This is a genomic window from Oenococcus oeni (assembly GCF_020510245.1).
GTDB lineage: Bacteria > Bacillota > Bacilli > Lactobacillales > Lactobacillaceae > Oenococcus > Oenococcus oeni.
Window position 1 is genome coordinate 403700 of the sequence record NZ_CP084701.1, and the last position, 56772, is coordinate 460471.

65 protein-coding genes, 1 other RNA gene and 3 pseudogenes (2 of these 69 only partly in view) are annotated in these 56772 nt (G+C 36.2%); 57 read left to right on the plus strand and 12 right to left on the minus strand.

What is annotated here, in order from left to right; translation table 11 throughout:
- Window positions 1-1192, plus strand: partial view of a C1 family peptidase gene (locus J3U91_RS02015; RefSeq protein ID WP_002816527.1) — the 3' portion only. It extends 149 nt beyond the left edge of the window; the window shows 1192 of its 1341 coding nt (coding positions 150-1341); its start codon lies beyond the left edge, outside the window; the stop codon is at window positions 1190-1192.
- A 79-nt stretch (window positions 1193-1271) separates the two neighbouring features.
- Here the strand turns inward: J3U91_RS02015 and J3U91_RS02020 are convergent, their stop codons facing one another.
- On the minus strand, window positions 1272-1886 hold the full coding sequence (locus tag J3U91_RS02020) for an ion channel (RefSeq protein ID WP_002818273.1): 615 nt from the start codon (window positions 1884-1886) through the stop codon (window positions 1272-1274).
- A 642-nt stretch (window positions 1887-2528) separates the two neighbouring features.
- Between J3U91_RS02020 and J3U91_RS02025 the strand changes: the two genes are divergently transcribed.
- From J3U91_RS02025 to J3U91_RS02045, 5 genes are all read left to right on the plus strand, one after another.
- Window positions 2529-3524 (plus strand): PTS sugar transporter subunit IIB, encoded by a 996-nt coding sequence (locus tag J3U91_RS02025; protein ID WP_002818278.1) that lies wholly within the window; start codon window positions 2529-2531, stop codon window positions 3522-3524.
- 20 nt (window positions 3525-3544) lie between these two features.
- On the plus strand, window positions 3545-4360 hold the full coding sequence (locus J3U91_RS02030) for a PTS mannose/fructose/sorbose transporter subunit IIC (RefSeq protein WP_002818280.1): 816 nt from the start codon (window positions 3545-3547) through the stop codon (window positions 4358-4360).
- Window positions 4361-4380: 20 nt separating this feature from the next.
- A complete protein-coding gene (locus J3U91_RS02035; RefSeq protein WP_002818282.1) occupies window positions 4381-5295 on the plus strand; it encodes a PTS system mannose/fructose/sorbose family transporter subunit IID in 915 nt (304 codons plus the stop codon).
- A gap of 117 nt (window positions 5296-5412) precedes the next feature.
- Complete coding sequence (locus tag J3U91_RS02040) at window positions 5413-5811, plus strand: DUF956 family protein (RefSeq protein WP_002816522.1); 399 nt, start codon at window positions 5413-5415, stop codon at window positions 5809-5811.
- A 65-nt stretch (window positions 5812-5876) separates the two neighbouring features.
- Window positions 5877-6827 (plus strand): magnesium transporter CorA family protein, encoded by a 951-nt coding sequence (locus J3U91_RS02045; RefSeq protein ID WP_002818284.1) that lies wholly within the window; start codon window positions 5877-5879, stop codon window positions 6825-6827.
- 357 nt (window positions 6828-7184) lie between these two features.
- On the opposite strand, the pseudogene J3U91_RS02050 reads toward J3U91_RS02045, so the two are convergent.
- Window positions 7185-8426, minus strand: a pseudogene (locus tag J3U91_RS02050) (ISL3-like element IS1165 family transposase).
- 298 nt (window positions 8427-8724) lie between these two features.
- Here J3U91_RS02050 and J3U91_RS02055 point away from each other — a divergent pair.
- The 3 genes from J3U91_RS02055 to J3U91_RS02065 all read left to right on the plus strand — a co-directional run bounded on the left by J3U91_RS02055 (window position 8725) and on the right by J3U91_RS02065 (window position 11881).
- Entirely contained in the window at window positions 8725-10719 is a 1995-nt protein-coding gene (locus J3U91_RS02055; protein ID WP_002818289.1) for an ABC transporter ATP-binding protein/permease, read from the plus strand.
- A 335-nt stretch (window positions 10720-11054) separates the two neighbouring features.
- Window positions 11055-11786, plus strand: a complete 732-nt coding sequence (locus J3U91_RS02060; protein ID WP_002818292.1) for a tetratricopeptide repeat protein — start codon at window positions 11055-11057, stop codon at window positions 11784-11786.
- Entirely contained in the window at window positions 11750-11881 is a 132-nt protein-coding gene (locus J3U91_RS02065) for an SEL1-like repeat protein (RefSeq protein WP_002818293.1), read from the plus strand. The genes J3U91_RS02060 and J3U91_RS02065 overlap by 37 nt, the downstream gene beginning before the upstream one ends.
- A 131-nt stretch (window positions 11882-12012) precedes the next feature.
- On the opposite strand, the gene J3U91_RS02070 is transcribed toward J3U91_RS02065, so the two are convergent.
- Window positions 12013-13455, minus strand: a complete 1443-nt coding sequence (locus J3U91_RS02070) for a sugar porter family MFS transporter (RefSeq protein ID WP_002818295.1) — start codon at window positions 13453-13455, stop codon at window positions 12013-12015.
- 422 nt (window positions 13456-13877) lie between these two features.
- Here J3U91_RS02070 and J3U91_RS02075 point away from each other — a divergent pair, with 422 nt between their 5' ends.
- On the plus strand, window positions 13878-14507 hold the full coding sequence (locus J3U91_RS02075) for a cation efflux transmembrane domain-containing protein (RefSeq protein WP_002818296.1): 630 nt from the start codon (window positions 13878-13880) through the stop codon (window positions 14505-14507).
- A 76-nt stretch (window positions 14508-14583) separates the two neighbouring features.
- The gene (locus J3U91_RS02080; protein WP_002818297.1) at window positions 14584-14946 is read left to right on the plus strand and encodes an ArsR/SmtB family transcription factor; all 363 of its coding nucleotides are present in this window, start codon (window positions 14584-14586) and stop codon (window positions 14944-14946) included.
- Between the two features lie 201 nt (window positions 14947-15147).
- Here the strand turns inward: J3U91_RS02080 and J3U91_RS02085 are convergent.
- Both J3U91_RS02085 and J3U91_RS02090 read right to left on the minus strand, forming a co-directional pair.
- Window positions 15148-15829 (minus strand): annotated as a pseudogene (locus tag J3U91_RS02085) (VIT1/CCC1 transporter family protein).
- Window positions 15826-16505: pseudogene (locus tag J3U91_RS02090) on the minus strand (VIT1/CCC1 transporter family protein). The pseudogenes J3U91_RS02085 and J3U91_RS02090 overlap by 4 nt, the downstream one beginning before the upstream one ends.
- Before the next feature lie 313 nt (window positions 16506-16818).
- On the opposite strand from J3U91_RS02090, the gene J3U91_RS02095 reads away from it, so the two are divergent.
- The 10 genes from J3U91_RS02095 to J3U91_RS02140 all read left to right on the plus strand — a co-directional run bounded on the left by J3U91_RS02095 (window position 16819) and on the right by J3U91_RS02140 (window position 26794).
- The gene (locus tag J3U91_RS02095; RefSeq protein WP_002817083.1) at window positions 16819-17577 is read left to right on the plus strand and encodes a COG4705 family protein; all 759 of its coding nucleotides are present in this window, start codon (window positions 16819-16821) and stop codon (window positions 17575-17577) included.
- 47 nt (window positions 17578-17624) lie between these two features.
- Window positions 17625-18278, plus strand: a complete 654-nt coding sequence (locus J3U91_RS02100) for a VTT domain-containing protein (RefSeq protein ID WP_002817082.1) — start codon at window positions 17625-17627, stop codon at window positions 18276-18278.
- Window positions 18279-18287: 9 nt separating this feature from the next.
- On the plus strand, window positions 18288-18926 hold the full coding sequence (locus tag J3U91_RS02105) for a phosphatase PAP2 family protein (protein ID WP_002818300.1): 639 nt from the start codon (window positions 18288-18290) through the stop codon (window positions 18924-18926).
- 42 nt (window positions 18927-18968) lie between these two features.
- On the plus strand, window positions 18969-19961 hold the full coding sequence (locus J3U91_RS02110; RefSeq protein ID WP_002818302.1) for a glycosyltransferase family 2 protein: 993 nt from the start codon (window positions 18969-18971) through the stop codon (window positions 19959-19961).
- Window positions 19954-21984, plus strand: coding sequence for a glycosyltransferase family protein (locus J3U91_RS02115; protein WP_002818303.1), 2031 nt, complete (start codon window positions 19954-19956; stop codon window positions 21982-21984). The genes J3U91_RS02110 and J3U91_RS02115 overlap by 8 nt, the downstream gene beginning before the upstream one ends.
- A gap of 29 nt (window positions 21985-22013) precedes the next feature.
- Window positions 22014-22700, plus strand: a complete 687-nt coding sequence (locus J3U91_RS02120) for a response regulator transcription factor (protein WP_002817079.1) — start codon at window positions 22014-22016, stop codon at window positions 22698-22700.
- On the plus strand, window positions 22700-24112 hold the full coding sequence (locus tag J3U91_RS02125) for a sensor histidine kinase (protein WP_002820133.1): 1413 nt from the start codon (window positions 22700-22702) through the stop codon (window positions 24110-24112). The genes J3U91_RS02120 and J3U91_RS02125 overlap by 1 nt, the downstream gene beginning before the upstream one ends.
- A 100-nt stretch (window positions 24113-24212) precedes the next feature.
- Window positions 24213-24650 (plus strand): FMN-binding protein, encoded by a 438-nt coding sequence (locus J3U91_RS02130; RefSeq protein ID WP_002818306.1) that lies wholly within the window; start codon window positions 24213-24215, stop codon window positions 24648-24650.
- Window positions 24651-25493 (plus strand): FAD:protein FMN transferase, encoded by an 843-nt coding sequence (locus tag J3U91_RS02135; RefSeq protein ID WP_002818307.1) that lies wholly within the window; start codon window positions 24651-24653, stop codon window positions 25491-25493.
- A gap of 146 nt (window positions 25494-25639) precedes the next feature.
- A complete protein-coding gene (locus tag J3U91_RS02140; protein WP_226489969.1) occupies window positions 25640-26794 on the plus strand; it encodes a ferric reductase-like transmembrane domain-containing protein in 1155 nt (384 codons plus the stop codon).
- 75 nt (window positions 26795-26869) lie between these two features.
- Here J3U91_RS02140 and J3U91_RS02145 read toward each other — a convergent pair whose 3' ends face one another.
- Together J3U91_RS02145 and J3U91_RS02150 are read right to left on the minus strand one after the other, a co-directional pair.
- Window positions 26870-28453 carry a putative polysaccharide biosynthesis protein gene (locus J3U91_RS02145; RefSeq protein WP_002820131.1) on the minus strand — a complete coding sequence of 528 codons (1584 nt, stop codon included), beginning with the start codon at window positions 28451-28453 and terminating at the stop codon, window positions 26870-26872.
- A gap of 392 nt (window positions 28454-28845) precedes the next feature.
- A complete protein-coding gene (locus J3U91_RS02150; RefSeq protein ID WP_002818312.1) occupies window positions 28846-30345 on the minus strand; it encodes an MFS transporter in 1500 nt (499 codons plus the stop codon).
- Between the two features lie 98 nt (window positions 30346-30443).
- On the opposite strand from J3U91_RS02150, the gene J3U91_RS02155 reads away from it, so the two are divergent.
- Complete coding sequence (locus J3U91_RS02155; protein WP_002818314.1) at window positions 30444-30980, plus strand: TetR/AcrR family transcriptional regulator; 537 nt, start codon at window positions 30444-30446, stop codon at window positions 30978-30980.
- Between the two features lie 303 nt (window positions 30981-31283).
- Here the strand turns inward: J3U91_RS02155 and ssrA are convergent.
- The 5 genes from ssrA to J3U91_RS02180 form a co-directional block, all read right to left on the minus strand.
- Window positions 31284-31633, minus strand: a transfer-messenger RNA (tmRNA) gene (gene ssrA / locus J3U91_RS02160).
- A gap of 190 nt (window positions 31634-31823) precedes the next feature.
- Complete coding sequence (locus J3U91_RS02165) at window positions 31824-32858, minus strand: site-specific integrase (RefSeq protein ID WP_002820628.1); 1035 nt, start codon at window positions 32856-32858, stop codon at window positions 31824-31826.
- 38 nt (window positions 32859-32896) lie between these two features.
- The gene (locus J3U91_RS02170) at window positions 32897-33673 is read right to left on the minus strand and encodes an SHOCT domain-containing protein (RefSeq protein ID WP_002819780.1); all 777 of its coding nucleotides are present in this window, start codon (window positions 33671-33673) and stop codon (window positions 32897-32899) included.
- A gap of 40 nt (window positions 33674-33713) precedes the next feature.
- Complete coding sequence (locus J3U91_RS02175) at window positions 33714-33998, minus strand: ImmA/IrrE family metallo-endopeptidase (RefSeq protein WP_002819779.1); 285 nt, start codon at window positions 33996-33998, stop codon at window positions 33714-33716.
- Window positions 33976-34323: a helix-turn-helix domain-containing protein gene (locus J3U91_RS02180; protein WP_002819777.1), complete on the minus strand. Its 348-nt coding sequence runs from the start codon at window positions 34321-34323 to the stop codon at window positions 33976-33978. Before J3U91_RS02180 ends, J3U91_RS02175 begins: the two co-directional genes overlap by 23 nt.
- 277 nt (window positions 34324-34600) lie before the next feature.
- Here J3U91_RS02180 and J3U91_RS02185 point away from each other — a divergent pair, with 277 nt between their 5' ends.
- From J3U91_RS02185 to J3U91_RS02355, 35 genes are all read left to right on the plus strand, one after another.
- A complete protein-coding gene (locus J3U91_RS02185) occupies window positions 34601-34831 on the plus strand; it encodes a hypothetical protein (protein WP_002819776.1) in 231 nt (76 codons plus the stop codon).
- Window positions 34810-35004 (plus strand): hypothetical protein, encoded by a 195-nt coding sequence (locus tag J3U91_RS02190; protein ID WP_002819775.1) that lies wholly within the window; start codon window positions 34810-34812, stop codon window positions 35002-35004. Before J3U91_RS02185 ends, J3U91_RS02190 begins: the two co-directional genes overlap by 22 nt.
- A gap of 32 nt (window positions 35005-35036) precedes the next feature.
- Window positions 35037-35186 carry a hypothetical protein gene (locus J3U91_RS02195; protein WP_002819774.1) on the plus strand — a complete coding sequence of 50 codons (150 nt, stop codon included), beginning with the start codon at window positions 35037-35039 and terminating at the stop codon, window positions 35184-35186.
- Window positions 35187-35325: 139 nt separating this feature from the next.
- Window positions 35326-35601 carry a hypothetical protein gene (locus J3U91_RS02200; protein WP_002819772.1) on the plus strand — a complete coding sequence of 92 codons (276 nt, stop codon included), beginning with the start codon at window positions 35326-35328 and terminating at the stop codon, window positions 35599-35601.
- A gap of 53 nt (window positions 35602-35654) precedes the next feature.
- Window positions 35655-36056 carry a hypothetical protein gene (locus J3U91_RS02205; RefSeq protein ID WP_002819771.1) on the plus strand — a complete coding sequence of 134 codons (402 nt, stop codon included), beginning with the start codon at window positions 35655-35657 and terminating at the stop codon, window positions 36054-36056.
- Complete coding sequence (locus tag J3U91_RS02210; RefSeq protein ID WP_002819769.1) at window positions 36049-36588, plus strand: NUMOD4 domain-containing protein; 540 nt, start codon at window positions 36049-36051, stop codon at window positions 36586-36588. The genes J3U91_RS02205 and J3U91_RS02210 overlap by 8 nt, the downstream gene beginning before the upstream one ends.
- 119 nt (window positions 36589-36707) lie before the next feature.
- On the plus strand, window positions 36708-37967 hold the full coding sequence (locus tag J3U91_RS02215; RefSeq protein WP_002819768.1) for a DEAD/DEAH box helicase: 1260 nt from the start codon (window positions 36708-36710) through the stop codon (window positions 37965-37967).
- The gene (locus J3U91_RS02220) at window positions 37964-38665 is read left to right on the plus strand and encodes an AAA family ATPase (protein ID WP_002820941.1); all 702 of its coding nucleotides are present in this window, start codon (window positions 37964-37966) and stop codon (window positions 38663-38665) included. The genes J3U91_RS02215 and J3U91_RS02220 overlap by 4 nt, the downstream gene beginning before the upstream one ends.
- 2 nt (window positions 38666-38667) lie before the next feature.
- Window positions 38668-39240 carry a hypothetical protein gene (locus J3U91_RS02225; RefSeq protein WP_002819766.1) on the plus strand — a complete coding sequence of 191 codons (573 nt, stop codon included), beginning with the start codon at window positions 38668-38670 and terminating at the stop codon, window positions 39238-39240.
- Window positions 39221-40018: a bifunctional DNA primase/polymerase gene (locus J3U91_RS02230; RefSeq protein ID WP_002819763.1), complete on the plus strand. Its 798-nt coding sequence runs from the start codon at window positions 39221-39223 to the stop codon at window positions 40016-40018. Before J3U91_RS02225 ends, J3U91_RS02230 begins: the two co-directional genes overlap by 20 nt.
- Window positions 39999-41285: a VapE domain-containing protein gene (locus tag J3U91_RS02235; RefSeq protein WP_002819760.1), complete on the plus strand. Its 1287-nt coding sequence runs from the start codon at window positions 39999-40001 to the stop codon at window positions 41283-41285. The genes J3U91_RS02230 and J3U91_RS02235 overlap by 20 nt, the downstream gene beginning before the upstream one ends.
- Window positions 41286-41438: 153 nt before the next feature.
- Window positions 41439-41795 (plus strand): VRR-NUC domain-containing protein, encoded by a 357-nt coding sequence (locus J3U91_RS02240; protein ID WP_002819759.1) that lies wholly within the window; start codon window positions 41439-41441, stop codon window positions 41793-41795.
- A gap of 112 nt (window positions 41796-41907) precedes the next feature.
- Window positions 41908-42402: a hypothetical protein gene (locus tag J3U91_RS02245; RefSeq protein ID WP_002819757.1), complete on the plus strand. Its 495-nt coding sequence runs from the start codon at window positions 41908-41910 to the stop codon at window positions 42400-42402.
- A gap of 131 nt (window positions 42403-42533) precedes the next feature.
- On the plus strand, window positions 42534-42755 hold the full coding sequence (locus J3U91_RS02250) for a glutaredoxin domain-containing protein (protein WP_002819756.1): 222 nt from the start codon (window positions 42534-42536) through the stop codon (window positions 42753-42755).
- Between the two features lie 41 nt (window positions 42756-42796).
- On the plus strand, window positions 42797-43204 hold the full coding sequence (locus J3U91_RS02255) for an NUMOD4 domain-containing protein (RefSeq protein ID WP_002819755.1): 408 nt from the start codon (window positions 42797-42799) through the stop codon (window positions 43202-43204).
- Window positions 43205-43216: 12 nt separating this feature from the next.
- Window positions 43217-43354, plus strand: coding sequence for a hypothetical protein (locus J3U91_RS02260; protein WP_002819754.1), 138 nt, complete (start codon window positions 43217-43219; stop codon window positions 43352-43354).
- Window positions 43351-44604, plus strand: a complete 1254-nt coding sequence (locus J3U91_RS02265; protein WP_002819753.1) for a hypothetical protein — start codon at window positions 43351-43353, stop codon at window positions 44602-44604. Before J3U91_RS02260 ends, J3U91_RS02265 begins: the two co-directional genes overlap by 4 nt.
- Window positions 44605-44661: 57 nt before the next feature.
- Window positions 44662-44910 (plus strand): hypothetical protein, encoded by a 249-nt coding sequence (locus tag J3U91_RS02270; protein ID WP_002819752.1) that lies wholly within the window; start codon window positions 44662-44664, stop codon window positions 44908-44910.
- A complete protein-coding gene (locus tag J3U91_RS02275) occupies window positions 44907-45155 on the plus strand; it encodes a hypothetical protein (RefSeq protein ID WP_002819751.1) in 249 nt (82 codons plus the stop codon). Before J3U91_RS02270 ends, J3U91_RS02275 begins: the two co-directional genes overlap by 4 nt.
- Before the next feature lie 111 nt (window positions 45156-45266).
- The gene (locus J3U91_RS02280) at window positions 45267-45686 is read left to right on the plus strand and encodes an HNH endonuclease (RefSeq protein ID WP_002826680.1); all 420 of its coding nucleotides are present in this window, start codon (window positions 45267-45269) and stop codon (window positions 45684-45686) included.
- A 306-nt stretch (window positions 45687-45992) separates the two neighbouring features.
- Window positions 45993-46451, plus strand: coding sequence for a phage terminase small subunit P27 family (locus tag J3U91_RS02285; RefSeq protein WP_075703676.1), 459 nt, complete (start codon window positions 45993-45995; stop codon window positions 46449-46451).
- Window positions 46452-46464: 13 nt separating this feature from the next.
- Complete coding sequence (locus tag J3U91_RS02290; RefSeq protein ID WP_002819748.1) at window positions 46465-48387, plus strand: terminase TerL endonuclease subunit; 1923 nt, start codon at window positions 46465-46467, stop codon at window positions 48385-48387.
- Entirely contained in the window at window positions 48377-48571 is a 195-nt protein-coding gene (locus J3U91_RS02295; protein ID WP_002826679.1) for a DUF1056 family protein, read from the plus strand. The genes J3U91_RS02290 and J3U91_RS02295 overlap by 11 nt, the downstream gene beginning before the upstream one ends.
- Entirely contained in the window at window positions 48571-49740 is a 1170-nt protein-coding gene (locus J3U91_RS02300) for a phage portal protein (RefSeq protein WP_002819746.1), read from the plus strand. The genes J3U91_RS02295 and J3U91_RS02300 overlap by 1 nt, the downstream gene beginning before the upstream one ends.
- The gene (locus J3U91_RS02305) at window positions 49733-50503 is read left to right on the plus strand and encodes a head maturation protease, ClpP-related (RefSeq protein ID WP_002819745.1); all 771 of its coding nucleotides are present in this window, start codon (window positions 49733-49735) and stop codon (window positions 50501-50503) included. Before J3U91_RS02300 ends, J3U91_RS02305 begins: the two co-directional genes overlap by 8 nt.
- Window positions 50504-50515: 12 nt before the next feature.
- A complete protein-coding gene (locus tag J3U91_RS02310) occupies window positions 50516-51757 on the plus strand; it encodes a phage major capsid protein (protein ID WP_002819744.1) in 1242 nt (413 codons plus the stop codon).
- A 68-nt stretch (window positions 51758-51825) separates the two neighbouring features.
- Entirely contained in the window at window positions 51826-52173 is a 348-nt protein-coding gene (locus tag J3U91_RS02315; RefSeq protein ID WP_002819743.1) for a head-tail connector protein, read from the plus strand.
- On the plus strand, window positions 52163-52354 hold the full coding sequence (locus J3U91_RS02320) for a hypothetical protein (RefSeq protein WP_002819741.1): 192 nt from the start codon (window positions 52163-52165) through the stop codon (window positions 52352-52354). Before J3U91_RS02315 ends, J3U91_RS02320 begins: the two co-directional genes overlap by 11 nt.
- Window positions 52347-52712 carry a phage head closure protein gene (locus J3U91_RS02325; protein WP_002819740.1) on the plus strand — a complete coding sequence of 122 codons (366 nt, stop codon included), beginning with the start codon at window positions 52347-52349 and terminating at the stop codon, window positions 52710-52712. Before J3U91_RS02320 ends, J3U91_RS02325 begins: the two co-directional genes overlap by 8 nt.
- Window positions 52705-53121 carry an HK97 gp10 family phage protein gene (locus tag J3U91_RS02330; protein ID WP_002819739.1) on the plus strand — a complete coding sequence of 139 codons (417 nt, stop codon included), beginning with the start codon at window positions 52705-52707 and terminating at the stop codon, window positions 53119-53121. Before J3U91_RS02325 ends, J3U91_RS02330 begins: the two co-directional genes overlap by 8 nt.
- On the plus strand, window positions 53118-53498 hold the full coding sequence (locus J3U91_RS02335) for a DUF806 family protein (protein WP_002826678.1): 381 nt from the start codon (window positions 53118-53120) through the stop codon (window positions 53496-53498). The genes J3U91_RS02330 and J3U91_RS02335 overlap by 4 nt, the downstream gene beginning before the upstream one ends.
- On the plus strand, window positions 53498-54103 hold the full coding sequence (locus tag J3U91_RS02340) for a phage tail protein (protein ID WP_002819738.1): 606 nt from the start codon (window positions 53498-53500) through the stop codon (window positions 54101-54103). The genes J3U91_RS02335 and J3U91_RS02340 overlap by 1 nt, the downstream gene beginning before the upstream one ends.
- Window positions 54104-54210: 107 nt before the next feature.
- The gene (locus J3U91_RS02345) at window positions 54211-54549 is read left to right on the plus strand and encodes a phage tail tube assembly chaperone (RefSeq protein WP_002819737.1); all 339 of its coding nucleotides are present in this window, start codon (window positions 54211-54213) and stop codon (window positions 54547-54549) included.
- A 26-nt stretch (window positions 54550-54575) separates the two neighbouring features.
- Window positions 54576-54755: a hypothetical protein gene (locus J3U91_RS02350; RefSeq protein ID WP_002819736.1), complete on the plus strand. Its 180-nt coding sequence runs from the start codon at window positions 54576-54578 to the stop codon at window positions 54753-54755.
- 14 nt (window positions 54756-54769) lie between these two features.
- Window positions 54770-56772 carry the 5' portion of a tape measure protein gene (locus J3U91_RS02355; RefSeq protein ID WP_002819735.1) on the plus strand. Its footprint extends 1654 nt past the window's final position, so only the first 2003 of its 3657 coding nucleotides appear in the window; the start codon lies at window positions 54770-54772; its stop codon lies off the right edge, out of view.

Consider the following 56772-nt stretch of genomic DNA (forward strand, 5'->3'; position numbering starts at 1 on the left):
TTTCTCAGTCGAGGTCAAAACCGGTAAGGTTGCTAATCAAATGTCATCTGGACGTTGCTGGATGTTTGCTGCTTTAAATACAATGCGTCATCGGACTGCTGATTTGTTTAACATTTCCGGCAAATTCGAATTGTCGCAAAGTTATACCTTCTTCTGGGATAAATTTGAGAAGGCAAATTATTTCTACAATAATGTCGTTAAAACCGCTGATTTACCTCTCGATAATCGCAAAGTCGCTTATCTATTGGAAACTCCTCAACAGGATGGTGGCCAATGGGATATGATTTGCGCAATTATTGAAAAGTATGGTCTTGTTCCACAGGCCGTTTTCCCGGAAAGTTTCGATTCGAGTCATTCGGCAGCTTTGAATCGGATGCTGAATCGTAAACTCCGCAAAGACGCTGTTGAGTTGCGTGCTTTAGCAGCCCAGAAATCCAATCAGGCTGAAATAGATGAAAAAATTAAAGAATTTAATGCTGATAATTATCGAATGCTGAGTTTGGTATTCGGCAATCCAGCCGATGTAGCACATTTTGATTTCGAGTATCGCGACGAAGATAAAAAGTATCATTTGGAAAAAAATTTGACACCAAAATCATTTTTCAAAAAGTTTGTTGATGAAGATCTTGAAGATTACGTTTCGATTATTAATGCACCAACAAGTGACAAACCATATCACAAGACTTACACAATCGAAAATTTGGGAAACGTTGTTGGTGGAAGAGAAGTTAAACATTTGAATGTGGAACTCGACGAATTCAAGCAATTAGCAATTTCGCAGTTGAAGGATGGCCAATCTGTTTGGTTTGGCGTCGACATGGGCCCACAAGTCGATCGTGAATCGGGAATTATGGATCTTAACAATTTTGCTCAAGAAGATGCTTTTGGGATCGATCTAAGTTTGACAAAAGCCGAGCAACTCGATTATGCAGACTCGTTAATGACTCACGCGATGGTTTTGACCGGTGTTGATCTTGATGAAGATGGAAATCCTTTGCGCTGGAAGGTTGAAAATTCCTGGGGTGAAAAAGCCGGCAAGAATGGCTACTTTGTTATGTCCGATGATTGGATGAGCCTTTATGCCTATCAAGTAGTTGTCAACAAAAAATATTTGTCTGCAGAGTTGCAAAAAGCTCAAGCAGAAACGGCAAAGGTTCTTGATCCTTGGGATCCAATGGGAGCTCTTGCTTAATTAAATTTTCATATGATCCGATATTAAAAACCGCTCTACTGAGCGGTTTTTAAATTGATAAAAATTATAATCAAACAAGCTAATTAGAACTTTTCTTTTGCTTGATCTCGATTGTTTTTAACTCTTCTATGACACTATCAAGTTTCTTATTCAAATCTTCATTCGATATCTTCTCTTTGGTCAACCAGCTGGCTAAAGCCCCGGTAAAGTATCCAACTAAGCCGATTCCTGTAAACATCAGAATGATGTTAAGTATTTTTGAAATTTCAGTATGAGCTTGATATGGCGATCCACTGGTCGTGGCAACGCCTAAAGCCCATAATAAACCGTCTAAAAAGCTGTCTCGTTCATCAAGGGAAAATATGATTCCAGAGAATATCAAGATTATGCCGGTAATAATAAAAGCGATGTACACTTTTGTTTCAATCAAAAATTCTTTTGTTTTAATCAGAAAGCGGCTGGAGAAAGCGAAGATTCTTACTAACCTTAAAATACGAATTGCCGGAAAAGCCTCAAAAGGAAGAATCGAGATTAATTCAATGATGTGGTGGCGAAAAAAACTTTTTTTATTTACAGCAAGATTGAATTCGTAAAAATAATCAAAAACAAAAATTAGCCAGATTGACCAATCAATATAAAGTAATGGTGGTTTAGAAGTATTAAGGAAGGCTAAGGGCACCGACAATGCTGCCATTATGTAGATAAAAATCTTGAAAATCTGTCTAACCACTATCTCCTCTATCCCCTTGATTATCGATCATATAGGAAAACATTCGCTAAATAAAGTTTTTTTGGAATTTTTTTAAATGTTTTTGAAAATATTTGTTGTTGTTGAGAAAGAAAAGCTATTTCTAATCTTAAAAAACAGTTTTAAAACTAATAATCTGAGTTTATTAAATGCAAGCGTTTACAAAAAAGTTAAAAGAGACTAGAATAGATTCTGTAGCAAAAAACCTTTGAAAAAAAGGAAATTAAGGAGGAAGAACATTTATTATCGAATCTTTTTGAGCGGGCAATAATATTTTCTTCTTTCACGGAAAAATTATTGTCTGTAAATTGTTTATCATCTTAGCCTGATATGCTCGTGTGAAAAAATGTAAGCCTTTGCATTATAATGTAAACATACTGTTAATTGGCAGTATTGATTAATCGTGGTGCCTAAAAACTTTTGTGCTTCTTCTGATGCAATTATTAATTAACTATTTGAAGTTTTTCTGGGTAAAAGGCATTGATCTTTAAAAGAGGTGATAAACTAGATAATTTATTTTTGTTATATTTGATCCGTTTGAGACGATTTTTCGTTTTCAATTTATTATCAAGATAGGAGATAAAACAAATGGTAGGCATTGTTCTAGCAAGTCACGGCAACTTTGCAGAAGGCATTTACCAATCAGCTGAAATGATTTTTGGCAAACAGCAAAATGTTCAAACAGTTACTTTGTCGCCGAATGAAGGTCCCGAGGACTTTTTAAACAAGTTGAAACAAGCCATTGATTCCTTTGATGATCAAAAGCAAGTTTTGCTGTTGATTGATTTATGGGGTGGGACACCTTTCAATCAGTCCAGTGGGCTTCTTTATGGGCATGAAGATAGTTGGGCTGTTGTCACGGGCATGAATTTGCCAATGGTCATTGAAGCTTATGGTTCGCGATCTTCAATGGATTCGGCGCAGGAAATTGCCACTCATATAATCGAAACAGGTAAAGATGGTATTAGAATCAAGCCTGAATCGTTGGAACCAAAAAAGGCAACGGCAACTGTTAAATCCAGTGGTCAACCACATGGCACAATTGCACCCGGAACAGTTCTTGGAGATGGCAAAATTAAATATGTTTTGGCTCGAGTGGATTCACGACTCCTACATGGACAGGTAGCAATGTCTTGGACAAAAGCTACAAATCCTAATCGGATTCTTGTCGTTTCTGATTCAGTTGCAAAAGATCGTTTACGCAAGAGTATGATCGTTGAGGCCGCTCCTCCAGGAGTTAACACAAATGTTATTCCGATCAAAAAAATGATCGAAGTGGCTAAAGACCCACGCTTTGGCAATACAAAAGCATTGGTTCTCTTTGAAAATCCAGAGGACGCTTTAAAGACAATCGAAGGTGGCGTTGATATTAAAGAATTGAATATCGGTTCTATGTCCCACGCTGTTGGCAAAGTTGCTGTAAATAAAGTTCTTTCTTTGGGTAAAGAAGATGTTGAAGCTTTCGACGGACTTAAAAAACTAGGTGTTAAATTCGATGTTCGTAAAGTCCCGGGAGATTCTAGTGAAAACATGGACAATATTGTAAATAAAGCTCGAAAAGATTTATCAAGTGTTAAATCTTAAAAAGATAAGGAGAGTATAAAATGTCCGCTATATCAATGATTTTAGTGGTGGTGGTTGCCTTTTTTGCAGGTATGGAAGGCATCTTGGATGAATTTGAATTTCATCAGCCACTTGTTGCTTGTACACTTATTGGCCTGGTAACAGGTCACTTGGTTCTCGGTGTAATGTTAGGTGGATCTTTACAGATGATCGCCTTAGGTTGGGCGAATATCGGTGCCGCTGTTGCTCCTGATGCTGCTTTGGCATCGGTTGGCTCAGCAATTATTTTAATAGAAGGTGGTCAAGGAACCAAAGGAATTGGTTCGGCGATTGCCGTGGCTGTAACTTTGGCTGTTGCTGGATTGTTCTTAACAATGATCGTTCGAACAATTACTACGTTCATTGTTCATATTATGGATCATGCAGCAGAAGAGGGTAAATCCCGCATTATAGATATGTGGCAAGTGATTTCTATTTGTTTGCAGGGATTAAGAATTGCTATTCCGGCTGCACTTTTGCTGGTTATTCCATCTTCGGAAGTTCGTGCTGTATTAAATGCCATGCCGTCATGGTTGTCGGATGGTATGACTATCGGTGGTGGCATGGTTGTTGCCGTTGGTTATGCAATGGTTATCAACATGATGGCCAGCCGTGAAGTTTGGCCGTTTTTCGTCATTGGTTTTGTAATTGCTTCGATTACTGATTTAACATTAATTGCTATTGGAGCCCTAGGCGTATCCCTTGCACTTATGTACCTTGCATTGGATAAAGGCGGCTCAAACGGAAATAGCAGTGGAAACAGCGGTGGCGGAAATAACACCGGTGATCCTTTGGGTGATATTCTCGATGCTTATTAAAATTAATGGAGAAAAATAGTATGGCAAAAGATAAAATTACCTTAACTAAAGGGGATCGTCTCCACGTTGCATGGCGTTCAACGTTCATTCAAGGTTCATGGAACTATGAACGAATGCAAAATGGTGGTTGGGTTTATGCCTTGATCCCCGCATTAAATAAACTTTATAAAACAAAAGAAGATCGGGCGGCAGCATATAAACGTCACCTGGTATTCTTCAATACTCACCCATATTTGGCTTCTCCGATTATTGGAGTTACGCTTGCTTTGGAAGAGGACCGTGCCAATGGCGCCCCGGTTGACGATGTGGCCATTCAAGGTGTCAAGGTTGGTATGATGGGGCCTTTGGCAGGTGTTGGTGACCCTGTCTTCTGGTACACGGTTCGTCCTTTATTGGGGGCTTTAGGTGCAACCCTGGCTCTTAGTGGAAATGTTTTAGGACCAATATTGTTCTGGGTACTCTGGAACATTATTCGTTGGGCATTTATGTGGTACACCCAGGAATTCGGATATCGTGCCGGTTCGAGAATCACTGATGATCTTTCCGGAGGATTGCTCAAGACAGTTACTCGTGGTGCTTCGATGATAGGTATGTTTGTTCTGGCGGCTTTGATTGAGCGTTGGGTAAGTATTAAGTTTACCCCGGTTGTTTCCAAAGTTACCTTAAGTAAAGGTGCCTACATTGATTGGGGAAAACTTCCGTCGGGTACCAAGGGAATCAGAGAAGCCCTGACAGAACAGGCAAATGGTTTGTCTCTTACTAAAATTCAGACAACCACTTTGCAACAGAATTTGGACTCTTTGATTCCTGGACTAATGGCTTTGCTTTTGACTTTCGCCTGCATGTGGCTATTAAAGAAAAAAGTATCACCAATTATTATTATCTTAGGAATCTTCGTAATCGGTGTTGGTGGTCATCTACTTGGATTGCTTTAATCGAACTTCGATTACAAAAAGGTAAACCTTATTCATTTGAATAAGGTTTTTATTATATTATTAATTCGTTGATAAGCTTGAATCTAAGGCATCGACCGATTACTTAAAAAGGGAAAAATGGTTGAATCAATTAACAGAAAAATAGATTTGGTAGTTCAGGCAACTTCTTATATGGGTCTTGGAGAATATGGAGAAATCATGATCGGTGATGAAGGATTTGAGTTTTTTAGTGACCGCGATCCTCGTAAATTTATTCAGATTCCGTGGAAAGAAGTCAATCTGGTTGTTGCGTCTCTAATTTTTAAGGGGAAATGGATACCCCGTTATGCTATCCAAACGAAACATAATGGAATGTTTAAATTTTCATCCAAACATCCAAAAGAAGTTCTTCGTATGGTGCGGAAGTATATCGATCCCGATCATATTGTTCGTTCACTGACTTTTTTTCAAGTTATGCGGCGTAATTTTAAATGGCTATTTGGCAGAATCGGAAAAATTTTAAAAATAAAAAGATAAATTTTCGAATTTTTTATTCAAACAAAAATTTATTTTTGAGAAAAATATAAAGCAGGAGGATTACAATGCTGAAAACTTATTCTTTAACAAAAGATACATTATTAGTTTCGTCAGAATCAAATATCAAAAATTCTTCTGTTGTTTATGTTTATGGTGACGAACGAGAATATATCGAATCTTTTGAACATAAATATGACTTTAAAATAGGCAATATACTAACGTTTGATGATCGAGTTGCATATGACACGATGATAGATCGGAACGATGAAAAAAGTTTGCTCGTAAGTTTTCTGTTTCCCGAGATACATGAAGGTGGGCATCTAGATAATCTGACGACATCTGTTGTTTTCTTGGTATTTAAAAATAAGTTGATAATTTTTACAAAACAAAAATTAAAATTCATTCCCGAACTCTTATCCAATATGGTTTTACGTGATGTCAATAATTTCATGGAGGAAGTACTTTTAAAGATCATGCAAAAAAAATTCTATGTGATGCTTAACGAACTTCGTGGAATCAAGGAAAAAATTGATGATTTAGACTCAAAAATATCAACGTCCGGTCCGCGCAGACCAACGTTTGGTGATTTATTGACTCTTCAAAAATACATGATAGCTTTGTCAACAACTTATGGCGCTAATCACAAAGCGCTGGATTTAATTAAAAAAAATTTCACAACTATTAATGATATTGATTTTACCACCAAAAAAATAATTGATGAGATATACGATACAAGTGACACAATGGATAGAATTATTTTAGGTTACAGCCAATATTTGGATGATTTGGGAAATATGATAAACAATATGTCTTCGTATCAGCTAAACATGATTATGAAAACTCTAACAGAGCTATCAATCGTTTTGACTATTCCAGCGATTATTTTTGGTTTTTGGGGAATCAATGTCGATGTCCCGTTTGAAAAATCTTCTTATGGTGTTTTTGCTGTGCTGATTATCTCTGTTATACTAAGCCTAATTTGCTGGTTTTGGATGCGACGCAAAACATATTTGTAAAGTATTTGTGATACCCTAATATGATTTAAAGCAGAATTGCTTTGTTGACTTTTTAAAAGGCTGATTCCTTTCAATAATTTAATAGCTCTTGTCAGGAATTGTAATATAAATAGACAGTGGTATTTGTTATTTATCTAAATAGCTTTTTAATGTATTGCACTGTGCGCGGAGAAATATTAAAGGAAGTTTGTCAAATGGTGTTGAAGGATAGTTTCTATCCTTTGGAGATCTCCTCGTGTGGGAGATCTTTTTTGTTGTTTTATTAGTTGCGGCGTTTAATCTGGTGTGTTGTCTGAATATCGTACTTGAAGGCATAACAAATAAGCCTACCATCGTGACGTTATTGTGGTAGATAATCTAGGCAATCAGCTGGTAGACGCGTGTGAACATATTGGCCTGATTGGAGAAGCCATAACAAGCACGTTTGAGCTCCTTGATCTTACGGTTGATGCCCTCTATCGGTCCGTTAGAGTAGGACGATTTGGCGGCGTTAATTACTCCATTAAGATTCTTTTCGTAGGGTATGCATGGCCGTATCTAGGGGCGTGCCGTTAGGCTGATAGTTAGTGATGATATTCTTGAGTTCATCAGCGTGACGCCCCATCAAAGCATCGTGGAGATCGATGTAGGTTTCATAAGCTGTTTTGAAGGCCGGAAACGTATCGGCTCCAATATCAATAGCGTTCTGTTCGGTCGAGTACTCATTCAGGCCGAAGAGGTAGCGGCTCTTTTGTGCGTCAGGGTTGGCCTTGTGGAATAGGCGCCATAGTGATTTCAGTACTTTATATTCCCGCGAATGCTTGTCGAGTTGCTTTAAACATTGAGTGCGAATGGTATCCATCGTCCGGCCCATTAATTGAATAATGTGGAACCGATCAATAATGAGTTCGGCGTTAGGGAATAGTTCGTGCACGAATGCTGATAGGAGGCGTTCATGTCCATGATGACGCGTTGAACCGCGGCCCGTTCTGCGGTGCTGTACTGACTAAGAAAGAACTGTTTGATGGTTCTATTAAGGCGGTCGCTAAGTACTTTAACTGATTTGTGAGTGTCGGCGTCAATGCAAATAAACGACATGGAGCCGTGCGTGGAACGGAATTCATCAAAGCATAGATTAATCGGTAACCGGCGGCTCGCGTGTGGATGAATATTAGCCGTCAAAATACGCTGAACTGAGTTTGTCGAAATACCGGTGAGACTGGCGATAGTCTTAGCCGGGAGTGATTTACTACTGGCTAGCTTCAGCACATGAGTCGCTAGTCCGTGACCGATGGCGTGGTTGGTTGATACCACTGGAGTGGTGGCCGTACAAGTGCTATGGCAGTTACTACAACGCCAGCGTTGCTTGTTTAGCTCTAGAATTACGGGCCGGTCCATGGGTCCTGCAATGTGGACATGAGTGAGCTTGTGTCCGTTAGGGTGCAACGTATTGTATCCACAGCTGGGACAGCGCCTGAGTGTGTAGGTAAGCTCTGCCTGGATGACCAAATACTTTTTGCGACCCGAGCCCCGACCATGAAATTCATCACGAGTACCGAACACCTGAATGTTTGTGTCTGTAATTCCCAGTAATTTAAGTGTATTATCTAGTTGGGATATCTATTCCTACCCCGCTTATCTTGAGTTTCGTCGCTTAAAGCATAGCACTAGGGAGGCTTAGATGCCTTTTTTTGTTATCAAAAAGGGCCTAGTACTTTTGGAATGGAAATACTTTCCAACACCAAAAATTCTAGACCCAAAATTGTTTTAAAAAGATTAAAAGGGAAAATTAAAGCAGATCAATAAAAAATAATCTTTCAATTAATTTTGTTTCTGAGAAAACTGTTCAAAACATAACAAAACTCATTGAAAAAGAATTCGACATCATGTATTCATTAATTAAAACAAAGGAGAAATAATGGCCTATTTGGAATTAAAAGACATTCACAAGTCCTACACACTGAACAAAACTGAGAAATTTCCAGTTTTAAAGGGAATCAATTTAAAATTCGATAAGGGTGAATTTGTCAGTATTTTGGGAGAATCCGGTGGTGGCAAGTCGACCTTGATGAATATTATCGGTGGATTGGATCACGATTACCAAGGTGATGTTATTTTAAATGGAACATCGACTCGTGATTTCACGGAAAAACAAATGGATGCCTATCGCCGGCAAACAATTGGTTTCATTTTCCAAAGTTTTAATTTAATTTCTCATCTTACTGTTTTGGATAATATTCTTATTAGTTTGGACATGACAACTTTGACACGGGCCGAGAAAGAAAAACGTGCCAAGGATTTGCTTAAACAAGTCGGTTTGGAAGAACATATCAAGAAGCATCCTAATCAGCTATCCGGTGGTCAAAAACAGCGTGTTGCGATCGCAAGGGCTCTTTCGTCGGATCCGGACATTATTATTGCCGATGAACCAACCGGTGCCTTAGACTCAAAAAATACCGATGAAATTCTTGAAATTATGGAAGGAATCGCCAAAACCGGAAAGTTGGTTATTGCGGTTACTCACTCTGAAGAGGTCGCTCATTTTGGGACAAGAATTGTTCATATGTCTGACGGGGTGATTGATAAAGATCAGACAAATCGAGAGAAATACTCGGTGCCAAGCAAACAATCCAACCGACTTGTTTCTAAAAAATTAGGAATGCCGGCCGCTTACAAGAACGCTTATAAACATACAATGTATTACTTCTGGCGTAATTTCCTAATTATGCTGGGAACTGGAATCGGTATTTTTGCTGTTTTGCTGTTTTCTGGTCTGGGCAATGGAATTACGGCTTTTATTAACAGCCAAATTAATTCACTTGTAAACCCTCGTTCGGTAACGGTTATGAAAAACACTTCCGGAAAGAAAATGAGTCAGGCTCAATTTGAGAAGGCAGTCCAACAGGCGAGTTCAAATCCTTCGTCTATGCTGATTCAAAAAAGTGAGCTGGAGAAACTTAAAGCCTTAAAAAAGGTTAGTGCTGTTGAACCGGGCTATCAATTTAGTCAATATACCTTGAAGCTAGATGGGGTTAAAAATCCTGTATCGGGAACCGGATTGCAGACCTGGACAAAAGCTTATTCCAGTAACACGGTCAAAGTTGGTAAAAAACCGGGTGAAAATCAGATTGTGATTGACAAGTCTCAGGCGCAAACTTTTTTGGGAACAAAAAAGTATAAGCAAGCAATCGGCAAAACCGTTACTTTGACTTTTACCTGGATTAATAAAGACCAACAAGCAGTAACTGTGCAAAAAGATTTGAAGATTGTTGGAATTGCCAATGGCGGGCAATCGGGTGCTATTACCGGTACAAATTATTCAACAATGAAAAGTATGTTGGAGAAGGCCGGTGCTATAACCGATCCGAATTTTGTTTCCGTGAATGCCGATTCAATCGATTCAACGAAAACAGTGGCTAAAAAAATAAACAATATTAAAACAGACGGCAAGTATACTTTTGGCGCAATTACAGTTGGTGATGTTCTTAACACTGTAAGTTCGTATGTTAAATTAGCAACCAATGTGTTATCGGCAATTGCAGCAATTTCCTTAGTTGTTTCGGCTTTAATGATTATCGTTTCAATGTACATGAGTGTTTCCGAAAGAACCAAAGAGATTGGTGTGCTGCGTGCTCTTGGAGAAGGCAAAAAAGATATAAGTCGCCTATTCACCGGAGAATCTGTTTTGATTGGTTTGTTCTCAGCTGTTTTGGCGTTGGTTCTTGCTTTTGGGATTGGGGCAATCGCTAATAAACTGCTTTATGGTTTGGCTAAGGCCAATATGGTTGTCATTACACCTGGCAATGTCGTTTTTGCCTTTGTGATTGCAATTGCTATTTCTTTCTTGGCGGCTTTGCTGCCTGCTAGAAGAGCAGCAAAACTCGATCCGATTGATTCGCTTGCCACAGAATAAAAAGTGCAACATCAAAGGCAGGGATGAAAATTCGGCTCGGATATAATAATCACTTCTAAATTTTGATCGCGGAGCTTAAATTTTAAAAGATTTAAAAAACAGGTGAAGGCCTGTTTTTTTATTATTTCAATTATCAATTTTTTTATTGGAAACGATTACAATTAGCGTACTATTTGTATATCAGTAAAATATTTTCACTAACTCTCAAATATTAAGCAAAACCTGGATGATAGTCCAGCAAGCTAAAATTTTTATTTTTGGTTTTGAAACCTTCATAAGTAATGACTTAATTAATAGGATCTTTAAAATAAAATCTTTTCAGGGGATGATTATTTATGAAAAAACATAGTTTTTTATTTGTATCTATATGTCTTTTATTGCTCGGAACACGTTTGCCCTTCAGTATCTTTGGCAATAACCAAACTGTTTCTCAAGTATTTGCTGAGACAACGAATAAAGAAAAAGCCAAGAAACTGTACAATACGGCTGTCAAAGAATTTAATAATGGCAGCGAAACAAAAGCCGTCGCTGATTGGAAAAAATCGGCAAAATTGGGATCTGCCTTAGCCGAAAGCCAAGTTGCGTCGCAATATCTTAACGGAATGGGTGTCAAAGAAAATTACCAAAAGGCACTTTATTGGGCAAAAAGAGCTTATAAACATGGAGAGAATAGCGGCATGGCTGCTAATACGCTTGGAAATGTTTATTTGAACGGTTCAAAAACTGTGAAAAAAGATTACAAAAAAGCCCTCGCATATTTTAAGAAGGGTATATCTGAAGGCTACATGAAGAGTTATCGCAAATTGGCTTATATGTATTTGAATGGTTATGGAGTAAAGGCTAATACCACTACGGCCGTAAAATGGTATACAAAAGCAGCGAATAAAGGGGATATAACCAGCGAATATTCTCTGGGGCAGATATATGAAAAAGGACAAGGAATAAAACAAGATTATTCAAAAGCCATGAGTTGGTATAAAAAAGTGCAGCGAATGATGATGATGTTTCAGCACCGGGAGTTATTGAAAGTATGTCGTCAATTGCTAATCTTTATGCTAATGGTTTAGGAGTGACAAAAGATTATCAGCAAGCGGAACAGTGGTACCAAAAAGCATTTAATGCTTCGCAAAAAGAAGTCGCTCTTCTTAAACAGAATTCTTGATAGTATTATTTGCGTTTATTATCAAGCAAAAATGTTTGGTTCCGTTATTTTTATATTATTGATAGTTATAAATAAAAGCCTGCTTTAAAGCAGGCTTTTATAATTAGTCTTATAAAACTGAAATAATAAAATCAATGCTTGTTTATTTTCGCTCTAAGTTCCAACTGAACGCGTTCGAGTGATTTATTTCTTGTTTCCGGAGCGAATTTATAGACGAAAATGAAAGAAATTAAATTGCAAAGGACGAAAATTCCAAAAGTTATCGAAAAACCAAAATAGGTCAAAAATATTGGAAAAAGAAAACCAACCAGGAAATTTGCCATCCAAAGAAAGAAGGCCGAGATTCCCATTCCCAAGCCACGCAGATTCTGAGGGAAAATTTCCGACATTAAAAGCCAAATTGTTGGTGAAATGCATCCTTGAAAGAAACTCAAAAAAATAAGTGTCAGGAAAACGACACATACTGGCAGCAGTTTTGAATGCGGCAGCATTTGCGAGAATAGTGTAATTAGTGCCAGTGCACCACCGGTACCGGTAATTCCAGTTAGCAACATTTTCCGACGGTTGATGTGATTCATTAAGCGCATACCAGTATAGGTTGCCAAGACGGAAACGATTCCGTTGGCTATATTCGTAATTAAAGCGATATTGTGAGTGAAACCAGCCTTAATCAATACGGTTGTTCCATAATACATAATGATATTGATTCCAACGACTTGCTGAACAATTCCAAGCCCGCTTCCCAGAATAATTAATTTTCTAATCCATGGTTTTTTAAGATCATGCCAACTTATATGGGAGACTTCTTTTTCTTTTTTTAGAGCAGCCTGAATCTGAGTAATTTCCTGTTGGCTTTCCTGCTTGTTTGAACGAATTCCTTTTAGTATTTTTAGAGCGGTTTCGGTTTTGCCTTTCATAATCAACCAACGGGGAGATTCGGGAACGATCAATGTCCCAATAAAAAGTAAGGCAGAAGGAACCATGCCAAAAGCAATCATGTAACGCCAAATATTGGATACGTTGACAAAAATATTTCCTAAAATCGCATTAACCACAAAAGCTAACAGCTGGCCTCCGGTGATCATTATTTCATTTTGGGTAACTAGAGGTCCACGTAGTTTAACTGTTGCCACTTCGGATAAGAAAGTTGGGACGATCACCGATGCGCCACCGACAGCTAGTCCGAGCAAGAACCTAAAAATCATCATAATTATTGCATTGGGTGCCAATGAACAAATTGCAGTACAAAAAAAGAAGATAATCGATAGATAAAATAAAATCCTTTTTCGTCCATAACGATCTGCTAATCTTCCAGCAAATATTGCCCCAAAAGCTGCTCCCAAAGTAATGCTGCTCGTAACTAATCCTTCGGTTGCCGCATTGAGATTCAATTCTTGTTTTTTAGCCATATAGGGCAGTGCCCCATTAATAACCCCGGTGTCAACTCCGAAAAGCAAGCCTCCAAGAGTGACGCAGAGAGCTATCGTTTTTAAATGTCTTTCGGTTTTGGATTTTGTTATAGAAAAATCCAAATTATAATTTATATTTGATATGTCCGATTCTTTATTCTCCATTATTTTTGTTTCTTTATTTTCCTCCTGAAATCATCCTAAATTTATAAAATATTTAAATTTTTTAGTCACTAAAAAAGCATAAAACTCATTCCTTTTTTATCTAAAAACTAGTTAAAGAAGATAATTTTCGTAAAACGAATACCTAAGAGAATTAATAAACTTTGTTAAGGGTTTTTAACATCACTCTTTAAAGCTTCTTTTTTCGTTATACATTTAACAAAACTAAAAAGCAACAAATCAATAGCCTTATTTATGATTTTATTATGCTCGTGAGTTTAATAATTTTTAAATGAAAACATTTCAATCACCTGATATTCAGCCTCTATAAGCGACATTGGAATAAATTAGATTAGTTTTCTAATTTAATATGTTTTATACTTCATATGAAATAATATTCATATATTAAAGGGGTGAATTCTTTTATGGAAACTATCAGCAACCAACGAAATAATTTTATTAAAGCAAGTATTAATGTTGAATATTTTTCAATTGCTTGGATGACTTTTGAATTTCTAGTCGCTTTTTATTCCAGCGCTAAGGCAAACTCAATTCTTCTACTGGCTTTTGGTTTAGATAGTTTATTGGAAATTATTTCCGGTACAACACTGATTTGGCGTTTGAAAAAAGAAGTGAAAAATGTTTCTGAACGCGCAATTAAAAAGGCGGAACAAAGATCCTCTTTGATCGTTGGAACGATTCTTTTGCTACTGTCTGCTTATATAGCCTTAATATCTTTTTATAATCTGTTATCTCATCAAGCAGCCAGGCCAAGTTTTTCTGGGATTGTAATTGCCCTTGCCTCGATAATTTTGATGCCGTTTTTAACTTTCAGAAAAAGATTTTTGGGTGAAAAACTGGCTTCTGTTTCATTAAAAAAAGATGGAATGTGTAATATTACTTGTGCTTATATGGCTGGAACTGTTCTGGTCGGTACTTTACTTACATTTATTTTCGACTGGTGGTGGGCCGACTCTATTTTTGCCTTGATGCTGGTTTATTTTATTGCCAGTGAAGGGTATGAAACCTTTCAAGAAGCCACCAAAGCCTCTTAAATTTTGGGTAAAGGTGCTATTTACAGTAATCTATTCTATTATTATTTTAACGAATTGATTGAGGCCTCATTTTCACATGAAAGAAAAATTAAATTTAATTTATCAAGCGAAATTAGATGAAATATCCAAAATTGCAAAAGTTCTAGCCAACTCGACCCGCGTGCAGATTCTTTATCTTTTAGAGCAATCCGAACTCAATGTTAGTGAATTAACTGATATTTTAAACATTGAACAGTCCAATGTTTCCCATCAACTTCAACGGCTTAGGGATTATCAATTGATTAGTCAAAAGAGAAAGGGAAAATCAATTTATTATAGTTTAGATGATCCACATATTATCACCACGCTAAATCAATTAATGAATCATGTCGACCACATATTATTAGGAAGAAAACACAACGGACAATTAATTGATAACACTTGCGAAGTTGATGATTGATTTTTTGTTTTAAAGGTTGAATATAATTGCAATAATATTGAGATTTAAGTATATTCGCTAGGTAATCGTTTATTAGCAATTTTTTAAAGTAAATTAAAATCTCCAGGTCTAATCCTGGAGATTTTCGTCTTTATTTATATATTAATTTCTTAATTTTCTTGCTATTCCCAAGTTAAATTATCGTATAAGCACTCCTGAGAATCAAAAAAGTTTTCCAATATAGTAGTGAATTGCAACAGTTATCAGTCCGATCACAATATTTCGAATAATTGCCGGCCGCAAATGAAACTCGCCAAGTTTGGCTGCCAAACTTCCAGTAAGAGCAACAGCAAAAGTCGTTGCAACGATTGTTCCGGCAAATTTGAGATGGCCCGGCAATAAAAGCATTGCCAGTAGTGGAAACAAACCACCCAAAGCAGCACTAATCAAAGAGCTAAAAGCCGCCCCCCATGGATTTACATACTCGCCGATTTTTAAAGTATATTTAGCGGAAACAAGCGACTCAATCTCATGTTTTTGAATCAATTCATCAGCAATAAAATATGCAGTTTCTCTGTTAACTCCCCAACTGATGTAGTTTCTAGCGATCGTTTTACGTGCATAATTTGTCACGATCAATTTTCCTTTGTTCAATTTTAATAACAGCTCTTTCGATCTCGCGTTGCGCAGAGACGGAGGCATATTCTCCAGCTGCCATCGAAAAAGCGCAGGATAACAAATCGGAAAAGCCTGCAACCAGAATTAAAAAATTATTACTCGTTGCTGCAGCCGTTGAAAATAGAACGCCGACAACCGTTAGAATCCCATCATTGGAACCAAGGACACCAGCTCTAATCTTGTTTAAACGCTGCTCTAAAGTCTGCTTGTTTTTGGAATTTTTCATTTATGCAGCAACCTTCCAATTAAGTATGTAGCTGTCATTGTAAATAAACCGGAAAGGACATTTCTAGTAATACCTTTTTTTCGGTCATTGTTGCCAATCCGAGCAGCCAGATATCCAGTAATTATCAAGGCAAGCAGTACCCCAAAATAGGTCGAAGCAACCTTATAAGAACGGTTAACCATTAAAATTGCCAACATTGGCAGGGTAGCACCAATCGGGAAACTAATAAAGAAGCCAAAGCGGCATGATAAGGATTTATTTTATCGCTAATATTAAATCCGTGTTTAACGCGGACAGCTGTTTCAATCGGCTTGGTCTTCATCATTTCGCTGGCAGCCCTTTGAGCGAGTTCTTTTGAAATGTCGTCTTTAATTAAAAAATCTTTTACCAAAGAAATTTGTTGATTAAAAGATTCCTGATTAGCAATTTCTTCTTTTTCAATCGCAGCATTTTCGGCATCACGTTGCCCATGTACAGAGACATATTCTCCAGCTGCCATCGAAATCATGCCGGCAATTGTCCCGGAAAATCCGGCAACAAAAATTACCCAATTATCATTAGTACGACCCTGAGTCGCGGCAAAGACACCCAAAACAATCCCAGCTACTGAAATGATGCCATCATTTGCCCCCATCACACTCGCCCGGACAACATTTATCTTCTCAGCTAAATTCATATTTCTCTCCATATAAATAAAAATGTTTTTATTTAAATTTTTAAAATAGAAAATCTATTAATTAGTCAACATAGGATTGATTATATATAAAAGAAGAATTTAATATCTGATATTTTCTCATAAAGTACTTAATTTCCCCTACACCAAAACTTAATTATGATAAATTATCATAATTTTCTCATAAAAAATAACGGGACTAATAAAAGTAGATTGTCTATTATTGGAAAGCGTTAAGAGCTGTTTATTATAACTTTTAGCAGCTAGATAGTATTTTAACTATTTACTTAATAATTTTTTGAAAGGAGAAAATAAAATGATTAAAAAAACTTTGCCAAATAAAGTTGCTGCAGTCACAATCATATTTTGGATTACGAAAATTATTTCCACAGCAATGGGAGAGTCTGTCTCAGATTTTCTAAGTCAGACTTTTAATCCTTATTTAGTAGTTATATCAACAATTATAGTAACGGCTAGCCTCATTGGAATACAAATTTTTTCACAAAAATATCATATATGGTTATATTGGGGCGCAGTTGGTTTGATTGCTATCTTTGGGACTATGTTAGCTGATAGTATTCATATTGCTTTAGGAATCCCTTATGAAATATCTGCACTCGGTTTTGCGATTCTGCTTATTGTTAATTTTTCTATTTGGTATGGTATCGAAGGCACGCTTTCCGTTCATGAAATTACAACTCGCCGTCGTGAATTATTTTATTGGTTGACAATCTTGTTTACATTTGGTCTTGGAACGGCATTAGGCGATTATACTTCGCACGTCTTGAACTGGGGAACTCTAAATTCAGGATTTTTTTTCCTAATTTTATTTGCAATACCTATTATTTGGCGAGTATTCTCTAAAAAAGCTGAGATTTTGACTTTTTGGTCTGCTTATGTAATGACTAGGCCCCTCGGTGCTTCATTTGCTGATTGGGGTAGTTATGGTCTTTATGGCCATAATCCAGAAGGCGTTGGTTTTTTCTTGCTAACAATTTTTCTAATTTTATTAATTGCTTTAAGTGCAAAAAGCTTCTTAGGTATTAAGAGAAATGAGACTGTCACTTCTCAATAACTTTTAGATTTAAATAAAGGTCTTATACATTGTGAAAGGAAATTTCATTGATTATAAGTTTAATTATCGCTTATTTACATTTTGATCAAATTTTACCAGAATTAATGAAAACAAATGCTTTATTAGTATATGGATTTTTATTTTTGATTATCTTTACTGAAACCGGTTTAATTTTTGTACCTTTCTTGCCTGGAGATTCAATTATATTTATATCAGGCAATTTATCTAATCTTAGTGGTGGATTTAACTTGTATATAGTCATCTTTGGTTTTATCGTTTCAGCAGTCATAGGTGATTATGTTAATTTCGAGTTCGGAAGACATTTAGGAATTAAAGTTGCTAAATCAAATAGGCTCAAAAAAATAATTAAATCGAAATATCTTATAAAATCTGAGAAATTTTATTTTAAATATGGAAAAATGGCGATATTTTTTGGACGTTTTATACCTATAATTCGTACCGTTATTCCTTTTACAGCTGGAGTTAGCAAGATGAGTTATGAAAGCTTTTTTAGATACAACGTTTTTGGTGCAATTTGTTGGATTTTATTAATAACATTAAGTGGTTTCTTTTTTGGAAGCATACCATTTGTTAAAAATAATTTTGATTTATTTTTAATTGGAATTTCTATTACATCATTATTGACGTTGATTATAAATGGTTTTCGTTATTATTTGAATAATTATAAATATGGGAAATGATAAATTATTATGATCAAACAATTAAATAAAATTGATAAAATATCTTTATTTGGTGGCTTTGGTTGCCTCTACATTTTAATGCTATCTATTTTTTTTCAAAGTAATTGGTTATTTTATTTTGACAATTCATTTCCGTTTTTTTCTGGATCTTCGGAAACTTCTAACTTAATCAAGAAATTAAGTGTAATTAATAACTTTAGTAGTCCGATTATTTCATTATTTTTTTGTGTACTAATTATTATATTTTTTCTATGGAACAAACAAAAGTATACTGAGTCTATTTGGGCTGTTATGCTAATTATTACCGGAAATGCTGCTTGCTTTTTACTTAGAGAACTGGTTAAAAGGCCACATCCTTTTGGAGCTCTGATCCATACAGCTAGGTATTCTTTCCCGTCGGTTAGCGTATTTAGTATTATGATTTTAGTCTTTCTTATTTGGCATTTTATCGTACCGAATTTTAGCTACTTATTTTCTAGAATTACTATAAGATTTTTGTTAGTTTTTTGGATAATCGTTATTTCTTTAATTAAGATCTATCTTTGCGCAGTTTTTCCGAGTGATATTTTGGCTAGTATTTCTTTGTCGATTGGCATGGAGTCTTTTACAAAACTAGGCTTAAAACCGATGAAACATTATAAAGACTGAATACAACTAAAAATAATATTTATTTTTATGGGAGGAAAAAATATGGATAAACTTGTTATCGTCATTCCGGCGTATTTCGAAGAAGAGGTTTTGGATTCTACAATTTCAACGCTCACTCAGATTCTTGAACAATTATCTGAAGAAAAGAAGATTAGCGGCGGATCGACATTATTAGTAGTTAACGATGGTTCAACCGATCAGACCTGGTCGATTATCGAAAACTATCATAAGAGCAATCACTTTGTCAGTGGAATCAACCTGAGCCGTAATTATGGCCACCAGAATGCTTTGTGGGCTGGAATGACGGCGGCCAGTGTCGATGCCGATCTGCTTATTACAATCGATGCCGATTTACAGGATGATCCAAAATCGATTATCGAGATGGTTGATAAGTATCATGCCGGTTACGATGTTGTCTATGGCGTAAGGAACAATCGTGAAAGCGATACATTCTTTAAACGGGCCAGTGCCAATTTATTTTACAAATTGATGAATAAACTGGGGGTTAATATAATTCCCAATCACGCGGATTTTCGTTTAATCGACCGGCGTGTCTTAAAGCAGCTTCTGCAGTTCCCGGAAAGAAATCTTTTTTTACGCGGCATGCTTCCGCTGGTTGGCTTTTCGAGTACGAAGGTCTTCTATAAGCGTCGAGCCCGCCAGGCCGGAAAATCGAAATATCCTTTGCATAAAATGCTTTTGCTTGCTTGGGATGGAATCACTTCTTTTAGCGAAGTTCCGATTCGATCGATTATTGTTTTTGGTTTTTTGTTGGTCTTTTTGTCGGCCTTTTACGTCTTGTACGGTCTGATCCGCTGGGCAACCGGTCATACCGAAACCGGCTGGACCTCTTTGATGGTTTCAATCTGGCTGCTTGGCGGGATTCAATTAATCGTCATTGGAATCGTTGGCGAATATATCGGCAAGATTTTTAAAGAGGTCAAACGTCGGCCGCGTTTTATTATCCAAGATGATCTTTATACAAAACCAAAGCCTCCAAGAATGAAGAATTCAGATAGTTCGTCAAATGTTTAAAAGATTAAAAGTTATTTTCGCTTTCAAACAATTACTAATCGTTTTATTGTCAATTGCGATGTTGATCGGGGTTGCTTGTAATCTGGTCTATCCCTTTGAAAATACTAGTTCGCTGATCCTTTTGCCAATTGTTTTTATCGGTCCGCTGTTGGTCTTTTTTCTTTATCGCTATTTAAAAAAACTACCGCCGTTCTTGTTAAAAAGAATTATCCTGATCGCTTTTTTAATCATGGTGCTAGTTCAGATTTACGTTTTTTCGGCAATGCCGGCGACGATTTATCATGACCCCTTTCGGGTTATTCAGGAGGCCGAACAGGTCAGTACCGGAGATATCGACTGGACCAGTGATTATTTTTGGCGTTATCCGAATAACGTTCCGCTAACGGCCCTGGTTGGTTTCTGGTTTAAGTTAACCAACCTTCTGGGCTTGACGCCTAATCTGGCCATTCACATCCTGAGCCTGTTGTTTCTCGATTCAATGATAATCATTTTATTGATGACGGCGAAGAAAATTACTGGTAATTTGGCTTTGCCGTTTATCGGTCAACTTTTTTTCTTATTGAGCCCCTATGCCTATACCTATAATCTTCAGGTCTTTTATTCCGATTTGCCAATTTATTTTTCGATCTCGGCGTTGTTGTTAATTGTCTTAAAGTGGCAAAAAGCGGATTTTAAATCAAAGAAATGGCGTTTTTTGAGCTTGGTGCTTCTATTCTTGATATGCCTGTTCGCCCAAATCATCAAGCCTAATTTTTTAATCGTTGCCCTGGCGGCTTTCATTACTATCCTGGCGGCTTGGCTTGCAAAAAAGAAAATGATTAAGGTGATCACGATTCCTTTGATCACGATTATCTTGGCGATTCTGATAGCCTTCCCGGCGACGAAATTTTTGGACAATTCAATCAATTTTAAGAATAATGAGCAATATGAGTTACCGATTACACATTGGATATATATGGGGCTGAATCTGAAGAGGGATGGCTCTTATAGTGGGCGCGACACGAAGTCGGCAGTTAAACGGGTGAATATTAATGCTCGAGAAAAAGCCGATATTAAAGGAATTTCTAGGCGCCTGAAAAAAGCCGGAATTTTTAATCTAATTAAATTGTGGACCAGTAAAGTCGCTATTCTGCTGAATGTATCGAAATATAATCATGCGTATACCGGCGGTTATGTATCGGCACCGGCTTGGTTCCAAAAAGGACAAGCTTGGTGGTCGGCTACCGCTTCTTTGGTATTGCGGTTAGCTTTTATCACGATTTATTCCCTGGCATTGATAAGCCTCTATCGCTTATTTAAGGTTAAAGAGGTCAACTACCTGTTGTTGTTCTCTTTATTGATAGCTGTCGGCTATGTAGCTTTCCATACTTTTCTTTGGGAGGTCGAGGGCCGTTATGGCCAGGCGATTACACCGATCCTTTTCTTGCTTATTGCCAACACATTTTCTAAAGCAGCGATTGCAGAAAAGAAAACAAAAAGAGATTGGAAGATCCCGCTCTTTATCCTGGCTTTTCTCTCACTGGGTGGTATTTACCTTAAGGCCAACGCCCGTTTGATTAATTCCAGAGGAATTGCCACAATTGCTCAACGCAGTCAGCTTTCCAACCAGTACAATCCTCAGGTTACTTGGCTGGCAGCCCATTCGTCGGTAACGCAAAATGTTTCGATTGCTGCGACAAATGATTATTTTTCAATTTTAAAGGTCAAAGGGAGCAAGGCTGTGGCGACTTTGACCAACCGCACCACAAAACAAACATTCAATATTAACGCCGGCCATACAAAGTACAGCATTCTTAATCAATTAAAACCCGGCGAATATCAAATCAAAGTCACTAATCCAACTGACGATCAACAAGCTATCTGGCTAGTCAAGACCCATAACTACCAGCTCGGACAGGAATCGGCAACCACGCCCGAGCCAACCTGGGGCAAGCGTTCATTTGTCTACATGTTCTCCCAAAACCGGGTTCATGACGACCAGGGTACCTTTAGGATAGTTAAAATTAAAAAGCCTTATAAATAAAACAAGAAAGCGAGTGTTCAAAAATTATTATGGTAAAACCAATCATTCTTATAATCGAAGATGAGACAGCTATTGTAGCTTATTTACAGACGGAACTTAAATTTGAAGATTATATTGTTTTGACAGCTAGTGATGGCGAAATGGGCCTTTCAGTTTTTGAACAGAATTCAAACCGAATTAATGTAGTTTTGCTTGATTGGATGTTGCCAAAACGAGATGGGCTCGAAGTTTTACGGCGCATTAGAAAATTAAATAGTCAGGTTTCTATAATTCTTATGACCGCTAAAAGTGATATTGGCGATAAAGTAGCTGCATTAGATTCTGGTGCAGATGACTATATTACGAAGCCTTTTGAAATTGAAGAACTTTTAGCACGTTTAAGAGTGACGATTCGTCATCAAAATAAGCCACGCCCAAAACTATATCAGGTATCTAACTTAGTGCTGGATTTAGACGCACACCGTGTTACAAGGGATGGACAGGTTATTGATTTAACGCAAAGAGAGTTCCAACTTTTAACATATTTAATTGAAAATGCAGGCAAAACGCTTACTCGCGATGATTTACTTGATAATGTTTGGGGAGTTGATTTTAACGGTCAATATAATACAGCTGATGTTTATATACGCTATCTTCGTCAAAAGATAGATGATCATTTTTATCCGAAGCTTATTCATACGGTTCGTAGTGTTGGATATGTCTTAAGGGCAAAATAATGCGCAAAGTAAAAAATTTTTTTCATAATCTATTAGCCTTTATAAGGCCGCTAAAAAATAGTAGTGCCTTAATCATGACGCGCTCTTATTTTTTCTTGCTAGCTATTATTACATTTTCGATGGTGATTTCGGTTCCGACTGTTTTGGGTTATCAGCTGATAAGGATTCAAGTACAAAATGCAAATCAATATATTAAAAGTTTGAAGAAAACAAATATTGATTCTGCTCATGATTGGAATATTTGGATTAGAAACAACACTTTTGATAGCGATGTTATTTTTATTAAAGCTCAGACAAATAAGAAAAAAACTTTTTATTCTGATGGTGCTAGTCATGTTGCTAGTAAAAATTACAAACATTTATTTTTTTCAAAAAAATATCTTTTAGATAGCAAAAATTGGCATGACTTTAATCATTACAAGCTATACTACACAAAGACTGTCACTCAATACGGAAATCATTTTACAGTTTGGATTAATTTATATAAAGTTTTTAATATCATAAAAATAACTCTTTACACTTTACTAATTATTATTTGTTTGGTTTTGATTTTTGGAGTTTGGCTGATTTGGCAATTATCACAACGATTGACAACACCTCTATCTTATTTGAGTTCTGCGACTGAGAAGGTAAGCCTTAAAATTAAGCAGAGTAATCAAAGAATGGAAGACCGATTACCTGAGCCTACTTCCCCAACAGAAGTAAATGAGTTAGCTGTCTCATTTAATCAACTTTTAGATGTGATTAGTGAAAAAGAGGTCCGTGAAAAACAATTTGTTTCAGACGCATCTCACGAATTAAAAACTCCCATTGCTGCAATTAATGGGCATCTCAAATTGATTAAACGCCGAGGGCGTGAACATCCTGAAATTATCGAGAACTCTTTCGATTACATTTCGAATGAAACAAGGCGAATGCAACATTTGGTACAAAATCTATTAGATTTATCTCACGCTGAACGAGATGAATTGAATATCACTAAGATAAATTTAAGCGAATTATTAGTTGAAATATCGAAAAACGTACCCTTTCCACAAAAGATAAAAACAAAATTTTCCAGCAATATTTATATCAAAGCCGACTTGGACCAAATACATGAAATCATTTTGGCCATTTTAGAAAACTCCAGTAAATACAGTCCGCTGGATTGTCCAATTATTTTAAATATTGAGCAAAACTCTGGGAAAACGATTATGAGAATTATTGACTTTGGGAAAGGAATTTCTGCGAATGATAAAAAACATATTTTTGAACGTTTTTATCGAGCAGACGCCTCTCGTAGCAATAGCATTCCCGGTTCTGGATTGGGTCTTTCAATTGTCAAGGAATTGGCAAATCGCCAGCATATTAAAATCAATGTTTTGGATAATTATCCAAGAGGCACGATTTTTGAATTATCTTTGCCTAGATAATTTTTATTTAATTTTTATTTTAAAAATAATTAATATAAAGGAGATTCTATAAAATTATGATAAAAAAATTATCGCATTTTTAATTAGCTTGTCTATAACTTTGGCTATTGCGATTGATGGTTACCTATTATTTTTTAAAAAAAGCAGTGCTGAAAATATTGCTATTGATTCAAGTGTAAATTCACAAAGTAATTCTAATGCATCAGAGTCATCAAGCGCTTCTAGCTCGTCTTCAAGTTCTTCTGTGGACTCCGGTTATCAAAATGGAACTTACACCGGCAAATCAGCCAGCATGCGTTGGGGGAATGTGCAAGTCAAAGTAACGATTAGTAATGGTGAGATTACAAAAGTTCAAACTATTAAATATCCAACAGATAATCCTCACGATCAGCAAGTAAATTCTAGTGTTTTGCCAACCTATGAGGATGAAGCTGTTAAAAATGATTCTTCAAAAATTCAATCATTTAGTGGAGCCACTGAGACCTGGAAAGGATTTACTAAATCCTTACAAAGTGCTTTAAACAAGGCGGAATCTTAAATGATGAAAATTTATAAAAAAAATATTGATCATTATATAATGCTTAGCTTTGAAATTAATGAAATGAATATTCCTTTTACCGGTCAAATTGTAGTTAAAGAAGATGACGAAGTTACGAGAGAAGTTATTTTGGGACGTGCAAAAAAAATTCATGAATGGCTTGTGTTAGTGGATCACATTTTTTCTCCTTTCAGAACAAATTCTGAACTTACTTTATATAATCATCGAAAAATTGAAATGACTGGTACTAACCTACTTTTTCAAGAAGTTTTTGCTCTGTCGATTTGGGCAAAAGAAATGACGCAAGGACTGTTTTCAGCGAATTTTGTTGGAAAATATAATCCAACCGGTGCTGTTAAAGGATGGGCAATTGAAAAGGCAGAACGTATTCAACTTGCACCGCTTCTATCTGACCCGAATTTTGTAGCTGTTAATTTGAATGGTGGTGGTGATATGCAATTTAGTAGTTCCGACAAGCATAATTGGCAATGGGAAATAGGGATTGTTAATCCCTTTGATAATAAAAAAGTTATTAGTTGCTTCAGAATGAAAAATGGCGCTATAGCAGCATCTGGAACTAGTCAACGAGGAGAACATTTGTTTAATTCATCAACTGGACGCGCAATACCAGAAAAAAATTTTAATGTCATTAGTTCAAGTGTCATTGGTTCGGAATTGACTTATTCCGATATTTGGGCTACTGCTATTGCTACTACGACAATTAATGATCATAGCTGGTTAAAACGTTTATCCGGTTCAGGATTAAGAATAAGTTATAACAAAAAATCTGAACGTTGGCTCAATCACGAAATTATTGATCAAAAGGAGTTAATTTATGCTTAAAAATCATAAATATTTATTAGGACTTTTTTTGGGGAGCAGCAATATTTATTATTCTGCTTCCATTAATTCAAGCGCTTGCGACTGGAATGAATGAATCTTCTGCCTCTATACTTGGGTTTCAAATAGGCACGATAGCATATGTTTGGATGTTATTTGTAATTTTTGTTAGCACAAAACCGAAATGGTTAGATCGAATAATTGGATTGCCATCTATGTATTTCGTTCATGGACTTCTTGGTATTGGAGCAATTATTTTAGCTTATGTACATACTCTAATGAATTTATCTAGTGGCTTAATCAAACTCACTGGAGATTATGCTTTATGGATTTTAATTGGAACAGCCGCTTATTCTATTTTATTTTTAAGTGGCTGGATAACTGATAGAGTCCACTGGGTTAAATTAATTGTTAGATTCTTGGAATTACATATTTTTAAACACGAAACCAGTGTTTGGATTCATCGTTTAAATCTTATTGCAACTATTTTTGTTTTTATTCATGTGCTTTTAATTAGTTACATTATGCAAATAAATTCTTTCGCAATTATCTTTTATTTATATTCCTTTATAACTTTTTTGAGTTATTCATGTTTTCTTGTATCAAAATATTGGCGTTTTAGCAAAGCTAATGTTATTGAAATTAGAAATATTGGTGGGAATATGGCTCAAATGATTTTGGAATTTTCTAAAATTAAGATTAGTCGTTTGAAACAGTACCAACCGGGCGATTATGTCTTTATTAGTTTCCCCAATCTTGAAAAAATGAAAGAAATGCATCCATTTTCTTTTGTTGATTTTGATTTTAAAAATAGGCGAATTGTTTTGGCTATTCGAGGAGATGGAGATTTCTCGCGACAAGTTTCAAAAATCGAAATTGGCGAAAAAGTTTTAATTGATGGCCCCTATGGGACTTTGAATAAACAAATTATTGAACAGACGAATGCCAAACAACCACTAATTATGCTGGCAGGAGGTACTGGCGTAGTACCTTTAATCAGCTTGGTTCTTGAATATTCTCAAAAACGAGAAATATATTTCATATGGACCGTTTCTCGGGAAGACCAATTGGTTTATAGGGAAATGCTTTTGCAATTATCTAAAAATCAAAAAAATTTCCATTATTTCGAGTCGATCCATCGTTTAAATTCTGAAAAGTTGCTAAATATTTTAAAGACTCCCATTTTGGAAAATAGTTATTATTTATTGTCTGGGTCTAATATTATGATGCTAGGCTATAAAACGTTACTTAGAAAATGTGGAATTCATTCAAAAAATGTTTATTACGAGAAATTTAGTTTTTAGTATTTTTTAGTTACACTATTAAAAAGTTTTAGCAATGAAGCTTTATTCACTTTTTAATTCCGGACTAAATATTGGTTATTTTGTTAGAATTTCATCTAAAATACCATTCGTTTTGTAACAGTTAATAATGATAAAAAGTCCAATCAAGGATGATATTAAACAGGGTAAAAATTGACCGATTCTTGAATCCGAAACAAATAACTGGGTAAAATAATCTGATATGCAGACTAATGCAAACATTATTATCGACGAAACAAATGTGCTGCTAAGAAAGCCCGCTTCAATGTTTTGAGAAACTTGATAGTTTATTTCTATAAAGGCAAACATCATCATTGTGCTAACTATTAAGCCAACAAATGTTGCTATCATGGCACCCAACATTGGAAATACTATGATCAAAAATGGCTGGAACAATATTTTAAAAATAATTCCATAAATTATCGCTTTTATAACTACACGGGTTTTGCCAATTCCTTGCAAAATCATCGCCAACAGCATGCCACTGCTCATAAATATAGAAACCAAAGCTGACACTTGAACAATCGGAACAAAATCCTGTAGGGAGCCGTACTTGCCATAAAAAATAATATAAATAGGTTTTGCAAGAGCATACATAATTAAGGCTGAGGGAGAAATAATCGCGATTAACATTTTAATTCCTCGTGCAATCGAATTTCTCGTCTCTTTTAAATTAGAAGAATTTTTGGAAATAATCGGTAAGATCGTTGAAGCAACCGACATGGCCAGGGAAACTATCAACATAATCAATTTGTTGGCATTGAAATTAAATCTACCAAAGATATCTTCTAACTGTATTTGGGGGAAATCAGGATGAAAAATTCTCATTAAAGGGAAGAATGTGTATTGATCTATCCACTGATAAAAGGTCAAAAATCCGCCAATAAAAACAAAGGGGATCGACTGTTTAACGATTGGAAGAAATGATTTAAAACTGTTTACGAGAGAATTATTTTCACTTAATTCAATTTTCGAGAATAAATGAATTTTTTCAGCTTTAAAGAAATAAAGTTTATAAAGAAGATATATAATAGCTGCCAAGGCACCTATAAAAGCGGCGAAAGTTGACTGAATTACAACATTCACCCAATTGCCGTGGAATATATCCAGAATAGAAAAAGCCGAAAGCAGCATATAAACAATCCTGATTAATTGTTCGATTATATCGGATTTGGCTAAGGTTTCCATATCCAATTGTCCTTGAAATTTTCCACGCAATACGGAAAGGAAAGGGAAAACAATAACGGCAGGAATGAGTGAATGAAGAACTGGAATAAGATTGATGTCTCCGACGGCCAAAATTGGAGCCAGGATCCAGAAAATAACTCCGAAGAGCAGGCCGCTGAAAAGACTTAGTTGAAAAGCTTTCTCTAAAAACAGATCTTTTTCCTTGCCAACCAAGACAGAGGTATACTTAGCCACCGCAGATGGCAGTCCAACTGTCGACATTATTAAAAATAGTTGATAAACATTATATCCTTTACCAAATAAAGTGTTGGCCTGCAAGGATAAAATACCCAGCATCAAGGTCCACGGAATCACATAAATAGCTCCCAAAAGCCGTGAAACAACGTTGCCCAGGGTTAGCCAAGACGTACCTTTTGCTAATTCGCCTGTTATTATATTTTTTTTAAATCTCAATTTGTTGATTTACCCCAAGTAAAAAATAACCTTAGCATGATTACTGAATAAACCGTTGCTCTTTAATAAAAAAGTGCCAGAGCTCAATGTCTAAAGTAAACAGAAATTTTATATAAAGTTGGTTTTCCTAAATATTTTTAAATAAACTGAATAATAATCATTATAAATTAATAAGTTAATTTCTTTCCAATGTTATTAGAATTCTGATTTTTTTGTTTTTCTGTAGATATTATCGCGTGTTTTGCTGCTGACTATTTATATATTTTTTATTATAAAGAGAATTATTTATTTTTAAAATTGATTTTATTGTCAGACAATTTTTTTCATAAGCTTTTTATGGGAGATGGCGAAAAACTAAAAAGCCGTTTAATGCAACTTTTTAAATATTCCTATTAAAAATTAATCACTGATCTGACACCATTTTTTGAAGTATCATACCAGTTTCTTGCGGCATATTCGAGAGAAATTTTCAAAATATCGCCATGAATTTTTTTATTGATCAACCATTTCCACAAAAATTCAGCTGCTTTTGTTCGATTGGCTAAACTTTTATTAGTCATCATTATATGTTTTTGTCTTGTTTGGATGACAGATAATTTTTTAACTTCGTTTCGTGCTGCTGACCATACCTGAGCCTTTGCTGTCGCTAAGTTTGTTGACAGGGCCGATACAAAGATAGCGACAGCAAGCACGGTGCCAATTTGTCTAAAGACACCGGTGACGCTTTGAGAAGCCGTAAGTAATTCTCCAGTAAAATCGCCAGCACTTAGGACTGTGATCGGGCCAATGATAATTCCGTAACCTGTACCGATAAGGATACAAGAAATCGCAAATTGCCAATAAATACGCGGGTTCATGACTGAAAGGCCAACATAACCCAATCCAAGAAGAACAATTCCTAAAGCAATTAATTGCCTGGCGCCCATCTTTTTGAGAAGCAGTCCACTGACGGGGGAAAGCAAGAATACCATTATGGATGCAGGTGTGATCATCAGAGCGGCTTCTAATTCTGTATGTCCTTGAATTTTGGTAAAGAAACTCGGCATTAGGACCATTACACCTACAAATAAGATTCCAGAAAGAACCGTCATGACAACTGCTCCAGTAAAGTGGCGGTATTTGAATAAATGAAGTCGGATCATGGGATCTGACGCCATAGACTCGCGCCAAATGAATAATATTAGCGCTATGACAAACCCCGCGAACAAACTGAGAATTTTTCCGCTGGTCCAACCCCAGGCGCTAGCTTTTACAAGTGCAAGAGTCAGAGAGAATAATAATAGAATTACCAAGCACATTCCGGAAATGTCTAATTTAGCTTTAACAATGTTTTCATTTTTCATTGGCAATAAGGCTACACACATAATCGCGGCAAGCAAAACTAGCGGAACATTGATGTAAAAAATACCTCGCCAACCACAGAATTGTGTCAATAATCCACCGATTGTCGGTCCAAAGGCAGCTGCAAGACCCTGTGTAATTCCTAAAATCAAAACCGCGGTGTTCCTTTTATTTAGTTGAACAGAATTAATACCTATTGTCATGCTGGCTGGGAAGACAATTGCAGCACCGATACTCTGCAAAGCTCGTCCGATAATCAATATTGCTACCGTTGAACTTGAAGCCGATGTTAACGAACCCAACAAAAATAGAATCAGTCCGGCAAAATAGACTTCGTTTCGTCCGAATTGGTCGGCTATCCTTCCTAATGGAATAGTGAAGGCCGCGAAAGCAATTGTATAAACATTCAACGCCCACTGAAGTGTATCAAGATCTGTATGAAGCCCTGTCTGAATTGCTGGTAGTGCAATATTCATGACTGTTGTGTCAAGCATACAAAGGAAAATACTGATGGTCATTGTCATCAAAATAGCCATTTGTTTTTGTTTCAAAAGAAATTCCCCCTTAGCAAAATATGCTAATAACAGCGTAATTTAGGCTATACTGGACAAGAATCTTTAGGCTACAGAAACGAGGGAAGTTGTAAACAATGTCACCACATGAATTAAAGCAATTTAAACTCAGGGCTATCTATCGCGGTCTCTTAACTTTGTTACAGAATAAGCATCTTAGCGATATCACTGTCTCGGATCTCTGCAGAACAGCAGCCGTCTCTCAAACCTACTATTATCGGAACTTTTCATCTTTTCAGGAAATAGTTTCTCGTTATCAAGAACAAATGATTATGTCTTATCTAAATCTTGCTCTTAACAACAGACATATAGACTTCACGCAACTTATGACGGCGTATTTTCAAATAATGGGTGATCATGCAACCGAAACCTTATTATTGATTCATGCAGGACTCTTTGATGTTCTAATAAGCGCCTTTAGAAAGGTTTATGTTTTTCTTGCACAGAATTCCTACATTGATTCTTCACGTACTGTTCGTGGAAAAAATCAATATTTCGCCAATTTTATGGCGGGGGCTGTGATATCTACCGAAGTGCAATGGATGAAACAGGGCATGGAAGAAAGCCCCAGAGAGATGGGCATCATATTGAAACAGCTGTTTCGTTTCTCTTGAGAACAAAACCATGAATTTTTTTAAATCAAAGATCTATGATTCTGTTTTTATTATTTCAGATATATATTTGATGAGATATTTATTAGGAAGTTAAGTCTAAATGGCCTGCTCTTCTTCAATCAGATCTGTATAAGTTAACGGAAGCAAGATCCAGGAGGGTATTTTATTTAACGCATTATCGATAACTAATATGCGCAAAGTCCTTAATAAGCTTTTTAATGTTGATTTTTTTGATAATTAATATGATATTGAGTAAACAAAAAAAGCGCTCAACCGTAGGGGCTTGCGCTTTATCAACATACCATATGGAGTAGATGGGAGTCGAACCCATGTCCAAATTATCCAATCACATAAATATCTACGCTCATAGTTAACAAGTAATTTCGCTCAAGATTAGGTTGCTAACTTCCAAATCGAGAGCTAGTTCGATTCTTGTTTCACTGCTTTTATTCCGAACATAAATGCCAGCAGCTAATCCACTAATTAGGCCGAGAATGTTGCCGTGGACTCAACAAAGGGCTACGCTACTGCGATTAGGCAGCTAATGCGTAAGATGGTTCATTATTTTTTGCAGTTATATCTGCAGTCTTTAACCCGACAAACGGGAACGCAATCCATGCTTGTAATAACCTGTCGAATTCCGGAACTACCCCAAAACTTAACAGTACAATTATAGCATCCGATCCCCATTGGAGCTATTATTAAGCCTTGTACCGATTACCGGTATGAGGCTTTTTTTGTATCTAAATGCCTATATATCAACGTTTCTAAGCACCCTAGATACTACTTTTTTCTACTCAATTCAGTGTTATTTTTTGCCACATTTGCCACAAATTTGCCACACTAAAATATGCTCATAGCTTTGGTATCATCTTCTTTTCTTTTTGATTCCAAAAGATGCGAATAAACTTTTTCTGTAATCATTAAATTTGCATGTCCTAATCTCTTACTTATGTATTGCATTGAAACTCCATTTGCTAAAAGCAGACTCGCATGAGTATGCCTTAAACCGTGAATAGTCACTGATTTTGTATCCAATTTATTACATAGAACTTTAAGATGACGGTTCATAGATTGGTCAGTATAGGGAAATAATTCTTTATCACTATCAAATGAATATTTTTTTAATTGTTGAAACCAAACGATTGGCATTGAAATAACTCGATTCGATGTTTCGTTTTTTGTTGATTTGATTTTGTCTGTTTTTTGTTCTTTTGATTTGGTAATTGAAATAGTTCTTGCATTTTGATCAATGTCCGACATTACAAGGGCACTGATCTCTCCAAACCTGGCACCTGATAGAATACAGGTTAACAGTAGAAAGTTGCTTAGAGAATGATTTTCAATACAATAATTAATTAATTTTTGAGCTTCTTCTTTTTCTAAAAACTTTAAATCTGCTGACTTTCCTTTATTGCTGTAGACAAGATTAATCCTTAAGTCTACCGGATCATTGATTAATTTATCCGCATAGGCATCTTTGAGCGAAGCTGCTATAAGAACCTTTCTTTTTTTAACAGTATTCATAGCGTGATTTTTGCCATAGGCATTAATCAACTGTTGGAATTTTCCACGATTAAAATCTGTCAATAAAGTATCTGGCTCATATTTCTTTAACAGCAGATAAGTCGATTTATAAGCAGAGAGTGTTTGGTTTTCTAGATTTAATTTGTAAGTCTCATACCATTGTTTGAAATAATCGGCAAGAAGGAGATCACTATCTTTTTTTGTTTCTTTTCCAGTCAAAACTTCGGCTTCCCAAGTTTGAGCCTCTCTTTTGGTTGAAAATCCACCTTTATTTATTCTTTGATATCCGCCTCTGCTGTTAGGGCGACTGACTCTTGCGTACCAGTTAGGTCCACGTTTATAAACTGACATGTTAACTCCTTATGTATGCCACGGTAGGGTGGCAAAGATTATAAACCAAGTAATTGTTTCTTTTTGGCAGAGAATTCAGATTCAGTAATCAAATTTTGGTCTAATAAATTTTTAACTTCTTTAATCTGATCTGCAATCGAATTATGAGCAATTGGTTTAATATCTTGATCCCAGATTTTGAAAGCACTAATGATATTATTCTGAGCACTAAACAATTTTGTTTCTGACACTATTTTTTGTTTTGTATTAGTATCCAACAAAATCAATTTAGCTAAAGAACCATCCTCTGTTTTAGTTTCGGTTGTATGAAGGTTGGTTGTACGCTTCTGCTTAATAATTGGTACTAAATGCTTGTTTTTTGATGATCCTGTTGTTTCTAAGCGAGTGGTATATTGTGGCCCATTCCAATCGAACTCAACAATTTTATATGTTTGCACAGGGTCTTTTTCAAAATATTGAGAAAAGTAAATTAGACCATTTTCTTTTTCTCTAATTTTTGTCTTTCCTTTAATAGGCATACCATTACTAGGAATATAATATGTGGTTCGTTCTTTTTCTGATTCTTCAGTCAAATAATCATTCGTAGTTAAACCGGTGGCAGCAGTAAAAGCATATTGTTCATCATTTGTAATAGGCTGATTATTCTTTATCTTCTTAGCGGACGATAATAAATAATGTTTAGAAATTTTCTTACCACTCTTATCTCTTGCTTTTTTGTTGATATTCACGTCTGGAATAAAAGTATCGTTCTTTTTCTGAATTGAATATCCCACATATCCAATAGCAACTAAAGCAATTACAATTAATATAATCATTTTCCCTCCCAAACGGTTTAACGTGACGTTGCACGTATTTTTAAAGATATTTTTTAACTTCTCTTTTGGCCCATTTATTTGCAAAATATTCTGCACGCAACACTTTTACTGAATTATGGTTACAAAGATTTTGTCCTGTATCATATTGCAAATGAATAATTTCATGCATTAAAACTTCCGCTTGAGTATCTATAGGTAGTTCATTATCAATAAATATTAATCCACGATTAACAAAGCCATGCATGAATTTAATTTCATCAGGAAAGGTTTTTAAGTATACTTTGTATTCCGGATAATCAGATTCAATCTTTTCTATCGGATTCATCTTTCTTTTCCTCTTGAGCAACAAGGTAATTCATAAAGTCAATTGCTTTTTGTTGATTTTCTTTTGATAGATGAGCGGGTGCATCCATAGCAACTGTTAACTGTTCATCAGTTAAATTATTACTTTTATTACGACCGAGAAGATAGTCGGTAGATACATTTAAAGCATCTGCGGTCGCAGTTACCTTATCGATTCCTGGTTCATGATCTTTCCATGCGTAAAATTGTTTTCCGCTTTTCATTCCGGTTTTTTCTGCAAGCTGATCCATTGTCCAACCCTTTAAAGAAACTAATCTAGTTATATTAGAAACCAATATTTTAGACATCGAATCTCCTCGTTATTAAGAATTTATTAAGTAATAAATAAATTACTATTATGTTCCCTTTGGTAATAAATATAGGAGTATTCTATATTCGTACCAGGGAAACGTAAACGAAATAAGTAAACAAAAAGAATTAAAAACATTGATAACTGGGGAGTTAGAGAGTGTTTAATAGTATTTTTTGTTTATAAAAAATGTTTACTGAATCATCGTAGTAATAAATTGGTTACTTGTCAATGATATTGGTACAAAAAATATTAATTTATTCGAAAGGAGAACAATGAGCGAATTTATTCAATCAATCATGAGATTACCAACTAGTCAACAAATACAAATTGCGATGTTGTCGAAACATCTTACCTATAAAAAGCTTGGTGAGTTAGTAGCTAAAGAAATTCGTCCGGAAAAACCATTTTCTGTGGCACAAATGCGACACGTGGTTTTAGGACAAACAACTGGCGAAGCAGCTAATAAACAATGGAGAACCATATGCGAGATATTAGGAATTTAAATTCTAGATCTTTGTTGAAAATTGATGAAGCTTCTGAAGTTTATTTTCATGTCCAACATGCCAATAATGCTCAATACGATTTTTTTAGAGAAGTTCCATCGATATTAGTAAACGGGCATCCACGTTGGCAGGTAAAAGATATTGATAAATATCTAGAAAGAAATAAGCAATGAAATTTCTTAAACATGAAAAGGAGATCGATCGGATGGCAACGAGTCACAATCCTAGTTATCTGAAAGGGCTAAAAGACATGAGGAACACTGTAAAGGCTGTTTTAGACAGCGAAGAAATGCCATTCGATCTTTATTACTTAATCGTTAGAAGAATGGATGAAAGAATCGAGGCAAACAAATGAACGTATTAAATCTAGAACTCACGATGTTAGCAGCCGGAGCGGTGGCAGGGATTTGCGTATCACTTATTGGAATGGCAATCGTGCAATGGAAATTATCAGGTATGACTTTAAAAGAATTTTTCCAAGGAGTCGATAACTGATGGAAACAATTAGGCTTAACAGCTTCACTAAAGAAGAAAGCAAAGAAAATATTTTACAAAAAGCCAAAGGCTTAAAGCAGGGTCTTGATCTTTTTAAAGCTTCGTTGGATAAAGCCAAAAAACAACAAAGACCAATCATAGCCACTTATTTAGAAACAGGCGAACAAGTTGAAATCGAATCAGTTTCAAAAGCTAACAAAGCATTTCACAGAAACATTAATTACGCTTTGAAAAACGGAAAATTGATTCAAGGTTACAAACTTTCATACAAATAAAAAACTTCCGACTGCAATCGGAAGAATTAAGAAAATCACGAGGTAATTATAGCATGAGTAACGAAATTAGAATTATAGATCAAGATGGCGTTACAGCTAGCGTAGCTCAATTAAGAAGCAAAGCTTTCGTTTCTGAACTAACTAACGAGGATTTAGAAAACGTGGCCTACACGGCTAAAGCCTTAAAGAATCCGATTAAAAATATCGATGATGAAGTTAAAAAGCGTTTAGCTAACGGCTCACAGTTTGTTCATATTTCGACATCAGAAGTAAGCAAACAGACTTTAGCTAGTGACGATGACAAAGTTAAACAAGCTTTTTATAACAAATACGGTTTAGCTGCTTTTGTGGTTAAAAGCCCAACGCAATTAAAAAAAGAATTTGGCGAAAAGATTCAAGCCGACCTAGATAAAGTCGTTGTCTTTAGCAAACAAAATCGGGTCAAGTATGACTAATAAAGAGATATGGAAGCCTATCAAAGGTTACGAAAATTCATATCAGGTAAGTAGTTGGGGAAGAATTAGAAGTCTTGACAGATTTGTATTTAAAGGCAGCGACAAAGTTAAAAGTATTCAAAAAGATCAAATAATTAAACCCTGGTTAAATTCAGATGGATATTTAAGAGTTTGTCTTTGTAAAAAAGGATTTAAAAAATACAAAAAAGTTCATCGGTTGGTTGCTGAAACATTTATCCCAAATCCAAAAAATAAGCTGACAGTAAACCACATTAACGAAGTTACTACTGATAATAACGTCAATAATCTCGAATGGATGACTAACGAAGAAAATATTAATTATGGTCATCGTATTGAAAATATTAAAAATACGATGAGTTGGAAAATTAAACAAATCAAAAATAAAACCGTAGTAAATATTTTCAATTCTTTGCACGAAGCCGAAGAAACAACTAAAATCCCCAGACAATCAATTTCTTATGCCGTTAAACATGGCACACATTTGAAAAATTATATGTGGGAAAGAGGGTGATTGGCTGTTGAGAACATTAAGAGACTATCAATCAGAAACCATTAATAAGATTGTTCAATCTATGAAACAAGGTCATAAATCAATTATTGTTCAACAGCCGCCCTCGTACAGGCAAGACCATGATTATGGCCGATATTGCCAAGCGAACTACAGATAAAAATAATCGTGTTTTATTCCTGGTTCACAGAAAAGAATTAATTGAGCAAGCGGAAAAGACGTTTAAAGAACAACGAGTCGATATGCGTTTAGTTCAGTTTTCAATGATTCAATCAGCAGCTAAGCATTTAAAAAATCTATATCCAGCTAAATTAATCTTTGTCGATGAAGGTCATCACAGCATGGCTAAAAGTTATTTAAAAGTATTAGATCACTTCAATGAATCTTTTAAATTATTATTTACTGCCACGCCTTGGAGATCAGGCAAAGGCGGTTTTACAGAAATAGCCGATGACTTGATTGTTGGCAGGCCTGTAAGTTGGTTTATTAAAAAAGGCTATATGGCTGATTTCGATTATTATGCACCGAATGAAATTGATACAGAAAAATTAAAAGTAAGTCAAGGAGATTTTTCTAACAAATCAATTAATGAAGCATTGAAACACACGATTTATGGTGACGCTGTTAAATATTACAAACAATTAGCAGCTGGTAAACAAGCAATTGTTTATACGCATTCTGTTGAATCAGCTTATAAAGTTGCCGAAGAATTTAATAAATCAGGTATCAAAGCAAAAGCGTTAGACGGTTCAACTGAAAGCAATAATCGCGAAAGAGTAATAAACGATTATCGAAACGGGAAATTAACCATATTGGTTAATCGGGATTTATTTACCGAAGGACTTGATTTACCGAATGTTGATTGTGTTATTCAATTAAGACCAACAAAATCATTAGCTTTGTTCTTACAGTTCTCGATGAGATGTTTAAATCCAAGAGAGAACAAAAAAGCAATAATAATAGACCACGTTAACAACGTTGGGCGATTTGGATTGCCAGACGAAGAAAGAGAATGGAATTTAAGTGGTAAACATTCAAGCGAACTTTTAAACCCTATAAAAACTTGTCCGATGTGTTTTGGAACTTTCTATAAGAAAGATGTCAAAAAAAATCTATGCCCGTATTGCGGATCTGAATTAACTAGTGAAAATGCTGGCAATTCAGGAAAAGCATACGAAATAAAAAAAGACGCTAAGCTTGCGAAAGTTAATCGTAATCGCTTAGCAGATATTAAAAAGGAGATAAAAGCGGAGATCGCTTCACACGTTCCCTCTGATTGGCACGATGCAAAAAGTCAAGCGCAATTAGAGGAATACGCAAAAATACACGGCTATAAACATGGCTGGGCGTATTTCAAAGCTAGATCAATGCACTTATTATGATTTTACCCAAGAACGAAGTAAACCCGCATATCGTTGATGAACCTCATAATTTTATGATTTGGGGCAAACCAATGAGCGGAAAAAGTTATTTAGCCGGATTGTTTCCAGCGCCATTATTTTTAAACACCGACAGCAATGCCAAGGCTAACAAATATCCGTTTATTTCTTTAAAAAACGAATACGGAAAAGATGGAAAAATCACGAAGGATATTACCGACCAGTTAGATGAGATTATCACGGCTCTTACGACTGAAAAGCACGACTATCAAACAGTGATTGTCGATGTTATCGACGACGTGGTTGCTTTGATTGAAGAAGCTGTCTGTAACGAATCCGGTGTTAAAGCCTTGTCCGATATTCCTTACGGGAAAGGTTACGCAACCGAAAAGACTGCTTTACAGCGTTTTGTTACCAGGCTTAGAACAATGCCGTTAAACGTTATTTATGTCAGCCGTGAAATTACGATGACCGATGCCGATGGCAGCAATCCAGTACCACAACCATCATTACCGGAAAAATGGCAGAACATCGTTAATGGCAATTCTGATTTAGTTATCAGAACCAGAAAAATCGGTGAAAGATATTTACAACAAGTAACCGAACAAAGAAAGCATTACAAACAATCTCGTATCGAAAGCGAGCGAGTTCTAAAAATTCTTAAATATATTGATTACAACTTTGCAAAAGAGGAGAAATAAAAATGAGTTTACAAGACATTATGAAAGACCTAGAAAACTTTGATCCAGCAAAGGATAAAGTCCAAACATTTGCAGGATTGCCAACCGGCAACTATAAAGTGGCATTAGAAAGTGTAGCTTATCAGATTCCTAATACCGATCAGAATTTCAACCCTTACAACAAAATTGTCTTTGAAGTCTTAGACGGTGATTATGCAGGCCGAAAAGAAAATATGCAATTAGGCTTCGAAGAAAAAACACCAAGCGGCAAACCGGTACCAGACTTCGCACTTGATAAAAACGCCAGAACCTTAATCAAGCTTTATTACGTTTTGGGAATCAAATTCACATTAGAAGCATCCGAGTTCGTTGACGGCAATAAGATAGTTGACCAATTAACACCAGCAGTCGGAACAAAACTATTGCTTAATTTGAATGTTCGTCCGAATAAGAAAAATCCAGATTATCCATATCGTAATTACGACTTCGACAAAATCGAAGAATCAGAACCAGTAGCAGCCAAAGAAACGAAAGAAGAATCACCTATAAAAGACACAACTAAAGACGATGTCGACAATGACGATTTACCGTTCTAAAGAAGAATACGCACAAAGATACGCAAAAGCTGGAATGTATGTCTTGCCGGTCGCTAATAAGCACCCGATCATTAAATTCGCAGATCAGCCGGCTTTAACCGAAAGTCAGATACACGATATTTGGGAACAACACCCGAATGCCGATATTGCCGTTAGAACAGTTGATTTCTTCGTAGTTGATATTGATAAACACCAGGATAATAACGGTTTTAAATCCTTAAAAGAATTTAATCATAATGAATATTTCTCAACTACCTTGACCCAGAAAACTGCTCATGGTGGTGCACAGATGTTTTATATGAAACCTAAAGGCATAGAAGTCGAACAGAATATCGGTTGGTTAAAGGGCGTTGATGTTAAAGCACACATCAACAATTATGTTGTGATTGCGCCGTCAGACGGTTATCAATTCGTTAACCACCATAAAATCGTAGAAGCTTCTAAAGAGTTATTGAGAGCTATCAAGCCGGTTAACAGCCAATACGATATTCCAGAATCCGTGAGAAATAAGTATCACATTACCGAAAAAAGCAAAACGGCCGAATTATTCGAAAGAATCGCTTTTGGTCTCGGTGGTTCGGGTATGAGAAACAACAACCTAACAGAATTAATCGGTGGTTTGTTGTTTCGGGGAGTTGATCCCGATGCAGTTTTACAACTTTGCCGATTGACTAACCAGAACTCGCCACAGCCCTTAGAAGAAAGCGAATTTAATAAAACCTATACATCAATGCTAAAAAAAGAAATGAGGAGAAGAAATGACACTGGAACAACTTAACGAGCAATTTAAAGAGTTCTTAGCTACTAAAAAAGATGTTACTCCGTCTCCGATTCCTGGTTTGGTCATGTATAAGGACGGAAGAATTAAGGCTAGTTCGTTAGTTAATATCGAAAAGCTGTTAGAACATGATTTCAAGGATTCAATTAAATTCAATGATTTTACCCAGGACATTCAAAACACGGCCTTAATCAGATTGGATACTTACACCTTTTATATTCAAAAGCTCGATGATGACTTTTTAAATCAATTAAGAAGCTATCTAGATAGTCATTATGGTGTCCTGTTTGCTTCGGATCTGATCTTTACAGCGATTAGCAATGTCGCACACAGAAACAAATTCAATCCGGTTGTCGACTACTTTAATTTAGCTCATAAGGTTTGGGACGGAAAAGATCGTTTTTCGACACTGTTTCCGGATTTTCTCGGAGTTGATAAAACACCTGTTACAACAATGATTACAAAAATTTGGCTTACCGGTGCTGTAGCGAAAGTCTTTGAACAAAAATTCAAGTTCGATTATGTTTTGGATTTAGTTGGCAGCCAGGGAGCTGGCAAAACATCCTTGCTTGAAAAATTGTCTTTTGGCTATTACACACAATCGGTTCAAGACTTCACTAATAAAGATTATTTTTCGATGATGCTAAAAGCCTTAATCGTTAACGATGATGAGATGAAAGCAACTAGAAAAGCCGGTTTCGATGAATTGAAGTCATTTATTACGGCAACTGAATTAGAGTTCAGGCAAGCTTATGCGAGAACGGTTGGTACTTATTCAAAACATTTCGTAATTGCTAGAACAACTAACGAAATGACTTATTTAAAAGATAAGACAGGTGAGCGCCGCTTTATGCCTTTACTGGCTCACAAAGAAAAAGCTAAATATCATGCTTGGGAAGATACACAAGAACAAACCGACTATATTCAACAGGTTTGGGGTCAAGCGATGGACGTTTATCGAGAATATTTAGAAGGCGAGTTTAGCTTTCAGCTTACTAAAGAGCAAGAAGACATGTTGGCCGAGCAAAGAGAATCGTTTATGTATGTGGATGAAGTCGAATCGAGAGTAGATGAGTTCTTACAAGAAACATCAAATAATTTCGTTTCTTTGGAACAAATTGGCGCTGCTATAGGTGAAATGGATTTATTAAAGAATAGGCGAGTTGCTTCACAACTAAAAAACATTATGGATAACAAAAAGCAATGGAAATATGGTCAAAAAGAAATAGGAGGTATTAGAAAGAGAGGATATTTAAAAATTACGTGAGTTACGTGAGTAGGCTAAATCGCTCAACCGTGCACGTCTACCCCTATATACTCATATACTCCTTCTAACAAAGTGTAGAAGTATATGTATATATATAGGGAAAGGTGAGAAATTTACGTGAGCGTGAGTAAAATCCTTTCTTATTAAAAAAATATGTCAGAACATTCAATACAAGACGATGTTCGAGTAGCTTTATCAAAATATGGCTACAAAGTTTTTAGAACAGCAGCCGGAAAAATAAAAATGTTGGCCGGTGGTTATTTTGATCCAGGAATGCCGAACGGCTGGCCGGATTTAACTGGTTTCAATCCTGTAGATCACACGATTTTCTTTATTGAAATGAAGTCACCTATTGGAAAACCTAGAGACGATCAAATAACATTTCATAAATTTTTAAAAAAATACGGTGTCTGTCATGGCATCGCTAGAAGTCCGGAAGACGCTATAAAAATTGTTCAAGGGCAGTTATGTGGTTATGGATTCGAAAAATATGATAGGGAGGAAAAATGACACGACCAATTATTGTTAAGCAAACTCCAATGGTGCCAGGAGACGAAGAAAACCTAGTAGAAATTGGCGAAGTTGTTGATGACAAAGCAATTATTAATATGAAAGGATAAATATGTATAAGCAAAGTAGTTTGTTCCCTGGCATCGATGAAAAATCAACTGCTCAAAAGGTTTACGAATTTCTTGAAAATACTTATCAACGCCAGAAGGACAAAGTATTTATGCTTGACCCAAGTCGTTTAAAAGCTGTTCGTTTATCTGCAGATAAAGTGGATTCAAGTCCTGCACACAATACGACCGAAGATCAGGAAATTCGCTACTTAGATGCTAAGACAGATATTGACATTGTTAAATGGTCGATGCAGGTATTGAACAACCATTACGGCGGCAGGATTTTACAAATGCGTTATATAGACGCTTACGGAATAAATACCGATGTTTCAGTGGCAAGAAATTTAAACATGATTACAAAAGATAGTAACTGTTATGTTGATGTACCAAGTAAAACCTATTGGAATAAAAAAAGACGTGAAGCTGTGATATTCGCACAACAATATGACATTTATATGGTTGAAGATCGAAAGAAATTAGAAGTATTGAGCGAATGAATAATAATTAAGCTTTATTAGGCACTATTAACCAAAATGACAGTATAATGACCCTAAAGCGATAGTATTGTGATAGCATAATGACACTAAATAGGGGTTAATATTATAGAGTACGAAAGATTAAGAGAGATATGAAAGTTAATATTTATACGAAGGATATGTGTCCGCAATGCAAAGCTACTAAGCGCTGGCTTAACGAACACAATATCGATTATCAGGAAATTAACACAACGAACGATCAAAACGCCATTAACCATTTAAAAAGAATTGGTGTTGAAAGGTTGCCGTTCGTTGTTACTGATAAAGGCAATTTAACAGGGTTTCAACCCGCAGTATTAGAAAAGCTAGTCTAACGACCGGCTTTTTATTTTGTCTTAAAAAGGAAAATATGTGAATGGAAATTTGGAGAGATATAAAAGGATATGAAGGATTGTATCAAGTTAGCAATCTTGGCAGAGTTAAAAGCTTGGGCAGAATTGATAATTTAGGTAGGCATTGGAAACAGAGAATATTAAGAGGCGGCCTTGATAAAGATGGATATTTAATTACGATTTTGCGTAAAAATATAAAGTCTGAATGTTTTAAAGTTCATAGACTGGTTGCACAAGCATTTCTTCAAAACTATGAAAATTTGCCACAAATAAATCATATTGACGAAAACAAAGAAAATAATCGAGTAGAAAACCTAGAGTGGTGTACAGCTAAATACAATTCTAATTTCGGTACTAGAAAAGAAAGATATGGAACGCGGGATATCGCTATTCGAATTAGAGCGAGAAACGAACATAGATTAACTGCTTAAAATGGAGATTTTATGAACAAACTAGAGCAAGAAAATTCAGCTTTGCATTTCGAAAATGCACGGCTTAAAACAAAATTACATATTCATTTCTGGTCTGGCTTGTTTATTGGCTGGTTATTGTCCTTTGTCTTCGGGTGGCTACTTTCATGAAGTGGACACCAGAATTATTAGCCACTGTTAAGGACTTATGTCATCAAGGCTATACGAATGCACAGATTGCCGACAAGCTCACACAAAGCGGGAATTATGTGACAAAAAGCGGTGTTAAACATATTGCCACTAAACATGCCTTTGATCGTGGTGGCCGTGTAAGTGGTGATAATGGACTGATTAAACCTAAAAATGTAACGTCACAAGATGGCAAAGAAGATTTTCAATCAAAAGCAGATTATGACGAAAACGGAAATATCAATAATCTTGATTTCAGTTTGAAGTTTGCTGATTTTCAACACCGTTCTAAGAAATCGCCTAAAGATATTTTAAAGTTTGGTGGCTATAAGCCGTCTGAATGGACGCTGTCAAATGTGACTAATAATGATTGGTCGGTGACTAATTCCGATGGCCTGACGATGTGGAATCACCAAATTAAGTTTTCAGCCAAACCTAAAACGTCTACAGACTTATCAATTGATGAATTAATCAGCTTGTTTAATGAAAAGATTGAGCCAGTCAAAGTTATTAAATCTAATGTGCATGGCAAGAATAATTTAGTGATTGCCTGTTCTGATTTTCATTTCGGGATTACAAAGTTTAAAGATGTTGAAAATCGTTTAGTTGAATTGATTGATTTAATTCATCGTGGTTGGAAACAGATTGTTATTACTCAATTAGGCGATCTATTACATTCGGATGCTTTAAATGCTTCTAAGACAACTAAAGGAACCGAATTAGATCCGATTGATTTTGTACAAGCTGTTAGAGATGCAGAACGTTTTATTTTCCCGATTATTGAAGAATCGTATAAATACTCTGATTCAATGCAGATGTTTAACATCAACGGCAATCATGACGAAACAACCAGTTTTATGTTTCAAGAGATGTTAAGGGCTAAATATCCGGAAATGGATATAAAAGTCAATAACAGTTATCGAGAAGCTTTTGTTGTTGGTAAGTCAGTCGGCTTATTAGCTTTGCACGGTCATGCTGCTAAAACCAAAGCGCCGATGCTGTTTGCGACTGAATATCCTGATATCTGGTCTAAATCAACTTATCGCATGGTTCTATACGGTCACTTTCATAAAGAAGTAGTTAATGACGACTTTGGTGTAGTTGAACATCAAGTCGGAACCTTTAAGAAAACTGATCCTTATGAAAGCAAAAATGGTTATACGATGGCAACCAAGAAGATGGAATGCTTCGAGTTCGATGACCAAACGTTAAAGGATATTCATTATATATAGAAGGAAAACTATAAACCAGACGAAAGCTGTCATGTCGGTAAACTCAGCATACATATTATGAATAAACAAATTAAACAATTGAATAAATATCGACCATTAATATTCGTTGATGTGTATGGCAAGGATCATTCGATTGTGGACATCAAAGAATTCTATTTATATAACCAGAGCTTGAATTGTTATTGTTCTGGTTTTTTATATGGCCAAGCAGAATTAACAAACGTGCCAACAAAGATTAACGAAGTTGAATTACAAGCAGCAATTAGAAACGGATTCAATTGTGATGAAAGGTGGGTGATTAAATGATTGTTCCATTTAATAATAACGATGATGCTTCATCCCCAAACAAGTACGAACATGTTCAGGTTCGCTTTAATAATTTGAATGAACCAGAAGTATTTGTTGATGGCATTAAAAAAGAAATCGAATACATTAGTTACGAATACAATCGTGACAAAACTGTTGGTCAACCACGGTGGATTGATATTGAATACCTTGATCACGGTGAAGTTAAAAAGATATACAAAGACAATTCGAAAAGGATTGAGTGAATGCCAGCAGTACGAACATGTAGATACCCAAATTGTCATAACCTAGTTACCATTGATCATTATTATTGTGAACAACACCGAGCATTAGAAGCTGATTATTTAAAGTCACGCATGAAATATCATGGCACACACGAGCGTGGTTATTCACGTCATTATAATGCGATCAATCGGCATGCTAACAAAATCAAAGACGCACAAGAAAAGTTTTATCACAGCAAACAATGGCAAGGGTTAAGACGAGTCGTCTTAGATAAGCAACATTATCTTTGCCAGTATTGTTTATCCGAAGGTCGAGTAAAGCCAGCAAAGATTGTTGATCATTGTGTGCCGATTACATTTGATCCAAGCAAAGCAGATGATGCTGATAATCTTGATGTGATTTGTCCTGAATGCCATTACAAAAAGGATAAGTTCGAATCGGTTTACTATGGTTCAAGTGATGGCGTAGGACGCAACGATGTTGATCCAATTACGGAAGTGAAGCTAGTTGATTATTACATGAATCATCTCGATCAAATACCAAAAGCGTAGGGAAATCCAACCGGTCTTAAGTTACCCTCATTTAGATTTTAAAGATAGTTTTAATCGTTTAAAAATTGCGTTTTCAGAGCGTTAAAAATTTTAAATATAAAATACCGAATACGCTAAAAAAATTTACCCCCGCCCATGTTTGGCTTCAGGAAGAGCGCACACATTGGGGACATTTCATGTCAAAACAAGATTTTTAAAACTTTTTTATAGGGGGGTCTATCAACGCCTAAGCCATGCGGTTAAGGCGTTTTTGTTTATGAAAATAGCTCAAAACTACTGCTTATTCCAACCCTAAAACGAAAGAAGGTGACCATCATTACAAAAATTAAAGATTTACCTGACGAGCCACCTAGTTATTTGACAGGAACAGCAAGATACATGTGGCGAAGGTTAGTTCCGTTGATAAAATCCGATCCAACAGTTAATGAAATGGACAAAACAATGGTTGAAGCGTTTTGTATCAATTATCAGATGATGCGTGAAGCCTATGATCATATTCATAAAAATGGTGCTTTGAATCCAATCATAAAAACAGTTGTCAATCCAGTCACGGGTAAAATTATTGCTCACGACAGTCTTGGCTTTAAGAGAAATCCTGCCACGCAGATTCTCGATGCTTCAACGGTTAAATTAAAGGCTCTTGGCAGTGAGCTTGGTTTAACGCCTAAAGGGCGTGCAGAGCTTTTAGATTTAAAAATTCCGGAAGATAATTCCGACAAGCCTTCTACTGCCGAGCAGATCAAACAATTCTTAAAAGGTGGCTGATATTTGAAAGGAGATGAGAAAAATCAGAATTGACTTAACAAAAACACATGATGTTATCGGTGCCTATAAATCAATTGATTTTTCCCAGATTCGAAAAGATTATCAAGATCCTGGCACCAAATATGCTTTTGATGTTTTGGATGGTAAATATATAACTGGTTACTACATGAAGCTTGCCTGTTTTCGGCATTTAAGAGATTTGCAAAGACAAGATACAAAAGATTTTCCATATCATTATTCGATTGATGAAGTTAAAGCAATATTGAACTTTGCCGCTCAATGTCCAGAAGTTAAGACTTTAAAACCGGTTAAATTGATGCCTTTTCAGGAGTTCAGTTTGGTTCAATTGATAGGTTGGCGCAGTGAGGGTGGAGACAAGCGTTTTGCCAGAGCGATCATTTCAGAAGCTCGTCATCAAGGAAAAACTTACTTGATGGCAATTATTATCATTTATAGTTTCTTGATTGAATCGCTTGGCCAATCTAGTCAGGATTACTTAGTAACCTCAAAGAATTTTAAGCAGACTAGCAAAATTCTTTCATATGTTAAAACCATGCTTCGATTGATTTTGAATCGCGAACCTTGGAAATCTTTGGGAAAAGAAGATGGTATTAATTTAAAGTCATTAGCTACACAGTCGGACATGGTTGTCATGTCTGAACACGATAATAAATTAAGAGCCATTACTTGGGATTCTGGGCAATATGATGGATTCCATTTCAAAACTGCTATTGGGGATGAATTTGCTGATCCTGCAATTTCCGACGTTGATAAAATTTCTAAAATAACATCAGGGCAGATTGATGTTGATAACAAACAATTTATTCAAATATCAACTGCTTATCCAGATAGTACCGTTCCTTTTCATCGTGACGAGAAGCACATTATTGAATCGATGGAAAAAGATTGGAAACGTGATGGTGATACCTATCTTTGCTTAATTTGGGCAATTGATAACATTAGTGAAACAGAAAAACCTGAAATGTGGATTAAAGCCAATCCGTTATTGGATATGCCAGAAAAGCATGACAAGATGTTACGGGATTTAAAGACCGAAAAGGATGCTGATAGTTTAGCTGGTAACTTATTTGCTTTTCAAAACAAATCATTAAATATTTGGCTGCAGGCTTCGATTGATAGTTACTTGTCCTTAAAGAATGTAGAAGAATCTATTACTCCGAAATTCGATATGCATAATCGAGAAGTTTATATTGGCTTTGATTATTCTCAATTTTCAGATAATACTGCCTTCGGTTTTGTTTTTCCCTATTTTGATCGGAAAGGACAACCAAAATTCTTTCTTTATCAACATTCTTTTATCCCTTGGAACCATTCGGGAAGTATTGAAAATAAGGAACGACAAGACGGAATTGATTATCGAACTTTGGAAAAGATGGGTTTCTGTACAATCACCGAACATAAAGACGGCATTATCAACACTGATCAAGTTTATCAATGGTTGACCAAATTTGTTTTTCAATACCAGTTGAAAGTCCTTTACTTTGGATATGACGAAGCCGGTTCTTATCAGACTGCTAATTTAAAAGATGCATTGTTGGCTAACTATCCTGCTTGGAATATTGAAAATATCAAGCAGTGGCCATCTAATCTAGCTAAACCAACTAAGTATTTACAAGATATGTTTACAACGCATAAGGTTACTCGCTTAGACGATGAAGTTATGGAAAAAGCTTTGCTTAATGCAACCACTGGTTTATCGCCTTTTGGAATTTCAGTTGAAAAGAATCGGGCAACTTTAAAGATTGATGTAGTCGATGCTTTGATAGATGCTTTTTATAAAGGTATGTACCATTTTGACGAGTATTCAGAGTTTAATTCAGATTTAGCCAAGTTTAGCCGTATGGACGAGCAAGAGCAATTAAAGAAGGGAATCGCTAATGGTGCGATAGATCCGGAGTTTTTAGATGATATTTAAGACAATTTTTAACTTAATATGGCGTTATTTTGACGTGATTTGCTTTGTTTTAGCCCTGATATGCATTAATATTGGAGCTTTTTTGTTAATGAAGGCAATTGCCTTAATAACCATTGGCCTTTCATTAGCTTTGATCGGTTGGCTTTCAGAAGTTGTTAATGACGATAAAGGAGGTGGTAAATAATGCCGTTGTTTAACTCGAATTTTCATATCAGGGATTCGACAACTGAATATCCGATAAGTACTTCTCAATGGTCACAAGTTTTAAGTAGCGTTGATCCTTACAGGGGTCACTATATTAGTGCTTGGAAAGCCTTAAGAAATCCTGATATTCAGTCAGCTGTGACTCAATTGGCCGGTGATTTGGGCAGCGCTAAATTAAAAGCCAATATGCCAAGGGCACAAGGAATTTTGGACAATCCTTCTAAATTATCCAATCCAAGAACTTTTTGGGTTACGATGTTTGCTCAAATGATTCTTGGTGGTGAAGCTTTTGCTTATCGATGGCGTAATGCTAATGGTATTGATGACCATTGGGAATATTTAAGGCCGTCTCAAGTACAAATATTTGAGTTATCCGATGGATCTGGACTTGTTTATACGGTTTCTTTTGATGAGCCTGATATTGGTATTGTTGAAAATATACCTTCATCGGATATGATTCACTTTAGATATTTTTCAATGAATGGAATGACGGGCATTAGTCCTTTATATTCATTGCTTACTACTTTAAATATTAAAAAGCAGTCTGATCAATTAACAATTAAAGCTTTGTCTCAATCAGTTGTAGCAAGCAGCGTTCTTTCAGAACCAACAAGAGTTAGTGATAAATATGCTTTGGGACGTGCTAAGACTTTAAAAAAGCAATTAGAAAGTGCTGATGGTATTCCTGTAGTATTGATGCCCGAAGAAACATTTACTCCTTTAGAAATGAAGTCGAATATTGCTAATTTATTAGGACAAGTTGATTGGACATCAACACAGATTGCTAAAGCTTTTCAGATTCCCGATTCATATTTGAACGGTCAAGGAGATCAACAATCTTCAATTACTGATATTTCTGGTTTATATGCCAACACTTTGAATCGTGATATGAATATGGTTTTAAGTGAATTGAATTGGCAATTGTCAGCCAATATCGCAGCTGATATTAGACAGGCAATCGACCCGCTTGGAAACAATTACGCAACTGCATTATTAGGCAGCAAAAATCTTAGTGCCGATCAAGTTTCCTTTGCGTTGCAACAAAATGGCTATTTACCTAGCGGCATGCCAAAAGCTCCAGTTGCAACTTCGACCACAACTACAAGCGTGGCAAACAATCCGCCACAGGAAGGAGAAGACGATGACTAAACAAGTCGATATTAAAGCAGATATTTTAGATGATAGTGATGTTGGTGATATTGCATTCTATGATTTTTTTGGAATAAATTATTTCACTCCTTCACAATTAGAAGATGTTTTAAATTCCGCTGCTTCTGGTGAAGATATTCAGTTGAATATTAATTCAAATGGCGGTGACGTTTCAGCAGCAAGCACGATTTATTCAATGCTTAAAGCATATCAAGGAAAAGTTAACGTGTTTATTCAAGGCATGGCAGCTTCTGCAGCTTCTGTTATTGCAATGGCAGGTGACAAAGTTTCAATGTCGCCAACTGCTCAATTAATGATTCATAAATGTTTAGCTGGTGTTAGCGATCCTCTTAATTCTGACCAATTGCGACAAATTGCTGCACAGAATGACAGCGTTGATCTTGGAATTGCTAATGCGTATATGGCTAAAACCGGTATGAATCAAAGCGATTTACTTCAATTAATGAGCAATCAAACTTTTATGGATGCTAAAACAGCTGCAGATAAAGGTTTTGTCGATGAAGTTGCATTTGCCGGAGACAAAACGGGAATCGCTGATAAAGCGCCTGTTTTTTCTAATTCAATCTCTAAAATGCCTTCTAAAAAAGTTGTCGAAAAGTTTAATTTGCTAGTCGGCAAAGCAAAGGCTTTCGACAAATTAGAAACAAATTCATCTGGCGAAGAAAAGAAATCAGATGATGAACAACAAAATAAAAAAATCGATAAGAGCGAACTCAAAAGAGAGTTGGCTCTTTTATTTTAAGGAGATTTACACATGGATTTAAATAAATTGAATCAGGCTTTCACTGACGCTGGCCAGCAAGTTTCTGATGCACAAGACGCACGTCAAAAGATGGTCTTTGAAAACATCGCAGAACCAGGTAAGCACTCAGATAAAGAATTATCTGATCTCAAAAATAAAATTGATAACTTAGTTGCTACTCGTGATGCAGCTAAAGACGTTTTGGAAGACGCGCGTAAAAATGCTGTTGTCTTGCCGCCAAAAGATGGTAAAGATAAAGAATCTAATTTAAACAATTCTGATAAGAAAAATAACAAAAAACTTGATTTTGTTAAAAACGTTCGTGGCTTGATAAGGGGCGATCATAAAGTTCTAGACATGGCTACCTCATCGACTGATGAATCTGGCAACGCTATTGGTTTAGTTATCCCACAAGATATTCAAACAGCCATCCATACTTTGGTTCGTCAGTATGATGCTTTACAACAATATGTCAATGTTGAAAACGTTACAACGCAAACCGGTTCACGTGTTTATGAGAAGTGGACTGACGTTACACCTCTTGCTGAAATTACTGAAGAAGGTGCAACTATCGGCAATAATGATGATCCCGATTTACAAACTGTCAAGTATATTATTCGGCGCTTCGCTGGAATTACAACCGCTACAAATTCGCTTCTTAGTGATTCTGATCAGAATGTCTTGGCATGGTTGGAAAGCTGGATTTCTAAGAAAGTCGTTGTTACTCGTAACGCTGCCATCATCACAGTGTTTAATGCTTTGCCTAATAAGCCAACCCTTGCAAAGTATGATGACATTCTTGACTTGACTTATACCGGAATTGACCCAGCTATCCAAAGCACAGCCTTCTTCTTGACTAACGTTTCAGGTTGCAATGCTTTGCATAAGGTTAAGAACGCTGACGGAGATTATCTGTTGCAGCCAAACCCACAAAATCCAATGGAAATGTTGATGAATGGTAAACAAATTAAAATGGTGGCTGATCGCTGGCTTCCATCTGCCGGAACAACTGCTGCTCCTGTATTCCCACTATATTATGGGGACGCTAAGCAGGCTGTTACTTTGTTTGATCGTCAAAATATGTCGTTGCTTTCAACTAACATCGGTGCTGGATCTTTTGAAACTGATACAACTAAGATTCGTGTTATTGATCGCTTTGATGTTAAGCCAACCGATACTGATGCCTTTGTTGCCGCTTCGTTCTCTGCAATTGCTGATCAGCCGGCTAAGATCGTGGTTCAATCTGCAAGTTGATTATTTTTATAGCGACTAAGGCTTAAAACTTACGAACAGGGTGAAAAGCCTGTTAGAAAGGGATATTTATGACGGTTGAATTAGCGGATTTAAAAATTTCTCTACGTGTTGACATTGATACGGATAATGACATACTTCAAAGCTACATCGATTCTGCTGTTGCCTTTCTTAAAAATGCAATTGGTGCAGATGATGCCAATAATACTTTTTATTCACGTTCGGACGTTTCTCCGTTATTTGATACGGCCACACTTGCTCTTGCCGGCGCATATTATTCAAATAGAAGTGCATTGACAAATATTTCTGCTGTTCCTGTTCCTTTGGTTTCTGATAATATCATCGATCAATTACGAATGATATGGGAAGATTGGCAATTATCTCTAGAAACAACCACGGGTGATAATGATGGCGATTAATTTTTTGAATTTCAACAAAAGAGCAGATATTGGTGATTATGACGATGCTAGAAATCCTTATACCGGAATTGACCCAGCCATCCAAAGCACGGCCTTCTTCTTAACTAACCAAAGCGGTTGCAATGCTTTGTCTTATCAGTTTCTTTTAAATAACTTGCGTTGGAAGGTGCTAAATGACTAGATTATTTAAACCTTCCGATTTGAATAAGCGTGGTCAGTTTGGAGAATATGACACAGTTATTAATCCGAATACAGGTGGCGAAGAAGATGGTTTTACTGCTTCTTTTTCTCGCTGGTATGCCGTTCGTACCCGTTCTATGAATCAGACTTATCAAATTTACGGAACGGATTTACAAGACACAGTCGATATTGTTGTTAGACATGATCCGAGTATTAAACCGCCTTTGTTATTCCAGGATAATCAGGGTAAACAATACGATATAGTTTCCGTCTCACCAGGTGAGACTAGTAATCCGAACGCCTTTGATATTTTGACTTTAAAAGCCACAGTCCGGAAAGGAACGAATAAAAATGGTTAGTATTGTTGATTTAGGTGATTGGGCTGACAATCTCGAAAAAGCTTATAAACTTTCTGCTGCTGAACAAGCAAAGATAACTAAGGCCGGTGCTGATGTTTTAAAAAAGAATATTGCCGAATATTTGAGATCACACCATTATTACAATCGCAAAACTGGAGATGATCCGCATTTAGCTGATTCAGTGATTGATGAAGCTACTAATATTTCGGGAGAGACTGACGGGACTTCAATTGTTGGATTTTCGAATAAAAAAGCCTATATCGCACGCTTTTTAAATGATGGAACTAAATTCATTAAGGGTGATGATTACTTAGACAAGGTTCGAAACGCTTGTTTAAATGAGATATTCAAGGCTGAAAATGCCGAATATCAAAAGATATTAAAAGAAAAGGGGGTTAGTGGCGTATGAGTTCTGTATCTGATGCAGTGGCAATTATTAAAACCACTAATCTTACCTGGATAGATAACATCTATCCTTTTGTAATACCTAAAGGGCATTTAAACGATATTGATTCAACTGATTGTTTAGTAACTGAAAATGAAAATTTACCAGCCACTTACGGCAATGACGATTTTTCAGAAATACATCAAGGCGTAGAAATACGTCTTTTTTATTCGCATCATTTCAATCAGGACGCAGACGCTTGTGAAGTTGCTTTGTTAAAAGCCTTCATACACAACAACTGGTTTATTGATAATTCTGACGCACGTTATACAGACCCCGATACCGGTCAGGCTATTAAAGCCATATACGTATCACATAACAAATTATTAGGAGGTAGCTAATGGCTACAGTAGGTTTAAAACTCGTTCAACTTGCGCTTGTTGGTCCGGACGGAAAAATATTAACTGATGCAACAAAAGGGTTGTCAGCCAACGGTGTTTATGCTGTTGACTCTGGCGTATTCAGTGCTAAGACAGCTAACATTACTGGTCTTGAAGCGGCTTCAACCAAGGTGTACGGCAACAACCGCGTTGTTGATTTACAGCACACAAAAGGCGATTCTTCAGTTGCTTTGGATTTTAATGCTTTGCCGCATGATATTTTGATGAAGATTTTGGGTCAAGTATCTGATGGTAAAGGTGGCTATACACAAGGCGACAAGCCAAAAGTCGCCATGTTGATTACAACAGATGCCCTTGCAGAAGATGGACAGGTTTATTTCGGATTCCGTCAAGGCGAGATTATCAATCCCGACTTTAATAACGGGACTGATACGACAACGGATACACGGAATGATGACAACTTGACTTATTCACCATTGGACAATCCCGACTGGAATAATAATCCTGGTAAGCTTTGGTATTCAAACGAAACAGGCTTCACACAAGATATTATGTTGGCTGATGTGTTTCAAGGCTATGCTGCAGCTGCTCAATCAGCAGGCTAATTAAATATTGGAATATCCGAAAGGGTGTTCTTAAAGGCTATGCAACCATTCTCCGTTGGGTAGCCGTTAAGAGCATCTTTTTTTCATGCTCAATTAAAGGAGAAGAAATGAAAATCACATTTAAAGAATTTCAGGAAGAACCGTTTGAAATTAAAACGACCAACCGTAACATGCGCCGAGCAATTAACTTGCAATTGGCTGCCAGCAAAATTGACGATACCAAAGGCAAAGATTTGCTTCAAATATCCAAAGACACAATGGCTTTTTTTGATACAGAGAAAGCCTTTTTTGTTGATATTCTCGGCTTGAATGATGATCAAGCTGAAGCGTTTGAAGACTTAGACTTTGGTCACACAATGGAAATGCTCGGATATTTGATTGTCAAAATGCAGAACAATGGTCAAGCGGATAGTGTCCCAGAAACCAAATCATCAGCAAAAAAATAACGACACCCAAACAACGGGTGTATGAAATGACCAATGAACTTGAAGATTTTGATTTGTTTGCCAAAAACGCACTGACAAATCTTCATTGGTCATTAGATGAATTTTATGAAACTGATTATTTTGAATTAATCACTGTTTTAAATGCCAAAGAAAAGAAAGAACGTGTGGTTGATCCTTTGGAACTGTTCAAATCATTTAATCATTGAGAAAGGAGCAAGTAATGGCAGATATTAGTAGAGATGCAGCCAATAAAGTAACTTTAGATACTGCTTCAGCGGTTCAATCTATCAAATCTTTACGGTCTGAAATAGCGTCAAATACGGCTGCATGGAAAGCCAATGAAGCAATCTTAAAGCAGTCAGGTGATTCATTAAAAGCTGCTGAAACACGCTATGACGGCTTATCCGGCGCTGTTAAAAAGCAGCAAGATGTTTTAAGCGCTTTAAAAACCGCAATGGATCAGGAAGCTCAAACCACTTCCAAAAATTCTAAAGAATATCAGAATTTACAGACCCAATATGATCGTGCACAGTCAAAGCTTGTTTCTCTAACTAGTCAACAAGACAAAGCCAAACAATCGCTGGACTATCAACAGTCTGGTATTGCCAAACTCAATGACGAGATTAAGCAGTCTGAATCAGTGACCAACTCTTTTGTTGAGCGTTTGAAGGCAGAGGGTGACACAGCCGGTGCTACGAAGGCTAAAATTAGTGGTTTAACCGATCAATCAGGTAAGTTAAAAGATTTATATAGCAAGCAAGTAGACGAGTTAAACAAGCTAAAATCAGCCGAAGGAGATAATTCCGAAGCCATTCGTAAGCAGACTATTCGTGTCAATGAAACGGCTACTAAAATAGCTCATGCTACCAGCGAAATGAAGGATTTGCGAGAGCAATCTGATAAACGTTCTAACAATAATTTGTTAGATGGCATTTCTAGTAAATTAACTACTGTTTCAGACAAAACAGAAAAAGCGTCCCATTTATTTTCCACGATTGTTGGAGCACATTTAGTCGCTTCTGGTATTACTAATGCCTTTCAAGCTATTACCAACCATATTCGAGATGCCATTGACACAGGCTTGGAATATGAACAAGACCAGCAAAAAATGGGTGCTGTCTGGCTTACTTTGACAGGCTCAAGTGGCTCTGCTTCTGCCATGGTCAAGACGATTAATGATTTATCAGTTAAAACAGGTCAGGCTACAGATACGGTCAATGAGCTTGAGCAAGGATTTTATCACTTGCATTCTAGCAAAACTGAATCAGATGAAATGACTAAGTCAATGCTGAATATGGCTGATGCCGTTGGCTTGAATAGTCAACAAATACAATCAGTCACGCAAGATATGGTTAATGGCTTATCTCGTGGTAAAGCCAACGCTGGGATGTTAAATCAAATTAGCCAATACTTCCCGATGTTTCGTGAAAACTTGGCTAAGTACGAAAACGATGTACACCATAGCTCAAATATTACAACTGCCGACTTAACCACAATGGCTAAACAAGGCAAGATATCTGCTCAAGATATTGAAAATGTTTTTAATCAGCTGGGCTCTGGTAAGTACGACAAAGCCGCTTCCAATATGCTTGCAACCATGGTTGGTATGTCACGAACGATTAAAGCCCGTGTTCCAGCCCTAATTGGTGATATTGAAAAACCATTAATGACGGCAGAAAACCCTATTTATGGCGCTATTTCTAAATGGGTATCTGATAAAAAAGTTGATACAGAGTTTTCAAAGGTTGGCAACTCTGCAGAAAAGGGCATTAGTACGATTACTAAAGCCTTTGCTAAAGCATTCAATATCAAATCTGTTCCTAGCGCTTTAAACGGTTTAATGAATGGATTGGCAAAGGGAATTACCAGTCTTTCTGATAATATTGCCAAACACGCAGGAGATATCAAACAGTTTTTTACAGCTGTTAAACAGGGGTCATCAACAAGCTTTAAAATTTTTCTTCAAGTCCTCAAAGATTTGTTGCCTGTGCTTAAAGTGGTTGGATCGGAAATTGCTAAACACCCGAAATTAGTTGCTGGTTTTATTAGCAGCTTTATTATTGCCAATAAAACCGCCAAATTATTTAATGGCACGATTGGGCTTCTCGGAAGAACAATCAGTGGAACTATGGGGATGTTTGTTAAGAAAAGTGCAGATGGTGTCAGATCACTTACTTTATTAGGAAGCGCTGTTAAATTTCTATTTACTAATCCATTTGGTAT

Excerpts from the sequence above, each read along its gene's own strand:
- J3U91_RS02315 (WP_002819743.1), top strand. The coding sequence starts at position 51,826 with ATGACGGTTGAATTAGCGGATTTAAAAATTTCTCTACGTGTTGACATT.
- J3U91_RS02030 (WP_002818280.1), top strand. The coding sequence starts at position 3,545 with ATGTCCGCTATATCAATGATTTTAGTGGTGGTGGTTGCCTTTTTTGCA.
- J3U91_RS02125 (WP_002820133.1), top strand. The coding sequence starts at position 22,700 with ATGCGCAAAGTAAAAAATTTTTTTCATAATCTATTAGCCTTTATAAGG.
- J3U91_RS02225 (WP_002819766.1), top strand. The coding sequence starts at position 38,668 with ATGAGTTTACAAGACATTATGAAAGACCTAGAAAACTTTGATCCAGCA.
- J3U91_RS02075 (WP_002818296.1), top strand. The coding sequence starts at position 13,878 with ATGGAAACTATCAGCAACCAACGAAATAATTTTATTAAAGCAAGTATT.
- J3U91_RS02175 (WP_002819779.1), bottom strand. The coding sequence starts at position 33,998 with ATGAATCCGATAGAAAAGATTGAATCTGATTATCCGGAATACAAAGTA.
- J3U91_RS02180 (WP_002819777.1), bottom strand. The coding sequence starts at position 34,323 with ATGTCTAAAATATTGGTTTCTAATATAACTAGATTAGTTTCTTTAAAG.
- J3U91_RS02095 (WP_002817083.1), top strand. The coding sequence starts at position 16,819 with ATGATTAAAAAAACTTTGCCAAATAAAGTTGCTGCAGTCACAATCATA.
- J3U91_RS02165 (WP_002820628.1), bottom strand. The coding sequence starts at position 32,858 with ATGTCAGTTTATAAACGTGGACCTAACTGGTACGCAAGAGTCAGTCGC.
- J3U91_RS02190 (WP_002819775.1), top strand. The coding sequence starts at position 34,810 with ATGCGAGATATTAGGAATTTAAATTCTAGATCTTTGTTGAAAATTGAT.
- J3U91_RS02305 (WP_002819745.1), top strand. The coding sequence starts at position 49,733 with ATGACTAAACAAGTCGATATTAAAGCAGATATTTTAGATGATAGTGAT.
- J3U91_RS02170 (WP_002819780.1), bottom strand. The coding sequence starts at position 33,673 with ATGATTATATTAATTGTAATTGCTTTAGTTGCTATTGGATATGTGGGA.
- J3U91_RS02310 (WP_002819744.1), top strand. The coding sequence starts at position 50,516 with ATGGATTTAAATAAATTGAATCAGGCTTTCACTGACGCTGGCCAGCAA.
- J3U91_RS02220 (WP_002820941.1), top strand. The coding sequence starts at position 37,964 with ATGATTTTACCCAAGAACGAAGTAAACCCGCATATCGTTGATGAACCT.
- J3U91_RS02335 (WP_002826678.1), top strand. The coding sequence starts at position 53,118 with ATGAGTTCTGTATCTGATGCAGTGGCAATTATTAAAACCACTAATCTT.
- J3U91_RS02200 (WP_002819772.1), top strand. The coding sequence starts at position 35,326 with ATGGAAACAATTAGGCTTAACAGCTTCACTAAAGAAGAAAGCAAAGAA.
- J3U91_RS02110 (WP_002818302.1), top strand. The coding sequence starts at position 18,969 with ATGGATAAACTTGTTATCGTCATTCCGGCGTATTTCGAAGAAGAGGTT.
- J3U91_RS02040 (WP_002816522.1), top strand. The coding sequence starts at position 5,413 with ATGGTTGAATCAATTAACAGAAAAATAGATTTGGTAGTTCAGGCAACT.
- J3U91_RS02295 (WP_002826679.1), top strand. The coding sequence starts at position 48,377 with ATGATATTTAAGACAATTTTTAACTTAATATGGCGTTATTTTGACGTG.
- J3U91_RS02185 (WP_002819776.1), top strand. The coding sequence starts at position 34,601 with ATGAGCGAATTTATTCAATCAATCATGAGATTACCAACTAGTCAACAA.
- J3U91_RS02120 (WP_002817079.1), top strand. The coding sequence starts at position 22,014 with ATGGTAAAACCAATCATTCTTATAATCGAAGATGAGACAGCTATTGTA.
- J3U91_RS02070 (WP_002818295.1), bottom strand. The coding sequence starts at position 13,455 with ATGGAGAATAAAGAATCGGACATATCAAATATAAATTATAATTTGGAT.
- J3U91_RS02240 (WP_002819759.1), top strand. The coding sequence starts at position 41,439 with ATGTCAGAACATTCAATACAAGACGATGTTCGAGTAGCTTTATCAAAA.
- J3U91_RS02265 (WP_002819753.1), top strand. The coding sequence starts at position 43,351 with ATGAAGTGGACACCAGAATTATTAGCCACTGTTAAGGACTTATGTCAT.
- J3U91_RS02345 (WP_002819737.1), top strand. The coding sequence starts at position 54,211 with ATGAAAATCACATTTAAAGAATTTCAGGAAGAACCGTTTGAAATTAAA.
- J3U91_RS02115 (WP_002818303.1), top strand. The coding sequence starts at position 19,954 with ATGTTTAAAAGATTAAAAGTTATTTTCGCTTTCAAACAATTACTAATC.
- J3U91_RS02290 (WP_002819748.1), top strand. The coding sequence starts at position 46,465 with ATGAGAAAAATCAGAATTGACTTAACAAAAACACATGATGTTATCGGT.
- J3U91_RS02245 (WP_002819757.1), top strand. The coding sequence starts at position 41,908 with ATGTATAAGCAAAGTAGTTTGTTCCCTGGCATCGATGAAAAATCAACT.
- J3U91_RS02135 (WP_002818307.1), top strand. The coding sequence starts at position 24,651 with ATGATGAAAATTTATAAAAAAAATATTGATCATTATATAATGCTTAGC.
- J3U91_RS02055 (WP_002818289.1), top strand. The coding sequence starts at position 8,725 with ATGGCCTATTTGGAATTAAAAGACATTCACAAGTCCTACACACTGAAC.
- J3U91_RS02260 (WP_002819754.1), top strand. The coding sequence starts at position 43,217 with ATGAACAAACTAGAGCAAGAAAATTCAGCTTTGCATTTCGAAAATGCA.
- J3U91_RS02275 (WP_002819751.1), top strand. The coding sequence starts at position 44,907 with ATGATTGTTCCATTTAATAATAACGATGATGCTTCATCCCCAAACAAG.
- J3U91_RS02105 (WP_002818300.1), top strand. The coding sequence starts at position 18,288 with ATGATCAAACAATTAAATAAAATTGATAAAATATCTTTATTTGGTGGC.
- J3U91_RS02215 (WP_002819768.1), top strand. The coding sequence starts at position 36,708 with ATGATTATGGCCGATATTGCCAAGCGAACTACAGATAAAAATAATCGT.
- J3U91_RS02080 (WP_002818297.1), top strand. The coding sequence starts at position 14,584 with ATGAAAGAAAAATTAAATTTAATTTATCAAGCGAAATTAGATGAAATA.
- J3U91_RS02235 (WP_002819760.1), top strand. The coding sequence starts at position 39,999 with ATGACACTGGAACAACTTAACGAGCAATTTAAAGAGTTCTTAGCTACT.
- J3U91_RS02350 (WP_002819736.1), top strand. The coding sequence starts at position 54,576 with ATGACCAATGAACTTGAAGATTTTGATTTGTTTGCCAAAAACGCACTG.
- J3U91_RS02300 (WP_002819746.1), top strand. The coding sequence starts at position 48,571 with ATGCCGTTGTTTAACTCGAATTTTCATATCAGGGATTCGACAACTGAA.
- J3U91_RS02025 (WP_002818278.1), top strand. The coding sequence starts at position 2,529 with ATGGTAGGCATTGTTCTAGCAAGTCACGGCAACTTTGCAGAAGGCATT.
- J3U91_RS02330 (WP_002819739.1), top strand. The coding sequence starts at position 52,705 with ATGGTTAGTATTGTTGATTTAGGTGATTGGGCTGACAATCTCGAAAAA.
- J3U91_RS02035 (WP_002818282.1), top strand. The coding sequence starts at position 4,381 with ATGGCAAAAGATAAAATTACCTTAACTAAAGGGGATCGTCTCCACGTT.
- J3U91_RS02250 (WP_002819756.1), top strand. The coding sequence starts at position 42,534 with ATGAAAGTTAATATTTATACGAAGGATATGTGTCCGCAATGCAAAGCT.
- J3U91_RS02140 (WP_226489969.1), top strand. The coding sequence starts at position 25,640 with ATGTTATTTGTAATTTTTGTTAGCACAAAACCGAAATGGTTAGATCGA.
- J3U91_RS02255 (WP_002819755.1), top strand. The coding sequence starts at position 42,797 with ATGGAAATTTGGAGAGATATAAAAGGATATGAAGGATTGTATCAAGTT.
- J3U91_RS02270 (WP_002819752.1), top strand. The coding sequence starts at position 44,662 with ATGAATAAACAAATTAAACAATTGAATAAATATCGACCATTAATATTC.
- J3U91_RS02325 (WP_002819740.1), top strand. The coding sequence starts at position 52,347 with ATGACTAGATTATTTAAACCTTCCGATTTGAATAAGCGTGGTCAGTTT.
- J3U91_RS02045 (WP_002818284.1), top strand. The coding sequence starts at position 5,877 with ATGCTGAAAACTTATTCTTTAACAAAAGATACATTATTAGTTTCGTCA.
- J3U91_RS02280 (WP_002826680.1), top strand. The coding sequence starts at position 45,267 with ATGAAATATCATGGCACACACGAGCGTGGTTATTCACGTCATTATAAT.
- J3U91_RS02155 (WP_002818314.1), top strand. The coding sequence starts at position 30,444 with ATGTCACCACATGAATTAAAGCAATTTAAACTCAGGGCTATCTATCGC.
- J3U91_RS02210 (WP_002819769.1), top strand. The coding sequence starts at position 36,049 with ATGACTAATAAAGAGATATGGAAGCCTATCAAAGGTTACGAAAATTCA.
- J3U91_RS02195 (WP_002819774.1), top strand. The coding sequence starts at position 35,037 with ATGGCAACGAGTCACAATCCTAGTTATCTGAAAGGGCTAAAAGACATG.
- J3U91_RS02065 (WP_002818293.1), top strand. The coding sequence starts at position 11,750 with ATGTCGTCAATTGCTAATCTTTATGCTAATGGTTTAGGAGTGACAAAA.
- J3U91_RS02340 (WP_002819738.1), top strand. The coding sequence starts at position 53,498 with ATGGCTACAGTAGGTTTAAAACTCGTTCAACTTGCGCTTGTTGGTCCG.
- J3U91_RS02060 (WP_002818292.1), top strand. The coding sequence starts at position 11,055 with ATGAAAAAACATAGTTTTTTATTTGTATCTATATGTCTTTTATTGCTC.
- J3U91_RS02320 (WP_002819741.1), top strand. The coding sequence starts at position 52,163 with ATGGCGATTAATTTTTTGAATTTCAACAAAAGAGCAGATATTGGTGAT.
- J3U91_RS02205 (WP_002819771.1), top strand. The coding sequence starts at position 35,655 with ATGAGTAACGAAATTAGAATTATAGATCAAGATGGCGTTACAGCTAGC.
- J3U91_RS02230 (WP_002819763.1), top strand. The coding sequence starts at position 39,221 with ATGACGATTTACCGTTCTAAAGAAGAATACGCACAAAGATACGCAAAA.
- J3U91_RS02020 (WP_002818273.1), bottom strand. The coding sequence starts at position 1,886 with ATGGCAGCATTGTCGGTGCCCTTAGCCTTCCTTAATACTTCTAAACCA.